The organism is Streptomyces sp. DH37 (assembly GCF_029813835.1).
Taxonomy (GTDB): Bacteria; Actinomycetota; Actinomycetes; order Streptomycetales; family Streptomycetaceae; genus Streptomyces.
The window spans coordinates 1-47,390 of sequence record NZ_JARVKV010000029.1 but is presented as its reverse complement, the minus strand read 5'-3'; the positions used below and the strand labels follow the sequence as shown (position 1 = coordinate 47,390).

Below are 47,390 nucleotides of genomic sequence, written 5' to 3'. Positions count from 1 at the left end.
TCGCGCCACAGCCGAGCCAGGTCCCAGCCGCGGTCGGCCAGGTCCGCGCGGATGGCCTCGCCGTACCGGTGGATCAGGTAGGCGAGGCGTCGGCTCCCCCCAGGCCGTAGTGCTCCCGCCACCGCGTCAGCAGCATGTCCAGCTTCCAGCCCGGCATCCGGTGCTGGGCGAAGGCGTCGTACTGGTCGCCGAGGAGGACCCGCAGGTCGGCGTCGGCCGGGCCGGTGCCGAGCCGGTCGATGAGCCGCCAGTCCAGCTCGCGCGGATCGGCCAGGGTGAAGAGGGTGTCGCCGTGCACGATGGTGAACGGCTCCGGCGCGCCCTCACGCTCGAGCGCGTCGAGGTCGAGGGACGGGGTGGACGGGGTGTCCATGGGCGGGCTCTCCTGGGCTACTTGCTGGAGCTGCTGGTCTTGCCGCGCCGCGACGAAGACGACGAAGAGGAGGAGCTGCTGCTCTCGGTCTCGTCGCCGGAGGAGCTGCTGCTCTTCTCCTGGCCGGTCTCCTGCGCGGCGGTGGCCGGCTCCTCCTCGGCCGCGGCCTTCCGCTCCTTGGCCCGCTCCTCGCGCCGGCGGGTCTCGGCCTTGGCCCGCTCGAGGTAGGCCGCCGCGGTCTTGTCGTGCTTGGCGGCCTTCTCCAGCTCGGTGCGCGGGCGCCAGCCGCGGGCGCGCAGGCGGGTGGCGACCACGGGCGAGTCGACCGTCTGGGTGATGCCACGGGGGGAGATGTACTCGGTGCCTGCCACGGGGTCCTCTCCATCTGTACGGGGGGCGGGCGCGAGGGGGGTGAGCCGTGGCGGCCGGTGCCCGCCCAAGGGCCGGCCGCCACGGCGGTCAGGAGGAGGCCGGGCAGCCGCCGGTGGTGCACGCGATGACGGTGGCCACCCGCTGGACTCCGGCCGCGCTGAGGACGTGCAGGTCGACCTCCAGCAGCGACGGCAGGAGGCAGCACGGGCACAGCTCCTCACGGCGGCGGGGCGCGCCGGGGGTGAGCGTCAGCCGTACGGCCCGGCCCGCCACGGTCAGAAGCCCATCGCGGAGAGCAGGGCTTCCCAGCCGGGGCCGCCGAAGTAGAACCGTTCGCTGTAGCCGAGGGTGTCGTCCATGTAGCCGGTCAGGGTGACCGGCCAGCCCAGCGGGTCGTCGCCGTTGTTGAACGCCTGGTCGTCCTTGTCCGTCAGCGAGGCGCGGGGCAGGAAACGCGCGATGTAGATTTCGCCGGCGTCGGCCAGGTCCACGCCGATGGTCAGCACCCGCCAGTACCGCAGCGGCGGCCGGTCCGGCTTCTCGACGACGACCTCGCCGGACGTGGCGTCCGGGACGACGGCGGTCATGTCCGCCCCGGTGTAGAGGCCGATGGTGTGCTTGTTGGTCTCCTGGAGGGACACCTGGAGGGTGGTGACGTCGGACACGATGTCGCGCCTGGTCGGTTCGACCGCGCCCCAGGAGGTGACGTCGGAGGTCTCCACGTCGCTCGAGAACTGGGCGCCGTCGTCCGACATCCAGCCCAGGTCGTTGTAGCCGGCGGGCAGCGCGTTGAGCGAGCTGTCGGCGCCGGTGAGCGAGGTGATGGCGTCGGAGGTGATCGGCGCGATGAACGTCGACCCCTCCAGCGACTTGCGGATGAGGGTGTTCTGGTGGTTCTTCAGGGTCTCCCAAGCGGGCACGGCCCTACTCCTCTCGTGCGGGACTCCATGCGGGCAGAGCCCCGGCAGACGGCGGGGCGGCGTGGGCGGGCAGGTCGGTCAGGCCGAGCGGCGCAGTGAGGCGCGGTAGGTGGCCAGCACGCACCGGATGGCCGGGTTTTCGTGCAGGACCGCGCGCAGCCCGACCTCGGTCCGGGCGCGGTCCATCACACCGACGCCGGGCACGCGGGCCGGGCCGGAGATCATGCGCTGTTGGACAGCGCGTGCCACCCGCCAGGCGATGGCGCGGGTGGCGGCCGCGATCTCGATGTCGACGCGCGGCCGGTCGGTGCGCAGGTCGTCCTCGCCGCCCACGCGCCGGATGCGGATGAAGTGCTCCTGTCCGTCGACGCCGGCGAACAGAAGCTCGTGCAGGTTCGCCGGGTAGACGCTGCCGGTGGGGCCGAGGTCGGCGAGCCTGGCGATCAGCAGGTCCTCGACGTCGGGGTACGGAGGCAGATCGGCGGCCATCAGCCCGTCACCTCCCTCAGCTGCACCTCGATGTGGTGGGGCCGGCCGCGCTCGTCGTCCCACGGCTGCGGTTCCCCGTCGACCTGGAACACGTGGCTGCGCCAGCGCACCTGATCGGTGGCGCGGACGTCCGTGCCCGGGGGCACGAACCAGAACCACGTGGAGGCCACGGTGGTGCGGGCGTCGTCGTTCTCCGCGCTCGCGCCCGGCTGCATCGACGTGCCCGTCACCTCGATCTCCTCGGGGTCGCCGGGCAGCGGGTCGCCGTGCGCGTCGGTGCCGCGGCCGCGGACGATGAGCGCGGTGTGGTTGCCCAGGCGCGGCATCGTCAGAAGCCCTCGGGCAGCCGGTAAGTGTCCAGCCGGGAGTCGTCGATGGGCGGGACCATCGCGCGCATGTCGCTGTAGGAGACGGTCACCCGCCCGACCGTCCGGGAGTGGGGGACCAGCGCGGGGTTGGACAGCATCTTGCCCGCGTAGTCCAGGGTCACCGCCCGGAACACGGGCGGTACTGCGTCGGCCGGGTAGCCGTGGGCGAACAGCACGGTGATCCCCTGCGGCCGGTCGGTCCAGTCGATCGGGAACCCGGACACCACCCGCCGCAGCATCCCGTGCCGGTACAGCAGGAAATCATCCCCCTGCACCAGGAGCCGGCCGCTCTCGGTCACCGAGGTCACCGACGTCAGGTGGAGCGTGGGCAGCAGCAGCTCCTCGGTGCCGGGCCCGTCCAGGGTGACGGTGACGTCGTTCTCTTCGGTGACCGACCAGCCCAGCGTGTCCCGGATCTGGTCGGAGACCGCATCGAGGATGAGCTGCGCCCGCGTCTCGTCCAGGCCCTCGTCGTCGTGCAGGATGCGCAGGTCACTGACGCTCGCGAACGCAGCCACAGCCCTCTCCCCTCAGTCCTGGGCGATGATGTTGGCCGACCGCAGCGCGGCGAGGATGGCGTTGATCGCGGTCGCGTTGTCCGCCGCGGTGGCGCTCGCGTCGGTCGGTACGTCCGGGATCGCCGCGCCGTGCACGTAGGTGCTGGTGTCCTCGTCGAAGACGGTCGGCTCACCCATCGGTCTTGCCGCCCTTGGCGTCGTCCGCCTCGCTGTCCTCGGCGGCCTTGGTGGTGCCGGTGGTGCCGGCCTTCGCGGGGCTGGCGGCCGAGCTGCCGCCGCTCCTGGCGGCCGACCTCGAGGTCGCGGACTTGGCCGCCGTCTTGGTCTCCGGCGCGGCGGTGGCCTTCGTCCGGCGGCTCGAGCCCGGCTTGCCCGCAGGCCCGTCCGGCTTGGTCTCGGCCTTCGGCTTCTCCGCCGCGGTGCGCGTGGCGGTCTCAACCCGGCGGCCGCGGGCGTCGAGCTCCACGGCGCGGCCCTCCTCGATCAGCTTGCGGGCCTGCTCGTCGTCGTCGAGGTAGTACTCGTGGTGCGCGTCCAGATCGACGCGGGTGCGCGGCGCCACCTTGATGACGGTGGGCTTGAGGACCAGGACCCTGGTGGTCATCTGCCTCTCCTTTCCGGTCCGGGCCCCGGCCCCCGGGCGCAGGTGCGCTCGAGGGCCGGGACGGGTGAGCGAGGGATCAGAGCCTGTACCAGGCGAACGCCTTGGGGCGGATGACGGCGCCGCCGACGCGGTGCCGGAACAGCAGGCCGATCTTGCCCTCGTCGGCGTACCGCTCCACCAGGCGCGTGACCGTCAGCCGTCGCCGGTCGGCGATCATGTAGCCCTGGCGGACGTCTCCGAAGATCACGGACTTGTCGGTGCCGGCGCCCGCGTCGGCGGTGGTGGTGATCGCGGGCAGACCGTCGACGGTGTACCAGCGGTACCCCATCAGGGTCGGCGGCTCGCCTGCGGCCAGGTTCGGCTGGAGCAGGTAGCGGCCGTCGCCGTCCTTCAGCAGCGCGATCTTCTCCTCCGCCGAGGTGTGCCCGAGCCACACCCCGTTGCGGCGGAACTGGCTGGGCACGGCGAAGGTGACGCGCTTCAGCTCGTCGCCGGTGACGGTCTGGCCCGCCGCGGCGGCCACGCCCTGGGTGACCGTGGCCGCGGCCGCCATGCCCTCCGGCCGGCCGGCACCGGAGCCGTTGGCGAACGCGTCGTCCTCCTGCTCGGCGATCTTCAGGGACAGGGCCTGGGAGATGATCGCCGCCAGGTCGTCGTTCGCGTCGTCCAGCTCGTCGACGCCGATCTTCACCAAGGCGTTGAGGTCGTGGACCTCGATGGTGTCCTTGTCGGCCGGGTCCGCCGGCAGACCGTCCGCCAGGGCGGCGCCGGTCTCGAGCTTCCCCCAGCCGGCGGCCGCGACGTTGACGACACCGATCTCCATCTTGTTGCTGGAGGTCGGCCGGACGGTGGCCAGCGGCCGGATGGTCGCCTCCCTGGGCAGCTCCCGCAGGATGGTGCCCACGAAATCCGCGGGCACGAGGACCTGGCCCTCGGCGTCCTCCACCAGGTCGGCCTTGTACTCGTGCTTCATGCCGGCGTGGCCCTTGCGCACGAAGTCGAAGAACGCCTTCTGCTGGGCGTCCTTGCGCTGCTTGTCGGTGGTCCACACGCCGCCGATCTCGGCGACGGACATCCCGCCGCTCTCCTCGGTCCCGGACATGTCGTGCTTGAAGTCCGGAGCGGACAGGAAGTTGTCCATCTCCGTGATGCGGGTCTCCCGCTCGACCTGCTTCTTGCACTTGGACGCCTCGCCGAGCAGCAGGTCGATCTTCTTGGTGACCTCCGCCGGCATGCGGGTCTTGTCGTCGAACTCGTCGTTCAGAGCGCGGGCCTGCTCGATGCACTGGGCCGCACGCACCAGAAGCGGGTGAGGCATGGTGCCTCTCCTCCCTATGTGTGCGCGCACGAAAAAGGACCCAGCCCGGTGGGTGGGTCCGTCTCGTGTGCGTGTGGTCGGTTACCGGCCGCGAAGCTCGCGGAGCTGATCGGCTAGCTCCGCTTCGCGGTTGCTGCGCTCCAGCCAGGTGCTGAGCGCGTCCAGACGGGCGGAGGTCCCCGCGTACTGCACGGGGTCGACCACTGCGTCCGGGTCCCGGCCTGCGAGCACGGCGTCCGCCTTGTGCATCAAGAGCGTGAGTGCGTCAGGCCCCTTGGGGTCCTGCTGCGGCTCGGCGCCCTCCGGCTTACCGGCGTCCCCTGTCTCCAGGTGGGTGGTCTGGGTGGAGCTGTCCTTCTGTTCTCGGGTGGCGGGCTGCTCCAGGCCCGGCACCCCGCCCAGGGCGGCGGTGTTCATCCACTCAGCGAGCGCGGCCTTGACCTCGGTCTCGTCCGCGCCGCAGACGACGGCCCCCTGCACGACGGTCTCGACGGTCTCGGCGACCGCCGACTTCACGCGCTGGATCACGGCGGACGGGTTCGCGGGGAAGACGACCGCGCTGACCTCCCACAGCTTGACCTCCTCCAGCACACGCACGCGCTTGGAGCCGCGGGTCTCGTACCGCCACTGCAACGGCTCGTAGCCGATGGACATCTTCTTGATGTGGCCGTCGATCATCTTCTGGCGGATGGCCTGGGTGTCCGGGTCGGTGGCGAACTTGACCCGGATCTTCAGACCCTTGTTGTCCTCCTCCGCGCCGACCAGCGTGCCCAGCACGTTCCGCACGCTGGCGTAGTGGTCGGCCAGGTACGGGACCTCGCCCTTCAGCACGCGCGGGATCGTGTTCTTGAAGGCGCCGGCGGCCACGACGTCGTAGTGCAGGTCGATGTTGTCGAACGTCGACGCGTAGCCCTCGAGGACGTTGTCCTCCTCCTCGTCCACCGCCTTCCACTCGGCGGGCACGATGAGCGTCTGCATCTTCATGGGGTCACACCTCTCTGGCCCGTCGCCGGTCGCCGGTCACGTGGCCTTGTCCACGCGCATCGAGCAGTTGCAGTTGGACCGTTCCTTGTCGTCCAGCCGGGAGTCGCCCGGCCACCTGGCGCCGTTGCTGAAGGTGTCCTTCAAGCCGACCGTCTCGCCGTTGATCGCGGCATGGGACTTGCGCGGGTTGGAGCCGGTGATCCACGTCTTGGTCAGCTCCTGGCCGGACTGCTGGCCCGCCTCCCGTACGCCGAACCCGGTCGCTGCGGTCACCTCGGTCCGGGCGGCCCGCGGCGCGCGGTACTCGATGAACAGGCCGAACATCTCCCGCACATCCCCCGCCGAGGCGCCGGAGTCCAGCGCGTCGGCCAGGGCGAAACGGGTGGCGCCGTTGATACCGGCCGCCACTCCGGCAGCGTGCTCGGTCAGCCACTCGTGGGTGCGCTCGGCGTCGTAGTCGTCGGCGGACAGGCCAAGGCCGGCGAGGATGGAGCGGCCCGCAGCGGTGGCCACCGCCAGCGCGATCCCGAAGATGGTCGGCGCGAGGACGCGGTTCCAGCGGGCCAGGTCGAACACGTCCGACAGGGCCTTGCTGCTGCGGCCGGCGTGGGCCTTGCCGTCGTCGGGCCACTTCGCGGCGACGACCGCGCCCTGCGTCTTGAAGAACTCCGCGAGCTGGCGCTCGGCTTCCTTCACGTGGGAGTCGGGGACCTTCGGCTGGGCCACCGCTCACCCCCGCAGGGGGCGGCGCGGCAGGGAGGCGGTCAGGAACCGGGCCAGTTCCGCGTCGGAGAGGGCCGCGCCTTCCGGCCCGGTCTCCTCCTGGCCGCCGTCCTGGCCGCCGCCGTCGGTGCCTGCGGCTGGCTCGCCGCCGCCGGTCGGGGTGCCGTCGGCCAGGGTGGGGGTGACGCCGGCGGGGCGCAGGTACACGTCCGCGCCGGGGTCCGGCGGGAGGCCGACGATCTTCCGGAACTCGTTGACCGTGATCGCGCCGGAGCGCAGCGCGTTGTTCGCGCGCTCCCAGATCGCCTGCTCGGACTCCTTCAGCGCGAGGACCTGGCTGCGGTCCCAGCGGACGGTCACCTTGCGGGGCATGGCGAACTGGGCGTCGAGCACCTCGGGCAGGAGGCGGGCGGTGATGACGTCGCCGATCCGCCGCTGGAGGGGGAGGATCGTCTCCTCCCAGAAGGAGGTACGGGCCTCCTTGTAGTTGGCGAACGTCGACCGGTCGAGGCCGACCTTCGCGCCGACCAGGATGGGCGGCACTCCGAAAGCCGAGCAGATCCGCGCCTCGCTGATGGTCCGCAGGTCCGGGAACTCCAGGCTGTTCAGGTCCAGGCCCAGCACCTTGACGTCCATCCCGGCCTGGAGGACCGCGGGCTCACCGCGCTTGGACCCGCCGAACTTCTGCTTCCACTTCGTAGCGAGCCTGTCTGAGACCTCCTGGTCGACCTTGCGCTGGGTGGTGATGACCACCCCGGGCACGGCCCGGTTCTGGAGCAGGTGCTTCACGAAGTCGGTGGCCTCGTTGTCCAGAGCGACAGCCCGCAGCGCCGGCCGCAGCGGCGCCTGCCCGACCAGCGGATCGACCGGGTTGGGGTAGCGGAACGCGAGCACGTCGGTGCCGAGGTCGACGATGGACCCGCCGAGCAGGTAGCCGTACCGGGTGCGGCCGTTGCGCTGCCGGATGAACCGCACGAGGTCCGGGCGCAGCGGCCACAGCTGCACCGGTCGCCCGGCCTGGTCCCGGATGATCTCCCAGAACGCGATGCCGGCCAGGTCCATGTGGATGACCGTCAGCTCGAACAGCTCGAACTCGGTCAGCATCGGGTTGGGGTTGGTGATCAGCTCGCGCAGCGGGTGGTTCTCGCGGGGCTCGCCGAGCCCGTCCGGCCCGTACACCCGCAGCGGCGCCTCCGGCAGCGAGGTGGCCTTCTCCATGATGCAGGCGTAGACCAATTCGTTCCGCCCGAACCCGGCTTCCGCGTAGGGCAGGAACCCGGCGGCCGGGTAGTCCGGGCTGTTGACGCCCAGCCCCAGGGAGGTGCCGAACGCCTGGCCCTCCACCGCCTTGGTCTCCACCCGCTGAGGCGGGCCGGTCAGCCACCCCATCTCAGGCGTTCCATCCGGTCAGCAGCGACAGCACCACGGCCATCCCTCCAGCGGTGAGGACCGCGGCCCCGCCCCCGTACAGCAGCAGCACCCCGGCGGGAACACCGGTGACGCCGACGGCCATGGACGCCGCGGCCGCCGCCCGCCGCGGCGCCTGCTGCGCCCACGCTCCGGCCGCGCGGGCGCGCTCGCGCACGGCGTCCAGCGTCACCGGCTCCCGCTGCTCCTGCCGGGGCGCGGCGGCCAGGAGCATCACGCCCAGGGCGAGCAGCGCCCAGCCGGGCCCGGCCAGGAGCAGCACGCCGGCAGCCAGGCAGGCGACAGCGGCAGCACGGTGCATCGGTGACTCCCTGAAGAGGTTCGGTCAGAAGATGTCGGCGGCGGCGCCGGCCTCGTCCACGGCCAGAGAGCCGTCGATGGCGAAGAACAGGGCGGGCATCCCGTCGATGCGCTTCCCGGTCTTGTTCCTCTCCGGTTTGACCGGGCGGATCCGGTCGGGGTCGTCGCGCGGCCGCTTGGCCTCGAGGTTGTCCGCGCACCACGCGGCCACGGGGTTGCCGTAGTGGGTGATGCCGCGGGTCTTCAGCAGCCGCAGCATCTCCGTCATCGGCTGCGTCATCCGTTCGAAGGTGGTGTTCGACTCGACCATCTCCAGGCCGGTGCGGTCCTCGATGGCCTGGCGTACGGGCTCGCCGCACCACTTGTCGTAGGTGGCGTCGACGATGGCGAAGGTCGCGTTGTCCTCCTCGATGGCGGCGTAGATCGACTCGTAGTCGATGACGTCGCCGTCGGTCGCGGTGACCCAGCCGTCACGCACCCAGAGGCTGAACTTGTCGTCGGTGGCCTTGTCGAGGGTGGGCACGACCGACTCCGGTACCCAGAACCGCCACAGCGCCGAGCCGTCCTCGAAGAACAGGCACCAGGCCGTCAAGTCGAACTTGCTCGAGAGGTCCAGGCCGGCCCAGCACTTCTCGCCGGCGAGCCGGGGCCGCAGCCACTCCGGATTCGGAGCGACCTCCCCGGTGCAGGAGCCCCACAGGTCCATCGGCACGAACCGGGTGACCTGGGATACCCGCTGGTTGAGCTGGAACTGCCGGAAGCCGTTCTCCTTGTTCGGGCTCGCCTTGGCCTCGAGCGCCTGGCGGCGCATCGCGTCCAGCGACTTGAAGGCCCCCAGCGCGGGGTTCGGCCACTTCCAGTTCGCCTCGTCCCACGGGTCCAGGCTGGTCGGCAGGTCCGGGTGCCCGGGGAAGATCCGGTGCAGCGCCGCCAGTTCCTCGTCGGTGCGGGGGAACTTCCGCACGAAGGCGAAGATGTGCGGCGCCCGGGCCGGGTCCTGCTGGACCCGCTCGGCCTCGTCGATCAGGTCCGCCCCGAAGCTGGCCGGGTCGTTGGTCTCGGTGGTGATCGCGCACAGCATCTCCTGGAGGCGGGCGCCCACCGCGGTGGTCATCGCCTCCCACAGCGACCCGTCCGGCTGGGACAGCACCTCGTCCAGGCAGAAGCCGTGCGGGTTGTGGCCCAGCTCGCCCTGGGCGTCGGCGGTGATGACCTCGTAGTGGGAGGCCATCGTCTCGTCGACCAACCTGCGCGCGTTGCGGACGTGCTTGAGGCGCTTGTTCAGGACCGGCTGGAGCTGCACCATCCTCAAGGCCGGTTCGAACACCTTCCCGGCCTGCTTGGTGTCGGCGGCGGCGCCGTAGACCTCCGCGGCTTCCTCGTCGTCGCCGATGAGGAGGTACAGCAGGATGCCGGCCGCGATCTCACTCTTCCCGTTCTTCCGGGCGAGGACGATGTACGCGATGCGGTACCGGCGGACGTAGCAGTCGTATTCGCTGGACCAAAGGACCTCGCCGAACATCGGCCGCAGGATCTCGTGTTCCTGCCACGGCTCGGGGATGAACGGCTTGCGCTTGTGCGGGCCCTTGGTGTGGACGAGGAGTTCGGAGAAAAAGGCCACCACGCGGTCGGCACGTGGCGCGCAGTAGTGGGCGCCCTTCTTCGTGCAGGTCTGTCCGCGGAAGGTGTAGCCGCAGGTCGTACCGCGCTTGTCCTTCGGCCGCCACCGCTTGTCGTGGTTGATCGTGTACGGCCGGCGGCGCGCCCGGGAGGCCTTACGCGGTCGGGTGGAGGCGGGCGTTTCCGCGGCCACGGCGGTCTCCGATCCGGGCGGAGAGGCCCCCCGGCTTTCCGCTCCTTCGCATCGCAACCTCCCGCAGTTCCCAAAACTTAGACCGCATTTCGCTTGCAAAGTTCGGGGATTCGAGGCACTATATACATAGACCGCAGAACGCGGTTAAAGTTTCCGGGAGGGGCAGACCATGACCATCACCACCGACGTGACCGACGTGAATGCCGCCTTCGCCACCGAGCGCGCCGAGCAGATCGACGCCGCCCGCGCCTGGGAAGCCCGCCTCGCCGAGCGCATCGCGCGGGGTGAGGTCGAGCGCCTGGCCGACGGCCGCTACCGCGTCCTCACCGGGTGGGACCGGGGCGAGATCCTGTCCGCCACCGGCATGCCCCAGCACGGGCTGGACATGACCGGCGACCGGGCCGCGCTGTACTCCGCCGTCCCCGCCTGGCACGGCCTCGGCCAGATCATCCCCGGCGGGACCTCCGACGTGGACACGGTGCTGGAGCTGGCCGGGATCGCCTACGACGTGAAGCGCGTCCCCGCCCTGTACGAGTGGCAGGGCGACATCCTCACCCACACCGACAAGTTCACCACCGTCCGCGCCGACACCGGGGCCGCGCTCGGCACCGTCGGGGCCCGCTACGAGGTGATCCAGAACCGGGCCGCGTTCGCGTTCCTTCAGGAACTCGTCGCCGACATGGGCGTCATCTGGGAGAGCGCCGGGGCGCTGCGCGGCGGCCGCAAGGTCTTCATCTCCCTGCGCCTGCCGGAACACGTCACCGTGGACGCCGAGGGGATCAACGACAAGATCATCCCGTTCATCTCGGCGATCAACGCCCACGACGGGAACCACCCCTTCACCGTGGTGGTCACCCCGTGGCGGCCGGTGTGCGGCAACACCGAACGCTTCGCCGTCCGCGACGCGTACACCCGCTGGACGGTGCGGCACACCGCGTCGGCCACCGACCGGATCAAGGAAGCCCGCCGCACGCTCGGCCTGTCGATCCGCTACTACGAGCAGTGGGCGGCCGAGGAAACCGCGCTGGCCCGCACCGACCTGGCGATCAACGATTTCCACAAGGTGATCAACAGCCTGTGGCCGCTGGACGAGGACGCCACCGACCGCACCCGCACCATCGCGGCCAAGCGGACCGACAAGCTGGACGATCTGTTCCGCACCGAGGCCGAGCGGTCCGGCCGCACCGCCTACGCCGCAGAGCGCGCGGTCACCGAGTACCTGGACCACTACGCCCCGATCCGCCCGTCCGGCGCGCTGAAGGGCAACCCCATCGGAGCGCGCGGCCAGCGGCTCCTGGAAGGCGCGGACGACGAGATCAAGTCCAAGGCCCACCGGAAGCTGATGCTCCTGCGCCGCTGACCCTCGGGTGTCCGGGCCGGACCCCCACCCGGCCCGGACACCCCGCCCCCAGCCTGCGTAGCTCAGCGGCAGAGCAGCGGTCTTATAAGCCGACGGTCGCGGGTTCGAATCCCGCCGCAGGTACGCCACCCACACCGCCCGTGGCAGAACGGAGCAGCAACCGATGACCGGTCACCTCACGCAGCAGCCGCAGACCCCGGCCGCCTTGGCACGCGCCATCCTCGACGCGATCCGCGCCCAGCCCGACGCCTTCGACATGGAGGAGTGGACCAACCTCGCCCCCGGCGAGGAGCTGGAGCCCGGCGCCATCACCTGCGGCACCACCCTGTGCGCCGCCGGATGGGCCGCGCACCTCACCGGCTGGACCATCGTCAGCACACCCCTCAGCGTCTACGCCGAGAAGGACGAGCGGACCTGCAACATCGGCGACGCGGCGTGCGAAGCGCTCGGCCTCACCGAGGACGAGACGTTCTGGTGGGAGGACGAAGAGACCGCCATCCACCGCCTCGAAGAGATCGCCGGACTGCGCTGACCCAGCCGGTTGCCGGGCCGCGCCCCCGCGCGGCCCGGCAACTCCCCAGCCGTCCCGGCGCGGGACATGCGACCCGGGGCCCCAACCCCACCGACTCGCTTCCCGCGCCGGGACCTCCCCGCCACCACACGGAGGAGACCATGAGCACCATCACCATCCCGGCCGACGTCGCCGAGCTGTTCGCCGACACCTGGGGCGACCAGCAACTGGCGTACGACATCGCCGGATCCCTCACCTGCACCGAGGCCGACGTCCTCGCCGAGCTGCTGGCCGCGCTCGGCGCGCCCGACGCCGCCGACATCTGGGCCGACGCCCACGCCGACGAGGACCAGCCCGGCGACGCCCACTACCGCGAACCCGCCGACTCGAGGAACCCCTGACCCATGGACCACGAGCCCGCCGAGCTGCTGCGCGTCACCGCGCACTACGAGTGCGCCGACTGCGGCGGCCGGTTCTCCGCCGACTACACCGACAACGGCATCCCGCCGCAGACCCGCCCGCACCGCACCTGCACGGCCGCCTCCGACGACGAGCAGTGACCGACCCCGGCCGGGGCGAGATGCCGTAGCACCGCCCCGGCCGATATCCTCACCCGCATGACGCGGCCCAAGTATCTCGACCTCCACGCCGTCGCGGAGCTGACCGGCCTGACCTACCCCACGGTGCGCGGCTACCACAACAAGGCCGCGATCCGCCGGCGCGACGGCACGTCCCGCCCGGGTGACTTCCCGCCGCCGGATGATGTATTCAGCCGCGTACCCCTCTGGCTGCCGGACACCATCGAGACCTGGATGGCGAACCGGCCCGGCCGCGGCACCGGCGGCGGACGACCGCGGAAGAACCCCAACAGCGGGAGCGACGCATGACCACGCTGATCATCGCCATACGGGACGCCGACCAGGAGACCAAGCGCCGCGCCGTCGACGCCCTGCACGACGCCGGCCTGACCATCGCTGAGGCTCAGCTGACCAGCGGCCCCGTCGTCCTCGAGAAGCACGGCCAGGACGACACCGGCGAGCACCCCGCCGGCCCGCTGAAGTGGGTGGCCGCGCTCCTGTTCCTCGCCGTCCCGGCGCTCCTCGTCGGGTGGATCTGGGCGGGGGAGTGGCGGTACGGAGCCACCGCCGGCGTCGCGCTCCTGGCCGCCTTCATGGTCCTTGGCCTCTCCCTGGCCGGACGGGACCAGGCCGCCTGAGCGCCGCCAGCCGCGGCCGCCCGCGCCGAGCTGCCCGGGCCGCCGGCCGCGGCGCCGCAGCGGCTACCCGCTGAGCAGGTCCTCCTTCGGGTCCCGCTGCTCGCCGCCGAGGCTGAGCGAAGCGCGGTCGGACGGGGTGAGCCCGAAGCGGGAGCCGTACCGGACGACGATCTCGGTGTAGTCCTTCAGCGCGGTCAGCATCGGGTTCTTCACCACGCCCCGCGAGCCCTGGACCGTCAGCCCCTCAGTGGCCAGCTGCACCGCGGCCCGCCGGTGCCCGATCACCGCGTCGCAGAACACGGCGAACGCCTCCGTGTCCCACGGGGTCAGCACCCGCTTGCGGATCAGGTCCGGGGCCAGGCGGTGCCAGAGGTCCAGTGCGGTCTCCTGGCCGGCGTCCGCCTGGCGGTCGAGCTCCACCAGCCACCCGGGCGGCTCGATCGCGCCTTCGTCCGGCACCGGCTCGGTGTCGTTGATCCGGTCCTTGCGGTCGCCGTGCAGCACCTTGAGCGACGTGGGCTTGGAGGGGCGGCCCTGGCCGGCTCGTCCCATGGTCACCTCCGAGTAGCAGGGGCGCCGCGCACCCGTCAGGGCTCTGACCAGGGCGAACGCGCAAGCGGTGCGCATCGCCGCAGGTCAGCGGCATACGTCCAGGTCAGACGCATGCGTGCAGGTCACAGGCTCGCGCTGCACAAATCCGGGACTTACGTCAGCGCGAGAGATTCATCACCCAGGCGCTCGGACCAAGATCAACTGAGGTCGTCGACCCCTCCCCCCTCCCCAAAGCCGCAGGTCAGGGCCCTGCGCGCTCGGTCCTTGCGCGTTTGCGCAGGTCAGAGGCTTGCCGCGATGGTGCCCGGCGGGTCGTTTGGGGCCGGCCGGGAGGCCGGCCGGAGGGGTCTGGAGGGGGCCTGAGGGGCGCCGGGAGGGGGCGCGCAGGGGTCTGTGAGGGGCTGTGAGAGGCCCGTACGGGGTGTGTGAGGGGCCTTCAGCGGCGGTTCCAGCCCCCGGGCTGCCTGCGGGCCGTCTGGGAGCTGTCGCACGAGCGGCACAGGCCGCGGCCGTGCCGCGGGTCGTTCGGGTCCTCGCCCCGGGCGACCAGCTCCTTGCGGTCCAGGGGCCAGTGGTCGGCTACGACGCTGGGCTCTACGCCGCAGATGACGCACACCGGGTCGCGCGCCAGGACGGCGGGGCGGAAGCGGGTGCGGTGCTCGCCGCCGTAGCCCTGGGCGGTGGAGCTGCCGCGTGAGCGTTGGCTGGCGGCGCGGCGGCGGGTGCGGCACTGGGCGGTGCAGCGGCCCTTGGCGTCCAGAGGGCGGCGGCAGCGGGGGCAGCGGGACCGGGGCCTGGTGGGCATGACCCCCCTTCCGCGGGGTGAGGGGGGGTGTGTGGAGAACGACCCCCCGGCGTGGGATGGGTGGGGGGGTCTGCTGAAGGGCCGGCCCCCCGTGTGCGTGATGCCCCGGGGGGTCAGGAGCGGTACTCGCGCCACCAGCGGTCGATGTGGGCGTCCCAGCGGGGCGGGCGTCCGGCCGCGCGGGCGCGGCGCTTGCACTCGTCGGCGGGCACGTCGAGGGTGACGAGCTGGGCGCCGGGCAGACGGGCGAGGACGTCGGCCCGGCTGGTGATGACCCAGGCGTGGCGCAGTTCGTGTGCGCGGGTCAGGCGGGTGAGCACGGCGTCGCGTGCCTCGATCGCGAAGGGGATCAGGGCGGGCGGGTGGCCGTGGTCGTTCGGTGAGCCGAGGGCCTGGGCGATGGCGTCGAGGTCCAGGACGAGATCGCCGGGGCGGGCGCGCTGGGTGACGTACGTGGTCTTCCCGGCGCAGGGCGGTCCGTAGACGATGGTGACGGCGCGGTGACGGCAGGAGTCGCATTCGCCGGTACCGCCGTGGGGGGCGCGGCAGCGGGGGCAGCGGGTACGGGAGCGGGCGGGCACGGGCGGGCTCCCTGGTCAGGACTCGAAGACGATCAAGGTCAGTCTGTCGTGGGCTTGTCGACTGGCCCCGCAGAGTCGTTGTGCTGAGTGATCAGGCGGGCCCGGTTGTGCATGTGCTCGGCAGCCTTCAGGACGAGCTGGTCGGCGAGGGCTGGGGGAACACCTTCTTCCAGGAGTTCGCGGCGGTAGGTGCCGAGCTGCTTGGCGCTGGTCATGATCTTGGGCATGGGCGGGCTCCTCGGTCAGGGCTCGAAGACGATCAGGGTCAGCTCGGCGGAGTCGACGTCGATGGGCACGTTCGTGCCGTACAGCGCGGGGGAGAGGCTGCCGAACGTGCGGGTCTCCCCGGCCGGGATGCTGACGTCGGTGTCGTCGACGGCCTTGCCGCCGACGGTGACCGGCGTGCCGAGGGTGAGGGTGTGCGCGGCCGCGCCGGTGTTGGTCACGCGGAGCACGGTCTTGCCAGTGTTCGGCATCGAGTGCTGGTTCACGGGGTCGCCGGCCGTCGGGGCGGGGTCGGCGACCCCGGCGTCGGTCAGCTTGGTGACAGGGAGGGACGCGCGGGGCATGGCCGATCTCCTCTCGACGGGGGCGGGCATGCGAAAGGCCCGGCGGTGGGCCGGGCCTGAAGAGGCACTGCGTGCAACGTATGTGGTGAAGCGTGCGCCGCTGACCTGCGGATTGTCAAGCTGCGTCGTGCTGGCGTCGTATCGCGTCGGTGATGTCGGCGAGGTCCCACAGCGCTTCGGGGTGTCCGGGGCCGCCGGTGGGGCGGCGGGCGGCGTGGGTGATGCTGTGGCGGCGGGCCCAGGCCCGGAACGCCGCGGCGGTGGGCTTGCCGAGGGTGTAGGCGGCCTGGGCGGTGGTGATGAGGGGGCGGCCGTCTCTGCCGAGGGGGGTGCGGGCGGTCACGGCGTTGATCTTGCCCGCGGCCGGTGCCTATTCGCACACACGTGCGCCGTACGGCGCTGCTCTACGGCTCCTCGCCGAGCACTTCGGCCTCCAGGCGGGCGAGCTGCCGCGCCGACATCACCTCGGTCCAGGTGCGGCCCTCCACGGTCCAGCGGGTACGGCAGCCGGGGCACGTCCAGATGCGCGGGGCGTGCCACCGCCGGCGGCGCCAGGGCCGGCGGCAGCCTGGCGTGCAGCCCACCAAGTCCCAGTTCGCGTACGCCTCCGTGAAGCTCGGGACGGCGGCGCTGTCGTCCTGGTCGCGGTGGAGCGGCCCCAGATCAACCATGGACACCTCGCTGCCGTAGGAGAGCAGTTGGGGCGGCCCGGGCGCCCAACCGTGGCGCGGCACCCGGGCCTTCTCATGGGCGGTGCGTCATGGGGTGATGCTTCCAGAGTCGGAGGCGCGTCCTCAGCGGGGGCAGGGATTTGAACCCGCGTCTGTGCCGGGGATGAGCCCGGTTGCTCTGAGCTGGCTGAGCTACCCCGCTGAGGACGCGCAGATGCCAGTGTGGCAGGCAGACCTGTCAGGGCCGCCAATCGGGCCGGCAGTCGGGGTGGCCGGCGTACGGCAGCGCGAGGAGGCGGAGGATCGTCATTCCGCGGCCGAAGACGCCATCAACGTCGCTGTTCCACACGCTCTCTGCCTCTTCGATGATGGCCCGCTTCGCCCCCACCTCGGCGAGCACGCGGGCCGGGTCGTGGCGGGCGATGTGGGCTGCTCCCTGCCACGGGACCGTGACGTCGTAGCCGTGAACCTGCATCAGCACTGTGCCATCGTGCGTGTCGCCTGGGCCGGGTTCTTCCATCAGCTCGCCGTACGGGCACTCCGCGTCGTTGCACATGTCCCCGAAGCCGTGGTCCCACCGCCATCGCCCGGTGTGGTTCGTCGCGGCGCGCGCCGCTTTCTCGTCCTCGTCGAGCCGCGCCCGCAGGAACTCGACTAGCTCGTCGCTCATGGCGTCAGTCTGCCGTACGGCGGTCCGCTGGCGCGGTGTCCGTCCACTGCTGCATGAGGCGGGCCTGCCAGGACTCCACGGCCACGCCGATCCGCGCGAGGTAGCGCACGACGGGCGGGCGCTCCCGGCGGTGTCGCTCTACCTGGCGGCGGGCGCGCCCGGTGTCGGGGTATGGGCGGTGCACGCGCGTCACACCCGCCTGTCGTCGTGGTACTGGTAGCGGAAGGCTCCGTCGTCGGCGCGGCTGGGGAGGCCGTCCTCGTCCAGGGCGAGCCGGTAGCGGGCGATGCGCAGCGTGGGGTAGATCGTCTGGGTGTCGAGGTCGGCCATGGGCGGGCCGGGGTCGACGGTGGTGTCCAGGTACTCGGGCGGCCGGCGGCCGGCGATGTCCAGTCGCCGGCCGTCGTTGGGTCCGCCGACCAGGACGGCGGCGCTGTCGTCATGGTCGCGGTAGAGCGGCACCAGGTCGGGGGTCATGGGCTCATTGTGCCCGGCGGCGGTAGCTGCGCCGGGCGGCCAGGGCGGCTGTGACGGTGCGGCCTGTCCAGCGGTTGACGCCGCCGCTGGTGTCGTCCGGCTCGGGCCAGCGGCGCGGCTGGTCGGGCTTGCGGGAGCGGGAGAGGTCGGCGCGGATGGTGGAGGCGGTGACGCCGATCCCGGCGGCCTCCAGCTCCTGGGCGGTGTAGAGGCGGGCGGGCTCCAGGGCGGCGGCCGGTCGGGCGGTGTGCGTGGCGAGCCAGGCGTCCACGTCGGCGGGGTCGTAGGTGTTCCAGCGGCCGCGCGTGCCGACGGGGGCGGGCCAGTCGGCGCGGCGGGCCCAGGTGTTGCGGACGGTGGCGAGGGGGCGGCCGGTGCGGGCGGCGATCTCTGCGACGGTCTCGGGGGTGCGCTTGGTGCGGGGTACCATGGGGGTCCGTCCTTTCGGATGGGTTGTGACCGGCAAGGGTTTCGTGACGCCGCTTCGGTGGTGTGGGCTTCGGCCCGGCCCTGCCGGTCCTTTTCGTTTCTGCGGGCGGGCCGCCCCGGCTGGGTGCCGGGGCGGCCGGTCGGGTCACTCCTGGTGGCCTTCTTCCTTCGCCAGCCACATGCCGAGGCTGGCCAGGTTCCGCTCCGCCGTGATCAGGCAGGCGGCGGCGGAGTGGACGCGCACCGGGTGCGGCTCCTCCATCTGGATGCGGAGGAGGTCCAGCGCGCCGAGCCAGAACAGGCAGCCCGTGACGAGTTCGGCCTTGCGGTCCTCGGGGAGGGTCTGGTCGCGGCCGATCTCGGCCACGCGCTGGACGGCGGTGATGGCCTCGTCCCCCATCACGAACCCGGTGGGCAGGGCGATGGGGAGGGGGAGGTGGTCGCAGACCATGACCAGCAGCGCGTACACCTTGGACAGGTGCTCGCCGAGGTGGCCGGTCATCTCGTCGTCGTGGTCGGCCATGGGGTCGTCCTTTCTCTCGGTGAGTGGGTTGTGAGGTCCGGGGTTCGTGGCCCCGCCCTCTGATGAGTACTTTACAGCACTCGCTTAGTGATTGCAACACCCGTAGTCAGAGAGGGCGGGGTGCCCCGGCTGGCTGCCGGGGCACCCCCTGCCTCACTCCTGGTCCCTCAGCAGCGCGTCAGCGGCACCTTCAAGACCGGCTTCGCCGGATGCCAGGATGATCCGGACCTGATCGGCCCTGATGCCATCCCAGCCCCCGACGCGGAGCAGGCTGAACATCTCGGCTGCGGTGAGCCAGTGCAGGCTGGCCGCCCAGACGCCGATCTTCACGTCTTCGCTCACCGGCTGGTCGCCGATGATCTCAGCCACGCGCCGTACCGCAGAGGTCATCTCTACGGAGTCGTAGACCGGGCCCTCGGGGAGGGCGATCGGCACCGGCAGCTTGGCCAGGAGGGCCGCGAGCAGATCGTAGAAGTCCACGATCAGCACCATCAGGCGCTCCATGCCGCGCTCAGGCTCGTCAGACATGTGATGTCCGTCCTCTCTGCTGTTGTGATGGGTCGTGAGGTCCGGGGTTCGTGGCCCCGCCCTCTGATGAGTACTTTACAGCACTGGATGAGTCATTGCAACACTCATGGGCGAGGGGCCGGCCCAGGGGTACGCGAAGGGGCCGCCCCCCGGCTGGATGCCGGGGGGCGGCCCCTGGTGGGAGGTCAGTCCTCCCGCTGGTTACGGAACCACAACATGAAGTCGAGTCCGGCCTGATGTCCGGTCACCAGCACCACGGAGGCGCTGGCGACGCGGTGGGAGCGCGGCTCGATGCGGTCGAGGATCGACAGCTCCGCTGCCGCCACCCAGTAGTGGCACATCAGCTCGGCGTTGGTCATCGGCTCGGACGGCAGGGGCTGTTCACACACCAGCTCCGCCGCGCGGCCGACTGCCTCGATCCGCTCCAGGATGTCCGCCCCGAAGTCGGGGAGTTCGATCGGCACCGGGAGGGCCCCGCAGACCACCTTGATGGTCCGGTAGGTCGCCTCCAGGTGCTCGCGGAACATGCCCCGCATCCGGTCTTCCTGGTCAGACATGGCGTCCGTCCTCTCTTGATTTGTGATGGGTCGTGAGGTGCGGGGTTCGTGGCCCCGCCCTCTGATGAGTACTTTACAGCACTGGATGAGTCATTGCAACAGCGGAAAGGGGTGAGATCCGGTCCCCCTTTCCGGTCGATAACCCTTGCATCCGTTCAGGGTTTCGGGTAACGTATTCCTTGACAGCGGCAAGGGAAGGGAGGTGAAATACCAATGGGAGACCGGATGGACACGCTCCTCGCGGCGCTCGACCGGCAGGGCTTCAAGTCCTGGCAGGCCGACAGCGGTATGTGGATGTTCAGCCGTGGCTACGTGACGATCACGTTCCACCGCACCCCCGTCACGGCGGGTGAGTGGATCGACCTGATCAGCGTGCTGCGCGGCGCTGGACTCCACTTCCCCGAGGAGGAGTGAGCAGCGGGGGGCCGCGCCGGTATCGCGGCCCCCCGCCCATCCGGACACACGACCGAACAGCCGCACACCGGAGGAACCACGATGACACAACAGCAGCAGTGGCAGGCCACCGTCACCGCCGACGCCGGCGGCCTCCTGGTGGACCTGCACCGACTCGGCCAGGCCGTGCCCGGCGCCACCGCCTACGACGCCTCCAGCGGCCGTCTGACGCTCGTCTGGCGGCTCGAGGCGGCCACCCTGGGCACCGCGACCGAGGCCGCGCTGAAGACGGCCCGTACGGCGCTGCGCGACGCCCTGGGCACCGCGCCCGCCCTGGCCGAGGTCCGGGTCCGTACCGCCGAGGCCGCCGAGGCCGAGGCCGCGCGCCCCGGCGAGCAGGACCTCATGGGCTACGCGGAGGCGGCCGAGGAACTGGGCGTCTCCCGGCAGCGCGTGAACGAGCTCGAGCGCACCCGGGACGACTTCCCCCGGCCCGTCGCGCGGCTGCGGTCCGGGCCGGTGTTCACCGCCGAGTCGATCCGCCGGTTCGCCGCCGGATGGGACCGCCGCCCCGGACGGCCCCGCAAGACGGCCTGACGCCGGCCGCACACACAAGGGCCCGGCCCCACCAGCGTGGTGGGGCCGGGCCCTTGCCGCTGCGCCGCTACTGGGCCAGGCGCCAGCCCGACAGCCGGTCGTCCCGGCCGACACTGGCGGCCAGCACCTTCCCCGGCAGCTCCCGCGTCTCCAGGCCAACCGCCGCGGCGATCTCGGCGGCCGGGTACCGGGCCGGCTCGGCGCGCTCGGCCGGCGGCACGTCGGCCACGATCTCGGCCTGGTCGCCGAGCAGCAGCAGCACGCGGACGCGGACCTCTTCTTCACTCATGATCGTTCCTCTCTTCGGTGGTGGTGTGGCGGGGCACGGCCGTCTCGAGTTCGGTCTCAGACGGCCACTGGCGGGGGTTCAGGGAGACGCTGGCGCGCTCCAGGGGCGGCGCGTTGACCTCGAGCGCCAGAGGCTCGCCAGAGGCCAGCAGGGCGCGCAGCTGCTCGTCGTCGGGTGCGGTGAGCGTGGCGGGCAGGCGTACCTCCTTGTCCTGGTCGTCGGTCAGCACCAGCTCGCAGCGGTACTGGCCGCGCCGGGCGTCGACGAGCTGCGCTTCGATCCGTACCTTCACGGGTTCCGGTCCTCTCAGAGCAGGCCGAGGTGGCGGGCGATGTCTTCCGGGGCCAGGCCGGTCAGCTCCTTGACGACGACCAGGAGCAGCAGCACGCCGACCGTGATGGCCGGGCCCCGGGCGCTGGGCGCGGCGTAGCGGATGCCGTCGCCGCCCGGGTTCAGGCCGCCGTGGGCCAGGCGCCGGTGCTCGGCCTGGTCGGTGCGGGCACCGAGGCGGCGGGGGCGGGGGTCGCCGGCGGCGTCGCAGCCGCCGCAGCGGTACTGGAAGGGCATCTCTCACACCTTTTCGAGGTCGGGGGTGGGCAGGGATGTGGCGAGGACTCCGCGGGTGTTGCCACCCTTCAGCCAGAGCTTGTCCTCCACGCGGATACCGGCGGCCTCCAGCTCGCGGCGGAGCCGGGAGACGGTCCATCCGGTGCAGTCTCCCGCAGCCTGGGCGCGGGCGAGGATGTCTCGCAGATGCGCACCGCGGGCGGTTCCGATCGTGGCGCGGGTGTGCCACAGGAGCCGGGTCGCCTCCAGCCCCTTCCCGGGCGCGTCCCCGGATGCGAGATCTTGAGATCTCGCACCTAGACCATCGCGGCTGACCTGCGGCTTCTCGGTCTCTAGGGGAGTGGGGAGGGGAGCGGTCTCGGCGTGGGGGAGGGGCTGCTCCTGGGTAGGGGCGGCCGGGGTGGGCTGCTGCTCCCCCTCGTGCGCGGGCGCGCCCGGGCCGGTCGGGCGGTGGGCGGGCGCGCCGCCGTGGCGGGCCAGCCACACGGACCAGTCCCCGGCATGGATGCCGGTCGCGTTGCGGCCGCCGACGTCGAGCTGGCTGCGGATCGGCACCCCGAGGGGGTCCAGCAGCGCGCGGAGGCTGCCGACGGTGCACGTCACCGGGCGGCCCAGGGCGGTGGAGCGGGCGGTGATCTGGTCGGCCAGCGCCGCCAGGTGCAGCCCGCCTCGGCCGTCCAGGAGCTGGTCGATGGCCCACAGCAGGTCGCGCAGCGCGGCGAGCTGGCGGCGCCGCTCGGTGCGGGTCAGGGGCGGCGTGGCGGGCTCGCTGCCGGCGGCGTAGGCGGCCACCGCGGCGGCGGCCGCGGCGGGTACGGCCACCAGCCACACGGGCGACTCCCCCGCCCGCTCGGCCCACTGCCAGGCCCACCAGCAGCCCCCGGCGGCCAGGCCGGCCCGGGTGAGGCGCGCCTTCCCGGTGCCGAGGAGACGCTTCAGACCGCCGAGCAGGCGGCGGGGAGCGGTGCGGGCGCGGCGCTCGGCCCACACCGCTCCCCTGCCGCAGGCCGCGCGCAGGCCGGTGCCGGCGCGGCGGGCCAGCCGCCGGTGCCCGGTGGGCGCCGGGACCTTGCGGACCGTGGCGGCCACCGCGGCGGCGGCCGCCGCGTACGCGCGGCCGGCGGCCAGGCCGACCTGCTCGGCGCGCGGGGTGTCGGGGGCGATGTCGATGGTCATGGTCAGCCTGCGATGACGGTCAGGAGGGAGTCGACGATGGACACCAGCTTCAGCCACAGCTCGGAGGCCGCGGAGGCGGCGGTGACGGCGAGGAAGCCCATCAGGGTGCTGACGAGCAGGCCGGGGCGGAGGTAGTGCCAGGCGCCGAGCAGGGCCAGGGCGATCGCGGCGGGCACCGTGCCGAACTCGTCGCCGATCCGGCCGGTCAGCAGGCCGGCCTGCTCCGACAGGATCGCCCAGGGGTCGCCGGCCTTCACGTAGGCGATGCCCAGAGCGATGCCGATGGCGAGGCCGGCCGGGGGCGGCAGGGTCTTGCCGCCCTTCTTCAGCGCCGCGCCGGTGATGACGGTCAGCACCAGGGCCAGGCCGTGCATGCCGATCTGAAGCATGGGACAGGGGTTCCTTTCGAGCAGGTCAGGGCTGGAGGGCGACGGCGAGGACGGTGGCGGTGTAGAGGGCGCGGCCGCACCAGGCGACGGGCAGGACGGCCTGGTCGGCGGTGCGGTAGACGCCCCAGCCGAGCCACACCGCCAGCAGGGACACCCCGACGGGCGCGCCGTCCATAAAGCCGATCAGCCAGGGGGTGAACCCGAGCTTCCAGGCCGCGTAGACGCCGGTGGCGGTGTAGACGGCCGGGCCGATGCGGCGCTGCTGCTGGGCGATGCGCTGGACGACGTGCACGCCCTCTTGCACGCGCTCCTGGGCGGGCCGCTGCCGGTAGAGGTGGACCAGGTGGCCGGCGATGGCGGTCGGGTCCCACGGCGGGAGGCCGTGCTCCTCTTCCTCCCGCTCCCCTTCCTCGTCACGCGGTGTGCCGTCCTCGTCCGGCTGGAGCTCTTCCTCCGGCCGGGTACGGGTGCGGTCGTCTTCCCGGGTGCGGGTGCGGGTGCGGGTGCGCTCCGGGTCCGGGTGCGGTGCGGAGTCCTTCACCGGGGCGGCCTTGGGGTCCGTGTCCGGGTCGGCCGGGGACAGGTCCAGAAGCGGGCCGGTGCGCCAGTCCGGGATCCGCTGGGCGCCGGTGCGTCCGCCGACGGGCCGCCCGGCCGCGGCGGGTACGGGTGCGGGTGCGGGTGTGTCGTCCGCCCCGTACAGACGGGTCCACCAGTCGTCGGGTGGTGGGGTGGTGCGGGTCATCGCTTCGTCAGCTCCTGGGTGAGGCCGGCCTGGACGCGCTGAGCCCGGTCCTGGCCGATGTGGTAGCGGGTGCGCAGCGTGCGCAGAGACGGGGTGCGGCCACGCTCGAGGAGGTCGGCGTAGTCGGTGCGGGCGCGGGCGATGACCTCCTTGTCGATCGCCTCGGCCTCGGTCCGCTCGTGGGCGCGGGTGCGGGCGGCGGGTGCGGGTGCGCTCCGGGTGTGCTGTACCGGCTCGGGTTCGGGTGTGGGCGGCAGCGCGACGGTCACCTCCCGGCGCGGCTGGGCGGCGGCGACGGGTGCGCACATCGCCGGGTGCGGGTGCGGGTGCAGTCGGTCCAGGTCGAGTACGAGTACGTCCATCGGGCGCGCGGGTGCGGGTGTGGGGCGGGCGACGATCGGCAGGAGCCGGGCCCCGGCGGGTACGACCTCGGGTGCGGGTCCGGGTCCGGGTGCGGGTGCGGTCGGCTCATCGGGTGCGGGTCCGGGTCCGGGTGCGGTCCGGGTGCGCAGCGCGATGCGTACCTGGGTCTCGGAGACCACCACCCCGGCCGCGGTGCACAGGGAGGCGATCTCAGCCGGGGACGCACCCGGGTGCGTGTCCTGCACCCGCAGCACCGCGTCTATCGGGTGCATCCGGGTCAGCTCGGCGTGGACCAGACCGTTCAGGGTGCGCGGCCGGACGGGTGCGGGCTCCGGCTCCCACGGAGACGGCAGCTCCACGGTGCGCAGCTCGGGTGCGCTGCGGCGGGCGGCGAGCAGCCGCATCAGCTGGTGCCGCTGCTCGCCGTCGACGCCGACGCCGGCGCGGGCGACGGCGGCGGCCAGGCGGTGGCGGCCCCAGGGCCCGAGCCAGCGGCGGGAGGCGAGGCGGACGGCGCGGGCGGTGGCGCGGTCGCGGGTGATCTGGTCCGCGGTACGGTTCCGGGTCGCGAGGCCGAGGTAGGACAGCGTGCGCTCGCGCAGCTCCCGGCCGATCTGCTGCACCAGGCCGGAGGACAGGGCCCGGGGCCGGGCCACGCGGACCTCCAGCCCCATCACCTGATGCCACAGCAGGCCGGCCAACACCGGGCCGAAGACCGCGCGGACGAGACCGCCCCAGAACCCGGACTCGCTGAACGCGGGGATCACCTGCACGCCGGTGATGACCCACACCAGCGTGCCGGGCAGGCCCGGCGAGCCGATCCGGTCCTCAGTGGTGCCGGAGCGCACGTTGGCGCGGGCCATGACGGTGCAGGCCAGCAGCGCGATCTCGGCCGCGGCGAACATCACCGCGCGCTCGGCGGTGTTGGTCATGCCCAGCTCGTGCTCGGCGTACCGCCAGGAGGTGTCGGCGCTGTAGGCGGTGCAGACCGCGGCGGCGAACCCGACGAACAGCACATAGGGCGGAGGCACGGTCATGCGACGGGCGGCGTGCACCAGCAGCCAGACCGCCACCGTGGCCAGCACCAGCACGGTGCAGGCCACGGCCGCAGCCGGGTACGGGTGGGCGATGGCCCAGCGGGTCAGGGTTTCGGTGCTCAACGGGGGTGCTCCCGGGGCGGGCGGTGGTCGGGCCCCGGTGCAGGGCCCGACGGGGGAAGGGTCAGCGGGGCCAGGTCCTCGAGCGGTGGTTGACCTCGCGGAGGCGGCGCAGCAGCTCGCGGCGCTGGGCGTCGTCCAGGGCGGTCACCGGACCGGCCTCCGTCCCATCGCGGCGGCGGCCTCGGCCGCGTGGCGGCGGGCGGAAGCGAGCTGCCGGCGGGCGGCCGCCTCGTTCTTGGGGCGCTGTGCCTTGGCCTTGCGGTAGTCCTCGAGGTCGCGGGCGGTCATCAGGCGCACACTCCTTCGGCGACCAGCCGCAGCCGGGCCGCGTACTCGCCGACCGTCTCGCCGGCGACCGGGTGCGGGGCGAGGTCGGAGGCCGCGCGGCGCAGCGCGGTCTCGTCGGCCTGCGCCAGGCGCGGGTGCTGCTCGAAGCACGCGATGGTGAGGGCGATGGACAGGCCGGCGCGGTCGGCGGGCTGCTCGGAGTTGCCGGGGAGGCGTCCGGCGGCACCGGCGAGGAGACGGCGGGCGTCCTGGTCGCGCTGGGCGTGGACGCGGCGCAGGGCCTCGGAGGTGCACGGATCACCGGCAAGGGGGCTGCCGGGCGGGTGGTGGGCGCGGATACGATCGCGCATGGTCACTCCTGGTGTCGTCAGGGGTCGGCCCGCCCCCACTCCGCCGCTGCCAGGCTCGCGGGGTGGGGGCGTTGTGTTGCAGAACGACCGTAGCCGACTTCCTTGCCATATGGCAATGAGGTTAGAGAGAATGGTGTCCATGGCCGATGCAGAAAGGAGGGAGCCGGACATGGTGTCGTTCCGCGAACTCGCGCGCAGACTCGTCGCTGACCGCGTGGTCGAGTCGATGACGCACCAGCGCATCTCGCAGCTCGCGCGGACCGACCCGGACTTCCCTCCCGTCGTACCAGTCGGGCGGTCCAAGGCCGTCGACTACGAGCTGGCTCGCCGATACGTCCGGGAGCGGAAGTCCCGGCAGGGCCAGCGCACCGACCTGAGACGGAAAGCGGCCGACGAGTAGGCCACGCCGCGGAGCCCCACCCAGGACAGTTGGGTGGGGCTCCGCCGTACCCGCGCCAGGGTACGGCCGCCCGCCGACAGCGCTGCTCACCGCAGCCACTCCCATCGCAGCGGCTCCAGGGCGTCATCGTCGTCCGCCTGGTCGAACCAGATGTCCAGGCAGGAGCGGCACAGCAGCGTGGGGAAGCCGTTCGGGCCTACCCACCGGGCGACTGCGGGCCGGCGGCGGGGCCGGCCGTTCTCCCGGATGGCTGCGCAGCACTCACACCAGCGGACAGGGCGGGCCGGGGCGCCCGTCACCTCCAGGTCGCTGTAGACGGCGGTGCTCACCGCTCCTCCAACCACGCCGAGTTGAATCCCTCACGCTTGCGGTACGGGCGGACAAGGAGCTTCAGGCGCCGCTCCAGCCGTTCATCCCGGCCGCACTCAAACGGATCACATGGGCCGCCGGCGCGAGGGCCCACGGCTCCCGGCGCGGCAGGGCACGAGTAGAAGCTGTCCTCGACGTCCGTGTGCGGGTCGGCCAGGAGGTCGTCCAGCAGGGCCCGCTTCGCCTCGACGTCAGCCAGGATGCCGTCCGGGTCGTGGCGGGCGATGTGGGCCGCGTTGAGGTGGCCGTTCTTGTCGTACGGCAGCACGGCGAGCGTGCCCTCCGAGGAGGCGACTGCGGCGTCCTTCTGCTCGCCCCACCGCTCCTCGGGGTGCTCGTCCCACCAGGGGCCGCCGGTAGCGTCGTGGGCGGCCTGCGCGGTCTCGTCCCAGCAGGCCCGCAGGAATGCCGCCAGCTCGTCGATGAGGTCGTTCACAGGTTCACTTCTCTCGTGCGGGTGGTGCGGAACTCGGTGAGGCTGTCGCGCGCCCACTGCGGGGCCAGTTCGGTGACGCGGGCGCGGGGGACGGTGCCGCGCGAGCAGCGCAGGCCGAGCCGCGCGAAGTAGTCCGCGGCCTCGTTCAGCGGGTGCCCCGCGTGCCCCTTGACGTGGACGAAGGTCAGGCCTGGGGTGTACTCGGCGAGCTGCTGGAGCTCGACGAGGGAGCGGGGCCCGGGGGAGCGCCGGGTGGCGCGGTAGCCCGGCGGCATGTGGGTGCTGCCCTGCTGCCAGGCGTGCAGGTACGACAGGGCACAGGTGCTGTCGGTGTGCACGGTGACGGGCCGGGAGATGCCGATGGTGGCGAGGACGTCTTGCAGGCCCCACAGCACCGCGCGCAGCTCGGCGACGACCGTGCGGGAGACGCCGCTGGCCTTCCGCGGGTACATGTGGGCGTGGACGCCGTAGTGGCCGGTGGTGGACAGGTAGCCGCCGGCGACCCGGCGCGGGTCCTCGGAGGCGTCGGTGGCCAGGTGCACGGGGCCGCCGATGGCCGGCACGGTGCCGGTGATGCGGACCTGAGGAACGGTCATGGGTCTTCTTCCTTACACCGCGGTGTTGGTGGTGAGCAGGTACACGCGCTCGCCCTCGTAGCGGGCCGGGCGGCCGGTGTCCTCGTCGCGGCAGTCGGGGTTGGTGCACCAGGCGCGCGGCCGGTCGCCGTCGGCGCGGCCGTGGACCGTGCGCTCCCCGCACATCAGGCACCGCACGTGCGCGAAGTGCACCGACGGGCGGCGCAGCCCGAGCACGGTCAGGGCGCTGGCGTGCCACAGGCCGACCGCGCGGGCGGCCTCGCGCACACGGTCGGCGGCCTCCGCGTTGTGAGGGATGGCGCGCAGGGCCTTCTCCCACTCCTGCGGGTACGCCGAGCCGCGCAGCTCTTGGTCCAGCGCGACGGCCTCGGCCTTGATGCGCTGGGACCAGGACACTGCGGCCAGGGAGGACGGCGGGCGGGAGCCGGGGGTGGCACGGCCGCCGTCGGACGGCTGGCTGGTACGCAGCTTCAGGTCGTCCAGGCGGGCGATCAGGCCGGGCCCGGGCCGGTCGCCCGCCTGGATGGTGTAGGAGTCCAGCAGGTCACGGACCAGTTCCTCCAGGGTCAGGGGGGCGTCAGCCATGGCGGCCTCCGGGGTTGTGCGTGGGCTGGTGCGTCCGGGCGTGCTCCAGCCACAGGACCAGGACGCGGCGGGTCTGGGCGGTGATGGCCGAGCGGCCGGCACGGGCGGCGGCGTGCTTCGCGCGGAGGTCGCGCAGGGCCCGGCGGTAGGTCCAGCAGGGGCCGCACTCGGTGGCGGCCCCCTGCCACTGCCCTGTCACCGCCGCCCCCGGCGGGGCGGCGGCCCGTACGGCGAGTGGTGTGCCGCCCGGTCGGGCCGGCCCCGCAGGATGTCGCCGTACGCCTCGGCCAGGCGCGCTGCGGAGCGGACCGCCGGGACGAGCGACCGGATGATCTGCTGCCCCACAGGGATGAGGGGGCGGACCAGTTCCGCCCAGGTCTCGTAGCAGCAGTCGACGGCGGCGGCCCGCACCTCGTCGTAGTAGGGGCTGTCGGCCCCGCGGCGGGCGACGGACCGCACTCGCCAGTAGGCGTTCTGCGGGGTCAGGCGCGGGTCACGCTTCCGTAGCGCGGCAGTCAGCCGCTTCATCAGCAGCGGGTTCTGCATCGGGTCGAGCCCGGGCTCACTCAGCGGCACCGGAAGCCTCCTCCCCAGCGCTGTACCGGGCGAGGACGTCGGCGTACCGGTCGCGGTAGGTGGCGCACTCCTGGGCGTCCTCGGCGTCGTGGTCGTGGAGGGCGGCCTTCAGGTTCTTCTCCTGCTGCTCGAGGCCGACGCGGGCCGCGGCGGCGAGCGCTTCAGGGGTGGCCCAGGTGCCATCCGCGATGGGCTCCTGGCCGTCGTGGACGCAGGCCACCAGGTAGCCGTACACGGGGAGGAGGGAGGCGTGGGCGCTGCGGTCGTAGAACGCGGCCTTGTAGAACACCGAGACGCGGCGGCGGCCCAGCTCGTCGACGATGTACGTCCACATGTCGTGGTCGGAGCCCTGGCGGGTCCAGCCGTCGGGCAGCGTCGCCGGCGCGAACAGCGGGTCGCCGACGTCGGGCTCGCCGAAGGTGAAGCCGACCTCCTCGAACGCCTCCTTGGTGGGCTTCAGGTTGGTGGGCATGCGGTCGGAGTGCAGCAGCTCGGCCTGGCCGCGGCGCTCCTGCTCCTCGATGGCACGGCCGGAGCCGCCGGGTCCCATGGAGGCGGCGAGCAGCAGCATGGCCTCGGCCTGGTCCAGCGCGCGGGCGGTGGTGTTCGTGATCGGGCTGTGATCGGACATTGGTGCTCCTTCGTGGTGCTGGGGCGCCCGGGGCGCCCGGGGCGGGCGGGTGCGTGCGCGTGAGGCGCGGGGTTGGTCAGTCGTCGATGACCAGGACGGCCCAGATGCCGAGCCAGGCGGCGAGGAACACGATCACGCCGATGATCGCGGCGAGCCGGCCGTCCGCGGTGAAGTGGTAGGTGACGCCGCCGGACAGAGCGCCGAGGAGGAGGCCGATCAGGAAGTGGGGCATGGGGGTGGTGTTCCTTCGTGGTTCGGCGGTTGGCCCAGCCGCCGCCGGGCGTGGGTTGGGTGGCAGCGGCCGGGGACTGGGCGGGTCAGAGTCGGTGGTATTCGCCGGTCTCGTGGGCGTGGGCCAGCCGCTCGCGGGCGTAGTCGTCCTCTCGCTGCGACAGCTCATCGCTGCACTCGGCGGTGGTGCACTGCTGGATCTCGATGCCGTGTCGGCAGCGGGCGTACAGCTCGTACTCAGGCAGGGTCACGACTGGCTCCTGTCGCCGCCGGTGCGGATGGTGTCGGTAGAGGCCGGGTCCTCCTGCTCGCCGAGGTCGAACTCGTGGCTGGTGATGGTCTCGAGCTGGTCGGGAACGACCGCATCGACGGCCCGGTGGACGGCCAGCGCGACCTGGCGCCGGGGGGTGTCGGTGGCGAACGTGAGGGTGACGTTCACGCGGTGCTGGGTGGTGTGGTTGGTCATCAGGAACTCCAGGGGAAGGTGTGCGGGGTCAGGGGCCGGGCTGGTAGCCGACGGAGAAGCCGGGCAGGCCGAGGCCGAAGTCGGGGTCCGCGGACGCGGGGCGCAGGGGGGCGGACATGACGGTTTCGTCCAGCGAGCACATCGGGTGGGCCGGGGAGAGGCCGGCCTTCAGGCCGGTCCAGCGGAACGGCTCGCCGCAGTCGCGGCAGTTGACCTTGATGTCGGCGCTGTAGCCGATCACGGTGGGGTCGTCGTCGCTGCGGGTGATGCGGTTGACCGCGACGTAGGCGTCGAAGGTCTCGTGCGGGCACGGCCGGTCCGGGTCGGCGGCCGGGGTGGGCGTAGGCGGCATGGGTCAGGACTCCTTCTTGGGCGCGGTCTTGGGCTTGTCCTGGCGGGGCGGGCGGTGCTGGCAGCAGCACTGGGCGCCGGGGCCTGGCTGGCTGCCGCAGTGAGCGATGGGCGGCAGGCCGCGGTCGGCGGCGTAGGCGCAGCGGTCGCAGATCACGAGCGGGTGACTCCTTCGGACGGGTCAGGCGGCGGTGCGGCAGGGACGGCACAGGCCGGCGGGTAGCGGGTCGCGGGCGGGGGCTCGGCAGCGGTGGCATTCGTGCCAGCCGGGCGCGGGAGGCGGCTGCGGGGGGCGGCCGCGGGCCCGTTCGGCGGCGGCCGCGGCGCACACCCGGCAGTCCTCGCTGGTGGACCACAGCCGTCCGGCCTCGCAGTCGGGGTTCTCGCAGCCCCACCGCTTGAGGGCGGCGCCCAGGAGCCAGCGGCCCGGGTCGCGGACATCGGTGACGGCGTAGCGGTCCTGGAGCCGGAGCCGGAGCCGCTCGGGGTCGGTGCCGGTGCTCAGCTGGCGGCCGACGGCGCGGGCGACTTCGCGCAGCACCCAGGTTCGGATGCCGGGCAGGAGGTGCCGTACGGGCTCCAGGACGTGCCAGACGCGGGGGGAGAGCTGAAGGGTGGGGCCGGTGTAGGTGCGGTCCGCGCGGGACGCGCGAGAGGCGCCCGGGTCGCGCGGCGGCGCGGCCGAGTTATCCACAGCCGCCTCGCGCGCTACCTCCTGTACCTCGCCTACGGCGGATGGGGAGGAGTGGTGCGTGGTTCTCAGGTCGTTCAGTTCTTGGTCTTCCCTATACGCGAGGGATCCGTCTTCATGATCAGCACCCGATCCGTCATCAACTCCGGGAGTCGGGTCGGGGGTGTCGGCGGGGTGGACGGGGTGGTCGTGGACGGTGACGGCGTGGCGGCCGCGGTAGCCGCCGCGCCGCTCGAGGCTGATCCAGCCGGTGGCCTCCAGCTCGTCGAGCAGGTCGCTGACGGCCTCGTCGGTGATCGGCTGGCCGGCGCGCTTACCGGAGTGGTGCCGCAGGACTTTGGCGAGTTCGGTCAGGGTCGGCTGGTGGCCGATCGCCTGGGCGTACCGCAGGGCCAGGTACAGGCGGTGCAGGCGGGGCTTGAGAGCGTCGGCGGCCGCCACCGGCGCCCACACGTACCCTTCGGCGTCGAGCTCGCGGCACCAGCGCAGGGCGGTCTGCCCGGTGCCGGACACGCTGTGGGTGCGGCGGCGGGTGTAGACCTCGACCACTCCGTCCGGGCCGGGCCTGCCCAGGCGCCGTAGAGCACGCTCCACGGAGGAGACGGACAGGCCGGTGAAGGCGGCGATCTCCTCCACGCCGGCGGTGCACTGCTCGGCCCGCTGGGCGAGGGCGTTGACCTTCCCGTAGACGGTGATGTCGGCGTCCGCGTAGCTGCTGCCGAGCACCAGCCGCATGGGGTATCGGACCCGCTGCCCGCGGCGGCGCGGCCGGCCGGTGGCCGGGCGCACGCCACCGGCCCGGCCACCGGGGTGGTGGCCGGGCTCAGCGGCGGCGGGCAGGAAGGTCACGGCGGTGGGTCAGCTGCCGGTCGCGCGGGGGGTCTTGGGCCGCTTGGTGATGGTGGCGGTCTTGTGCTTCCGGCCGGTCTTGACCAGCTCGGCGAGGGTGCCGGTGGCGCGGAAGCGGACACCCCAGGCGGCGGGGACGATCACGCGTTCGTCGGTCTGCGGGTTGCGGGCGGTGCGGCGAGCCCGCCGCACCCGCTTGAAGGAGCCGAAGTTGGAGACGACCACCTCGTCGCCCCGGAAGAGGGCGCGGGCGATCGTGTTCAGCAGTGCCGTCACGGCGCGGTTGGCGTCATCCGGGTGGACGCCCAGCTCTGCGGCGATGGCCGCGGCCAGGTCCTCCCTGCCCAGGCGGCGAGGCCTCTTGGGGGAGCCTGCCGCTGTAGTGGTGCTCATCTGCTCTCTCATCTCTCGTGGTGGCGGTGCTTGCGTCCCGCGCCCGGTGGCCGGTGTCATCCACGGGGCGCGGGACAGTCCTGAGGTCAGGCCGGGGGGTGGACCTGGAGGCGGTGACGGGTGCGTGCGTCTTCGGCCAGGACCCGCAGGCCGTGTTCCTCGCTCCAGGTGCAGCCCGAGCACGACGCCCGGTAGGCGTCGCGGCCGGTGCAGCCGGAGGCCGGGTCGACGGGCTTGCCGGACGGGCGGAGCCGGTGGGTGCACTCGGTGCCGTCGGCGTGGAGCGGGGTGATGGCCAGCTTCAGCCGCATGACCGGCCCTCCCTTCCGTCCGGCTGGACGACGGGCAGCTCCACGGTCTCCGCCCACGAGGGGATGTGGTCGGGCACGGCGGCCTGCGGCGAGTGCTGAAGCGTCACGACGTAGGCCGGCGGCTCGAACCGCTCGGTCGTCCCGGCCGGGCTGGGCGGCGGGGCGGGGGCCTGCTGGCTCGGCACGCGCAGGTCGCACGGGGCGGGCACGGTGATGCTGTGCGCGTTCGCGGCGTCGGCGGCCTGCTGCTGGAGGTCAGCGATCCGCTCCCGGGCCTGGCCGAGCGCGGCCTTGGTCTCCTCGCACTCCTGGCGGGTCTGTTCCAGGTCGGTGGCGAGTGCAGCCTCACGGCGCAGGGAGGAGGTCAGATCGCAGACCAGCCGTTCGTTCTCCGCGCGAAGCTGCGCGCGGCTGGCCAGGAAGCGGTGGGCGCCGTGGGGGCGCAGGTGTTCCAGGACGCTCATGCCGGCACCGCCTTCCTGGTCCGCGCGGCGCGGCGCTTCATCCGGCGGCGCTCGTCCTCGGACAGGCCGCCCCACACGCCGTTCGGCTCGTTCGTCTCCAGCGCCCACCGAAGGCACTGCTCCATGACGGGGCAGCGGCGGCAGACGGCCTTGGCCTCCTCGATCTGGAGCAGGGCCGGGCCGGTGGTGCCGATCGGGAAGAACAGCTCCGGGTCCTCGTCCCGGCACACCGCGCTGTCGCGCCAGGTGTCGCCGTGCTCGAGGGCGGTGGGGGCCGAGTGGCGGCGGAACGCCGGGCCTCTACGAGTGGTGGTCATCAGGTCCTCCTTCGTGGGTGTCGTGCGCGGGCGGGAGGGGGATGTTGAGGGCCGCGTGGAGGGTGGCCTCCGCGCGGAGGAAGCCGTCGTTGTCGGCGGGCTCGGTGAAGCGCCAGGGCTCGCCCGGGGAGGGCAGCAGGTGCCAGCCGGTGACGCGGCCGCCGGGGGTGATGTTGAGGCCGAGGGCGACGCCGCGCGGGTGGAAGACGACGCGGTTGATCAGCCACAGCAGGCCGGAGCCGACCAGCTCCTCCAGCGGCCGCATGCCCTCGGGGAGCAGGTCCGCGGCGGGGGTGTCCTCGCCGACCTGGCCGGCCATGTGCAGGGCGTTGGTGTGGGCGCGCAGCCGCGCGTACTTCTGGTCCGTGGTGTGGCCGTCCCACTGGGCGCGGGGGTCGTCGGCCGCCACGTGCTCGACGTCCTCGAACAGGTGGGCGTCGTCAGGGGCGATGTGCCAGGTCATCTGCCAGCCGCCGACGGTCAGGTACAGCAGCTGCCAGCGGGGATCGTCGACGTCCTCCGCGGGGGCGATGACCGCGCTCGCCGGGTGCAGCGCGGCCAGCCACGCCAGCAGGTGCGCACGCTCCCGGTAGGCGCCGTCCCGCTCCTTCTCGGTACGCCGGCGGCGCTCAGCCTCGGCCTTCAGCTCTTCCTCGAGCTGCCGGGCGACGGCCTTCCAGTCGGTGGGCGCGGACTGCTCGTCCTCGGCCGCCTGGTGCTCGATGCGGACGGTCTTGCCCGCCAGGTCGACGCCGACGTGCGCCAGCAGCTCGCGGACGGCAGTCGGCTCCTGGGCGCAGTCGCCGGCGTAGGTGTGTTGCTCGGCGCAGTCCGGCCCGCACTCCTGAGGGGTGTGCTCGCTGGTGGTCGGCGGGTGCTCAGCCACGGCCCGTCTCCTGTTCGTCGATCTCGGTGGCGTGGACGAGGTGCCGCGTCCCGAAGGCGTCGCGGCCGTAGAGGACCTGGCCGTCGTCCGGGAGGAGGGCGGTGGCGGCGCGGTCGAGGTACGCGGTCACGGCGGGGTGGCCCTGGACGATGGCCCAGGAGACGCCGAGCGTCCGGTCGGCCCAGTCCTCGACGCGGAAGACGATCGCGCTCTGGCCGGTGTGGTGCGGCAGGCGCGTGCCGGGCCGCAGGACTACCGCCTGGCCCGCCAGGGGGTGCGGCGCGGCGTGCTTCGTGACGGTCCTGCCACCCGGGCGGGCAGCGGCGGGCGGCTGCTCCGGCGCTTTCGGTCCCTGCTGCAACGGCTCGGCCTCCTCGGGCTCCTTGTCCGCCGGCAGCGCGGCCTCGGCCAGGTCGCTGAAGTCCAGGTCCGGCTCGGCGTGGCCGGACCGCTTGTGCAGCCACGCCTGGATGGAGCCGCCGAAGACGGCCAGCGTCCCGAAGGCGCCCGCGACGCCCAGGCCGACGAGGGAGACGGTGGTGGACATCACGACTCCTCGTTGGGGTCGTAGGTGTCGTGGACGTCGACGACGGTGACGCAGTAGCCGGTCACGAACTCGTCCTCGCCGCGCTGGGCGTACAGCTCCCAGACGGCCGGGTCGTCCTCGTTGTCGGGCACCCAGTCCAGGGACAGCCGGTCGCCGTCGGTGTGCTCGCGCCGCAGCTCGGTCTCGCAGTGCTCGCGGGCGGGCTCCGGCGTGGTGTAGGTGCACAGGACGATGCCGCGGCCGTAGTGCTCGGCCCGGTACACCGTCAGACCGCTCGCCTCGTGGTCGTTCTGGTTCGCCATCACGCACCACCGAAGGGGCGTCCGGTGACCCTGGCCAGGTGCAGCAGCGCGTAGGTGACGCCGTTGACGGCCTCGGCGATGGCGGCGGCGTCCGGGCCGGTGTGGTCCACGCGCAGGCTGCCGGCGCACCGCTCGGCCAGGAAGCTGAAGTTCGGGGCGGGCGGCTTCGGCGCGGCGGGCAGCTCGCGGCGGGCCTGGGCGACATCGGCGAGGGTGCGCAGGACACCCCAGCGGCGCTCGACGCCGGGGTCCTCGTAGTCGGTGACGACGAGGAAGACGTCACCGCCGTCACCGAAGGGGTTCTCGAGGTAGGTGGCGCTGACGCCGTGGGTCTGCTGCTCGGGGTCCGGGGAGAGCAGCACCGCCGGGATCAGGGCACCGTCGCGCACCCCGGCGGGCTGCTCGGGGGTGATACCGAGCCGGGTCAGGACGTTGGTGATCGCCGTGACCTGCCTGACCAGGTGGCTGGCCCGGGCGCCGGCGGTCGCCTGCCGGTTGTGCTCGTACTCGTCCTCGGCCTGGGCGAGCCAGCCGGTCGTGGGATTGGGCATGGTCAGTCCTTCGCTGGTGTCGTGGCCGGAGGCCGGGCGGGCGCGGCCGGGGTGGTGCCGGGCAGGGGGGTGAGCATGCGGTGGCCCTCGTACGGCTCGCGGGGGATCAGCTCCCCCTGGCCGGGCGGGACCGGGAGGGGGCGGGGCTCGGGGTCCTTGTCGCCCTCGTGCCGGTACTCGGTGCAGCGGTACTGGCCCGCGCGGGAGTACAGGCCCTGCTCGTTGCGGTCGCCGTCGAGCCACTGCGCGGGGCGGCGGCCCATCAGCGAGATGAGGACGAGAGGGCAGCCCTTCCCGTCGTCACCGCGCCGGGCCGACTTGTCGTGGACGCACGTGGCGCAGTTCGCATCCATCCAGCCGTAGCCCTCGTCGGAGTTGGAGAAGGCGGGCTCGTCGCGGGACTCGGCCAGCAGCTTGTCGAGGTCGTCGGGGCTCACCGCGTGCCTCCCAGGCCGATGCAGTCCAGCAGGCCGCGCAGCTCGCACGCGATGTCGGCCTGGGAGGCGAGGGCGCGTCCGGCGGCGGCCGGGTCGGTGTCGTCGAGGGGGTGGGGGTGCTCGGCGGCGATCCGGTCGGCGACGGTGAGGGCCGCGCGGCGCTGCTCGCGGATGCTGTTGGCGATCACGGGGGTGTCGCGGCCGTCGCTGAGGTTGGGCCGTCGTCGAGCGGAGGGGATGCCCCCGGTGGCGGAGCGCTTCACCGCGCGCCCTCCTTCCAGCACGGGCCGCAGATGTCGCGGCCGTCGTCGGTGTGGTGCCAGCCCTCGGCCTGGGCGCGGGCGCGCAGCTCGGCCTCCGACTCGTCGCCCACCTCGTCGCGGAGGTGGGCGCCGCAGACCTGGCCGCTGGGGCGTCCCTCGCAGGAGATGACCCGGTAGGTGGTGATCAACGGGTCACCCCCTCGGTGAGGGAGGCGGCCCAGGCCGCCAGCGTGGCGAAGTCGTCCTCGCGCAGGCCCAGGGACGGGTCGACGTCGTACAGCAGCGCGGGGCCGCCGTGGTGGGCGGCGACGTAGGCGCGGTCGGTGGCGTCGAGCTGGTCGTCGACCCAGGCGAAGGGGCGACCGGCGGCCCAGGAGACGATCTCGTGGGTTTTCCAGTAGGTGCCGTCGTTGCGGGTGGCGTCCATGTCGGTCCAGGTGATGACCGACAGGGTGGGCAGGCCGATGCGGGGGCCGATCCACTCGTTCGCGTCGTGCTGCCAGGTGGTGGCCCAGACCAGCTCGTAGGGCAGGGCGGTCAGGGCCGGGCCGTGGGCGGGGTTGAGCCACACCAGCAGGTCGCCGGGCTCGGTCCAGCAGTCGGGACGCATCCAGTGCATCTCGTAGTCGGTGACGTCGGCGAGGTTGGTGACCGCGAACGGGTTCAGCACGCCATCGACGTCGATCAGCAGCAGCGGCTTGGTCACGGCACCCTCCCTAGAAAGTTAGACCGCGTTATGCGGTGTACGTTTATCGTCTCAAGCGGCCTGCAACATGGCAAGCCTTTTGCGGTTGAAGTTTCCGAGTCAGGGGGAGGCGGGCCCGTCCTCCACCGGCCGCAGCTCGGCGAGCGCCTGGCCGTACGCGGCGCAGAAGCCCGGGCAGTACCAGCGGGCGGGCTCCCGGGAGCCGGCCACCTCCACCCGCACCGTCCCGGCCGGCGGCCGCCCGTCGGCGGCCGTGCCGCACGCCGGGGCGGTGCAGGACCCGGGCCGCTCCACCAGGCGCGGCGGCGGGGCCTGGCCGACCAGGCCACGGTTCCACTGCTGCTGAGCCGTCGTGGCCTTGCCTCTGGGCATCACGCCACCGCCTTCGCGGCAGGCCGACGGCCCGGCTTGTGGCCCAGGGGCGGCAGGTCGATGTCGGCGGGGTCGATCAGGCCGCGCGCCATGGCGATCGCCACGGCATGTGCGCGGCTCGTCGCGCCGAGCCTGCGGTAGGCCCTGCTCACACTGGACCGGGCTGAGTGGAGCGAGATGCCCAGCAGGTGGGCGATCTGCTCGTTCTCGTAGCCGTTGGCGACCAGCCGCAGGACCGCCATCTGCCGAGCCGTCACCATGCCCTGGACGGGCGCCGACTTACCCGCCTCGGACACGACAGGGGGCGCGGGTGGCCTCTGCGCGGTCTCGGTCATCACCACCTGGGCGGCCGCCCGGGCCAGCAGATGAAGCTCCGGAGGACTGACCCGCATCTGGTGCTGTCGCGCGGTCTCGACCATGGAGGCCATCAGCATGCGGGGGAGGGGGGCGCTCATGACGGCCTCCCGGGCGCGGTCAGGTCACGGCCGACGCGGGCGGACAGGGCCACCACCCACGCCTGGCACAGCGAGGCGAGCTGGATCAGCTCGGCGGCCAGCCGCTCGGGGTCGGTCTCGGCGAACGCCTCGGCGGCCTCTTCCCACACGATGTCCCGCCAGGTGACCAGTCCGGCCGCGGACATGGCCTGGCAGTGCCGGCGGGCCAGGTCCGCGGTCTCCCAGTCGCCGGGCTGGCCGGTGCCGTCGGGGTGCCGCTGGTCTCCCCAGCGCTCCAACTGCCGCTGACGCTCGGCGTCGACGGCCTGGGCGAAGTCGCGCAGTCCGGGGGTGGCGAAGAGGGTCGGGGTCGGGTACATCAGGCGGCTCCCAGGTCGGGCTGGTCGGTGGCGGGTACGGCGCGCAGGTGCCGGCGCCGGGTAGAGCGGGCGGTCTTGGCGTCCGTCTCGTCCAGAGCGGCCTCCAGCTCGGCGCGGTTGTGCGCGGCCTGCTGAGGGGAGACCGGACGCGGGGCGCGCGGCGCGTCCGGCCGAGGACCGCCGAACGTGCCGTCGGGGATGGACTCGGCCATCAGCCGGGCCCACAGCTCGTCGGTCACAGCTCCTCACCTCCGTCCGGCGGGCACGGGCGGCGCCGACGAAGCTCGGCGCGGATCTCGGCCGCCCGCTGCTGGGCGGTCTCAGGGGTGGCTGGCGGCAGCGTCCGCTGCCACGGCGGGGCCGGGCGGGCGGGAGTCGGGCGCCAGCCGCGGGTGCGCAGCGCGGTGATGTACTCCGCTGCGAACACCTCGGCGTCGACCGGCTCTTCGCCTTCGGCGGCGGCCGCGTCCCGGGCGCGCAGCCGCATGGCCAGTGCCCGGATCGCGTCGCGTGTCTCCTGATCGGGGTGGAGGTCGTCCATGACGCATCCCGCCGCCCTCAGACCGCGCCGCTGTCGTCGTCGCGGCGGGCGGCGTTCAGCGTCGCCTCCAGCCCGCCGACGATGGTGTCCAGCTCGTGCTTCATCTCCGACACCGTGAGGTCCGGGCCCTGGACGACACGGCGGGCGTAGCTGGCCCAGTGCGCCAGCCCGGCGCGGAGCCGGGCGACCTCGATCGCGTGGAGCAGCCCGCCGGTCAGCCGCAGTGTCTCCTCGCTCAGCTCGAGCTGCCCGTCCTCCTGGAAGGTGCCCGCGGCGGTGCGCTGGAGGTACAGGGCCCGCATCGCCTCCCGGATCGCGCCCTCCTGCTCGGCGTTGGGGACCTCGAGGTGGGTGATGCGGGCCTTCACCGACGGGGCCTTGGCCGAGTCGGGGGCCGGCTGGGTGCGCTCCAGGTGCGCCATCTCCGCGATGAACACGATCCGCATGCCCTGGCGGGCGTACAGCAGGGGCACGTACGGCTCCAGCGCCTCAGCGGCGGCGGTGCCGACCTGGCTGTCGAGCTTGATCCTGGGCATGGTCAGTCCTTCGGGACGGTGGGACAGGTGGTGATCTGGGCGGCGGGGCGGGAGGTCACAGCGCGCCCTCCCAGGTCGCCAGGTGCTCCAAGGCGACGTCGCGTTCGTGCTTCAGCGCGGCGATGCGCTCCAGCAGGCCGACGACGGTGGCGTTGGCGGCGCTGTGCCACTCCTCTTGCGGCACCCGGCACACCAGGGCCACGGTCATGGCGCCGGGCCGCATGCGGCTGGCGATGACCGTGCGCTCGGCGGCGGCCCGGGACGGGCACGGGATGGGGCCGGTGCGGCTGCCCTGCTCGGGCAGCACGGCCCACTCCAGAGCGCTCACCGCTGCTGCTCCTGCCGCGTCGGCGGCCGGTTGGGGGCCTCGCCGCGCCTCACCCAGTCGGGGGTGGCACCGAAGTGCCACCAGCGGCCGCCGTCGCACCGGTAGGCCCGCAGAGCCCGGTTGGGGTAGAGGTACCGGGCCGCCCGCTTGGCGACCTTGCGGGAGGTGTAGCAGCGCCTTCCGCAGTCAGGGCAGCTGTCCAGGACGTGGAGCTGGCCGAGGTTCTTCGCCGGATGCTCCTGGCTCACGACCCGCCTCCCTCTTCGGGGGCCTTGCGGGCGATGTCGTCGGCCGTGCAGGCGAGCACGTTCAGCATGAACATCGCGCCGGGCAACTGGCTCGGGCCGTCCAGGGCGGCGCCGATGCGGGAGGCCGCGAAGAGCAGCACGGTGGCCGCGGTCGTGGGGTCGACGCCGGTGTGTTCGACGATCTCGCCGGCCAGCCGCGCGCACCACTCGTCCAGGCCGGCGGCGTGGGCGTCGGCGGCGTGGCGTCGGCGGCTCTCCCGGACCACGCCCAGACCGATCTGGAGCGTCCAGTCCTTCACGTGCATGGAGGGGTGGGGAGCTGCGGCGATCCGCCGCAGCTCCTCCACCGACGGGATGCGCTCGCTCACTGCTCGGCTCCCGCGTCGTCCTGCCCGCCGGTCTCCTCGTCGGTCACGGGGACGGCCCGGATGACCGACGGGACGGACAGCTCCTGGTCCGCCTCGTCGTCCGCGCGCAGCAGGTCGACCATCTCCGGGGAGGTCGGCACCCGCTTGCCCAGCCGCCGCACCGCGCTCTTGGCCCACATGGCGTCGAAGTCGGTGTGCCAGGGCGAATCCCGCTTCCCGGTGCTCTCGGCGTACCGGTATGCCTGGGAGTAGGTGTCGCGGATCTCCTCGGCCTCGGACCGGTTGAGGAGGATCACCTGGGAGCGGCGGCCGTCTCGCATCCAGCAGAAGGCGTAGGCCAGGATCACCGGGCCGCGCTGGGCGGACGTCAGCAGCGGGTCCGGCTTGTGCACGAAGTCGTGCGGGGACGGCGCGGTGGGGGTGTGGTCCCACAGGTCCCGCTCCCGGATCCACCCGAAGTGCACCGAGGAGACGACCCCGGAGCGGTGCATCACGTCGATCAGCCCCTGATACATGGGCTGGAACGTCGCGTTGCCCTTGTAGGGGACGATCGCGGCGTTGCGGCCGTCCGGGGCGAGGCCGAAGCGGGCGCACTCCAGCAACGCCACCTCGATGCTCTCGACGGAGCAGTTCCGCAGCTTGTCCATCGCGGTCAGGGCGGTCTGGATGAAGTGGCCCTCGTCCACGTGGCGGGGCAGGGCGGAGGCGATGTAGGTGCGGCGCCGCTCCAGCCACGCCAGGGTCTTGTCGTGCGCGGCGATGTCCACGTCGGTGCTCGGAGCCTGGGGCTCCTCGCCGGTGGCCTTGGCCTTCACGCGGTCTTTCAGGTCGCTCACGGCTGGGGTCCTTTCGCGGGCACGCGCAGCACGCGCGCCCGGTAGCGCCGGTAGGTGTTGGGGGCGTCGTCGGCCAGGCGCTCGAGGTCGAGCGACCCGTCCGGGCGGGTGTAGCGGGCGGCCAGCTCGGGTTCCTGCTCGCGGAAGTCCGCCGCGCGGAACGTGCCGTTGGCGCGCCAGGTGTAGAGGGTGCGGCCGTTCAGGTCGGCGGCGATCTCCGCGTCGCCGAGGTCGGCCTTCATCGCGTTCTCGACCTCGGTCAGCTCCCGGTCGAGGACGGCGATGCGGCCCTTCAGCGCGGCTCGGCGGGCGATCAGCCGCCCGGCGCGCACCGGATCGACCTGGGCTATGGCCCCCTCCTGGGACTCCCACAGGTGGTCCAGGAACTCGGCGGTCGCGCGGGAGCCGTCCGGGACCGGGGGCTCGCCGTCGATGACGTGCCGCTGCCACCACCGGCCGCAGTAGTCGATCAGGTGGTCGATCAGCTCCTGGTCGCGCTCCAGCCGGTGCCAGCGCAGCCGGTTCCCGCCGATCAGGGCGGCGACCCAGGCATGCGGCCAGCCGCCGACGGCCATCGCCCACAGCCCTTGGAGAGCGGGCTCGTCGGGCACACCGGCATCCCACTCGGAGGCCATGTACTCGCTGCGGTTCTTGCACTCCAGCGGGACCACGACCGTGCCGCCGGCCTCGGCCGGTTCGAGGACGAGCCGGTCGATGTTGACCCGCATCCACGGGTAGTCGACGTGCGCGAGAGTGCCCGGCGACGGCGCGATCTCGAACCCGGTACGCCGCGCGAACAGGCGGGCGATGTCGTCCTCGAGTTCGCGGCCGCACTCGGCGGCCTCGCTGTCGACGTCGGAGTGCAGGCCCAGCTTCTCGCGCCATACCCGCAGCGGGCTCTTCCAGCGGTCCATGCCCAGCACCGCGGCCACGTCCGAGCCGCCGAGCCCGCCCGCCCGGACGGTGTGCCACAGGTCGTCTGTGGGGCGGGGCGGCAGGATCAGGCGCGCGGTGGGGGCCTGAAGGGTGTCCAGGGCCGAGGCGGTCACCAGGCACCGTCCGGGATCGGCACGCGCTCACGGACGCGGGTGGAGGCCAGGCCCTCGAGGTAGCCCGCCAGGACGGGGGTGGACGCGGCGGTGAAGCGGTTGGTCATCCGCGCCCAGCGGCCCTCGACGTCCGCGCCGGTGGCCACGTCGTCGCGGGCGCGGGCGTAGGCGAGGAGGAAGGCGAGTTGGTCCTTCCTCGGCATGTGCTCGCAGTGCCGCTCCGCGCGCTGTTCGGTGATCTCCTCCAGCGTCATCGCGCCGCCCCCTGCTCCTGCTCCTGGTCCTGGGGGGTGTAGGCGGGGGAGGCGGTCACCGGGATCACGCTGTAGCCGGTGCAGACACCGCTCTCGTCGCCGGGGGAGAAGACGAGCAGGTCTTCCGGGGCGTCGTCGCCGTGGTCGGGGACCCAGGAAGTGAACCCGTCCGGCGGGGCGGCCTCGCGCTGCACGTCGGCCAGGCAGTGCTGCCGGGCGGCGGCGCGGTTGGTGTAGAGGCCCAGGCGCTCGGTGTCGTACTGCGCTTCGTAGACGGTGACGGGCTGGCCGGGCTCGGTCGCCACGGCCGTCCAGCCGTACGCCCATACGTCCGGGCCCATGGCGTAGCTCTGCCAGGCGGCGGTGGGGCTGATCCGCAGGAAGCCGAAGGCGCGCCGGGTGCTGGGCTTGCTGGGGTGCGGCGCGGTGGCGACGCACATGAACGCGGCGCGGGCGGCCGGGGTGCGGGCCTCGGCCAGCTCGTAGGTGGTGCCGGGGGTGAAGAAGTCGTCTCTGTCGCCTGGCGGGCGGCTAGAGGTGTCCTCCATGGGCCTGCTCTCCTCTCGGTGGTGAAGGGGTGTGAGGTCTGAGGCAGGGGTCTGCGGTGTGCGTGGTCCCGGGGGTCAGGCGGCCTGGGAGCGGTCGATGCCGGGGGCGTCGGAGTAGAGGCCGGACAGCAGGACCGCGAAGTGGCCGATCTCCTCGGGAGTCAGGCGGCAGTCGGCGCAGGCGGTCGGGTCGGGGACGCCGTGCTCGCAGGGCGCGGTGTAGCCCGCCTCCCACGCCTCGTCGGCGGTCCGGCACACCGCCCGCTCATCCCTGGTGCTCATGCCGCCTCGTCCGTCCCGGAGCGGGCGTCGGCGGCGGGTGTCTCGGCCGATGTGGCGCGCCGCTCGCGCAGGTCCTCGGGCTGGGCCTTCAGGGCCTCGCAGATCCGCATGTAGGTGGGCGCGGAGGGCTCGTACTGGCCTCTTTCGAGGGCGAGCAGGTGGCCGCGGGATATCCCGGCGGCCTCCGCCACCTCCTCCGCACGTAGCCCAAGCTCTTCGCGTCGCTCACGCGCCGCTGCTCCCTTGAAGATGAACGACCTCATGCCTCCGAGTCTGCATGCATCTGCATGAAGTATCAACACTTCGCATGCAGGTTTATAAGAATGCATGCGACAGCGCATATGCGGCATGGCGCATATGCAGTAGGGGGCTGGTCAGGGTTGCCTAACCCTGCGCTACTCTCATGCAAAATCATGAAGATGCATGCCCCCCACGTGCTGAGGATGGAGCCCATGACGAGCAAGGCTGCCCATGCGCAACGGCTCTGGGAGCTGTCTCAGGCACGCGCAGAGGAGCTGGGCAAGACCCTCCAGGACGTGGCCGCCGACGCGGGTGTCTCGTCTCAGACCGTGTACCAGTGGCGCAAGGGCGAGCGACGGGTGTCCGGGCGCATCGACCGTGTGGTCTCGCTGGCGCTGGGGTGGGAGCCGGGGAGCCGCGCCGAGATCCTGGCCGGCAGAGACCCCCAGCCGGTTGCGGCGGTTGCGGAGGCGGCGCAGGAGACCTCGCGGGGCGCCTACCCGGATGACTCCCTGGAGTCCGCTATCGCCGCCCTCCTGGCGCCGCTGACCACCAGCCAGAGACGGAAGGTGCTACGCAACGTGCGGGGCCGCCTCGGGGAAGCGGAGGAACCGGACGAAGGTCGTCACTCTGCGTGACATGTAAGTAACGTCCTGGTCACAACTCCTGAGTAACCGTAGAGTATTCCAACCTTAAAGGAACTGTTGTTCTCCCCAGCTCATGGCAACATCGCCTACACGGGAGGAAGTTGGGATGCTCTTGCTTTCCGCGTGCCTCTGCGCGGGCCTCTGCGTAGCCCTCGCCGTCCAGACCGTCCGCCTCGTCAGGCTCCGCAGGCGGCTCCAGGAGACCGAGGTCGAGCTCGCCACCGAGCGCATCATGTGCCTCATCGAGGAGCACTACGGGACAGGCGGTGAGGGCGCCCGGTCGCCGGCGCTCGCCGCCCTGGCCAACCAGACCGCCTGCCGCCGCCGGCGCCGCCGGCACCTGAGACTCATCTCCGGCGGAGCAGTAGCCACCGGAGTCCTGGCCGCCGCGTCCTGGCTGCGGTCGATCGTGGGCCAGTCCCGCCTGGCGACTGCCGGCGTGTCCTTCTCCGCGGCCGCCGCGGCGACCGTCGTCTACCTCGGCCCGGTCGAGAGCCCGCTGGACGACTCGCCGCGCGTGAGAGTCCCCGCACCGACCGGCGAATCGGTGCCCGAACCGAACCCCACGTCCCTGCCCGGGCACCCGATCACGAACACCCGGCCCGCCGCGCACAGCAGCGCCCTGCCGAGCGCGCAGGAAACGGTGGGACATGATGGCGTCACGGGGGCGCCATCACGTCCCACCGCGTCCCCAACCGGCCCCGCCAGCCCATCGGCCAGCGGCAGCGCCCCACTCGCCCCAAGGACGCCTGCGGACGCCTACAGGCCCACCACGTCGCCCTCCGCCGCTCAGCCGACCACGCCCGCGACCAGCGAGCACGGCGAAGCCAAGGACGGAGAGGCCGAGGAGGAGAACAGCGAGAGCGAGGACGGCCCCGGCCAGCCGACTCAGCGTCCCACGCCGCCGGCCTGCTCCAGAGCCGCCCTATCCTCCCCTGGATACGCCTGCCCCTGACGGCTCGCGGTCCTTCCCGGCCGGAGCCAGCCGCTTGCGCGTGAGCTGGACACTGGCCGGATCGAACCCCGGCCCCCGCTGAGCGGTGGGGGAGACGACGATGCGCCACAGAGCAGCGATCACCGTGGCCCTGTCGTCCACCGGCTCCTTCTCCCACCGCTCGCGGGTGACCCCGGCCATGCGCACCAGCAGCCGCGTGTTCGCGTCCGCGGTCATCTGGGCGCGCAGCTCGGCGATCTTCGCGTCGAAGGAGGCGACGGCCGCCAGCGCCAGGCCCGGGTCGACGTCCGGATGATCCGCCAGGTTCCGTACCTGCTCCTCCGTGGCCCGCTTGCGCCGCTCCAGCTCGGCGATCTGCGCGCCCAGGGCCGGGGCCTCGGCACCCGCGCGGGCCTCCAGCTCGGCGAGGAACCGGCGGTCGTTCAGCAGCCGCACCGTGCGGCCCTCGACGTAGGCGTTCAGCAGCTCCACCTTCCGGGCGAACCCGCCGCAGGAGCGGCAGTAGTACACCCGGTGCGGCGCCTTGCCGCGCCGCTTCGTGCCGGCGACCGGCTTGGTGGGGGTGTCGGTGCTGCCGCACACCCCGCACTCCGTCAGGCAGGACAGGACATGGACGCGCCGGGAGCTGAGGTTGTCGCCCAGCATCGTGTTCCGCTGGGCCACCCGGACCGCGTGCAGGGCCCGCAGCTGCTCCTGCGTCTCCGGAGAGATCACCTCGTCCCACGCGGCCTTGTAGAGCACGCCGTCCCGCTCGATCATGCCGATCATCCGCGGGGACAGCAGCAGCTTCCACAGCACCTTGCTGGTCCACGGGTTGCCCGCGGTGGTGAAGACCTTCTCCTCCACGTTCAGCCACCGCAGCACGCCGGCGGTGGACTGACCGGCCATCAGCCGGTCGACGACCCGGACGAGGTAGTCGATCTCCTCCGGCCTGGTCTTGTTGTGGTCCAGGACCTCGACCTCGGTCTCCTCGCCGGTCTCCTTGTCGACCTTGACCTTGGTCCGGCCGGTCGGCGCGCCCCAGCCGAACGGGCGGCGGCCGCCCTGGGTGCCCCGGCCGCCCTTGACGGCCCGGGCCAGGTGCCCGCGCTTCATCCGCCGAGAGATGTTGTCCGACTCCCGGCACGCCTGGGCGGCCTCGATACGCAGGATGAAGCGGTCGTCGGCGGAGTCCAGGTCGCGGGTGCCGGACGGCGAGGCGACCCGGACCCCCTTCTGGTCCGCAATCGAGATCAGCTTCTCGAGGTCGAATGGCTGCCTGATGAGCCTGTCGCCGTGGTAGATGAGCAGCGCGTCGATCTCGCCGGCCTCCACCGCGGCGAGCATCGCGTCCCAGGCCGGTCGGCGCCGGTTGCGCTGCCATGCGGAGCGGGAGTTGTCGACGAAGATGTGCCGCTCGCTGATCGGCCAGCGCAGCCGGGCGCCCAGCTCGCGGCAGTCGCCCTCCTGCCGCTCGACCTTCTCCAGTGAGCCGTCCGGGGCGTAGGACAGGCGGCAGTAGATCCCGGCGCGTCTGGGCAGGCGCGCCCCCTGCGGTGCCATCACGGCCTACTGCTCCGGGTGCTTGTCCCGCACCGCCGTGAAGGCGTCGGCCGGGCTCTCGCTGGGGTGGTCGCGCAGGTACACCGCGGCCTCGCGTGCGGCCTCGTCCGCGTCCACGCCGCGCTCCTCCATCTCCTGTAGCCACACCATCAGGGCCCGGTGCTCCAGGAGCTGGCGGACGATCGGCTCGCCGACCTCGGCGACGAGGTAGGGCCGGAACTCCCCCAGCCGCGCCCTGACCCGCTCGAGGTCGTAGCGGTCCATCTCCTCGAAGAGCCGGTCCCACAAGCCGTCGGCCGGCGGGGCAACGTCCCAGCCACGGGCGGCCAGCTCGGCGCGGGCGACGGCGCCCTGCTCCTCGGCCGTGCCCGGCATGTAGTCCTGCGGCCGGCGGACGTAGGTAGCCTCGGTGGGCTTGTCCTGCTCGCTCATATCCATAGCCCTCTCATGCGGGTGACGTTCCCGAGAGTGTAGGTGCTGGCTTGGACTTGAAGCA

91 protein-coding genes and 2 tRNA genes (1 of these 93 running past the window's edge) are annotated in these 47,390 nt (G+C 72.7%); 12 read left to right on the top strand and 81 right to left on the bottom strand.

What is annotated here, in order from left to right; genetic code table 11:
• The 16 genes from QC029_RS16545 to QC029_RS16470 form a co-directional block, all read right to left on the bottom strand.
• A protein-coding gene (locus QC029_RS16545) for a hypothetical protein (protein ID WP_279556437.1) crosses the window boundary here: on the bottom strand, positions 1–122 show its beginning. Its footprint begins 439 nt before the window's first position; only the first 122 of its 561 coding nucleotides appear in the window; the start codon lies at positions 120–122; its stop codon lies beyond the left edge, outside the window.
• A complete protein-coding gene (locus tag QC029_RS16540) occupies positions 74–373 on the bottom strand; it encodes a hypothetical protein (protein ID WP_279556436.1) in 300 nt (99 codons plus the stop codon). The genes QC029_RS16545 and QC029_RS16540 overlap by 49 nt, the downstream gene beginning before the upstream one ends.
• Positions 374–390: 17 nt before the next feature.
• Entirely contained in the window at positions 391–744 is a 354-nt protein-coding gene (locus tag QC029_RS16535) for a hypothetical protein (protein WP_279556435.1), read from the bottom strand.
• Positions 745–832: 88 nt separating this feature from the next.
• Positions 833–1,018, bottom strand: coding sequence for a hypothetical protein (locus QC029_RS16530; RefSeq protein WP_279556434.1), 186 nt, complete (start codon positions 1,016–1,018; stop codon positions 833–835).
• A 2-nt stretch (positions 1,019–1,020) separates the two neighbouring features.
• The gene (locus tag QC029_RS16525; RefSeq protein WP_279556433.1) at positions 1,021–1,665 is read right to left on the bottom strand and encodes a phage tail protein; all 645 of its coding nucleotides are present in this window, start codon (positions 1,663–1,665) and stop codon (positions 1,021–1,023) included.
• Positions 1,666–1,743: 78 nt separating this feature from the next.
• Entirely contained in the window at positions 1,744–2,154 is a 411-nt protein-coding gene (locus QC029_RS16520) for a hypothetical protein (protein ID WP_279556432.1), read from the bottom strand.
• Complete coding sequence (locus QC029_RS16515) at positions 2,154–2,480, bottom strand: hypothetical protein (protein ID WP_279556431.1); 327 nt, start codon at positions 2,478–2,480, stop codon at positions 2,154–2,156. The genes QC029_RS16520 and QC029_RS16515 overlap by 1 nt, the downstream gene beginning before the upstream one ends.
• A gap of 2 nt (positions 2,481–2,482) precedes the next feature.
• On the bottom strand, positions 2,483–3,040 hold the full coding sequence (locus tag QC029_RS16510; protein ID WP_279556430.1) for a hypothetical protein: 558 nt from the start codon (positions 3,038–3,040) through the stop codon (positions 2,483–2,485).
• Positions 3,041–3,052: 12 nt separating this feature from the next.
• The gene (locus QC029_RS16505; RefSeq protein WP_279556429.1) at positions 3,053–3,217 is read right to left on the bottom strand and encodes a hypothetical protein; all 165 of its coding nucleotides are present in this window, start codon (positions 3,215–3,217) and stop codon (positions 3,053–3,055) included.
• Complete coding sequence (locus tag QC029_RS16500) at positions 3,210–3,644, bottom strand: hypothetical protein (RefSeq protein WP_279556428.1); 435 nt, start codon at positions 3,642–3,644, stop codon at positions 3,210–3,212. The genes QC029_RS16505 and QC029_RS16500 overlap by 8 nt, the downstream gene beginning before the upstream one ends.
• 76 nt (positions 3,645–3,720) lie before the next feature.
• Positions 3,721–4,962, bottom strand: coding sequence for a phage major capsid protein (locus tag QC029_RS16495; RefSeq protein WP_279556427.1), 1,242 nt, complete (start codon positions 4,960–4,962; stop codon positions 3,721–3,723).
• A gap of 81 nt (positions 4,963–5,043) precedes the next feature.
• The gene (locus QC029_RS16490) at positions 5,044–5,946 is read right to left on the bottom strand and encodes an HK97 family phage prohead protease (RefSeq protein WP_279556426.1); all 903 of its coding nucleotides are present in this window, start codon (positions 5,944–5,946) and stop codon (positions 5,044–5,046) included.
• Positions 5,947–5,982: 36 nt separating this feature from the next.
• Entirely contained in the window at positions 5,983–6,672 is a 690-nt protein-coding gene (locus tag QC029_RS16485) for a hypothetical protein (RefSeq protein WP_279556425.1), read from the bottom strand.
• 3 nt (positions 6,673–6,675) lie between these two features.
• On the bottom strand, positions 6,676–8,058 hold the full coding sequence (locus tag QC029_RS16480) for a phage portal protein (RefSeq protein ID WP_279556424.1): 1,383 nt from the start codon (positions 8,056–8,058) through the stop codon (positions 6,676–6,678).
• Position 8,059: 1 nt separating this feature from the next.
• Entirely contained in the window at positions 8,060–8,398 is a 339-nt protein-coding gene (locus QC029_RS16475; RefSeq protein WP_279556423.1) for a hypothetical protein, read from the bottom strand.
• A gap of 24 nt (positions 8,399–8,422) precedes the next feature.
• The gene (locus tag QC029_RS16470; RefSeq protein ID WP_279556422.1) at positions 8,423–10,210 is read right to left on the bottom strand and encodes a terminase large subunit; all 1,788 of its coding nucleotides are present in this window, start codon (positions 10,208–10,210) and stop codon (positions 8,423–8,425) included.
• 169 nt (positions 10,211–10,379) lie between these two features.
• Between QC029_RS16470 and QC029_RS16465 the strand changes: the two genes are divergently transcribed.
• The 7 genes from QC029_RS16465 (at position 10,380) to QC029_RS16435 (ending at position 13,297) form a co-directional block, all read left to right on the top strand.
• Entirely contained in the window at positions 10,380–11,570 is a 1,191-nt protein-coding gene (locus tag QC029_RS16465) for a DUF932 domain-containing protein (RefSeq protein ID WP_279556421.1), read from the top strand.
• Between the two features lie 51 nt (positions 11,571–11,621).
• Positions 11,622–11,693, top strand: a tRNA-Ile gene (locus QC029_RS16460).
• Positions 11,694–11,733: 40 nt separating this feature from the next.
• Positions 11,734–12,102: a hypothetical protein gene (locus QC029_RS16455; protein WP_279556420.1), complete on the top strand. Its 369-nt coding sequence runs from the start codon at positions 11,734–11,736 to the stop codon at positions 12,100–12,102.
• Positions 12,103–12,242: 140 nt separating this feature from the next.
• Complete coding sequence (locus QC029_RS16450; RefSeq protein ID WP_279556419.1) at positions 12,243–12,482, top strand: hypothetical protein; 240 nt, start codon at positions 12,243–12,245, stop codon at positions 12,480–12,482.
• Positions 12,483–12,485: 3 nt separating this feature from the next.
• Positions 12,486–12,641: a hypothetical protein gene (locus tag QC029_RS16445; RefSeq protein ID WP_279556418.1), complete on the top strand. Its 156-nt coding sequence runs from the start codon at positions 12,486–12,488 to the stop codon at positions 12,639–12,641.
• Positions 12,642–12,698: 57 nt separating this feature from the next.
• Positions 12,699–12,968: an AlpA family transcriptional regulator gene (locus QC029_RS16440; RefSeq protein WP_279556417.1), complete on the top strand. Its 270-nt coding sequence runs from the start codon at positions 12,699–12,701 to the stop codon at positions 12,966–12,968.
• Positions 12,965–13,297, top strand: a complete 333-nt coding sequence (locus QC029_RS16435; RefSeq protein ID WP_279556416.1) for a hypothetical protein — start codon at positions 12,965–12,967, stop codon at positions 13,295–13,297. Before QC029_RS16440 ends, QC029_RS16435 begins: the two co-directional genes overlap by 4 nt.
• Positions 13,298–13,360: 63 nt before the next feature.
• On the opposite strand, the gene QC029_RS16430 is transcribed toward QC029_RS16435, so the two are convergent.
• The 14 genes from QC029_RS16430 to QC029_RS16365 all read right to left on the bottom strand — a co-directional run bounded on the left by QC029_RS16430 (position 13,361) and on the right by QC029_RS16365 (position 19,659).
• Positions 13,361–13,924, bottom strand: a complete 564-nt coding sequence (locus tag QC029_RS16430; RefSeq protein ID WP_279556415.1) for a phage terminase small subunit P27 family — start codon at positions 13,922–13,924, stop codon at positions 13,361–13,363.
• 361 nt (positions 13,925–14,285) lie between these two features.
• Positions 14,286–14,654 (bottom strand): holin, encoded by a 369-nt coding sequence (locus QC029_RS16425; RefSeq protein ID WP_279556414.1) that lies wholly within the window; start codon positions 14,652–14,654, stop codon positions 14,286–14,288.
• 113 nt (positions 14,655–14,767) lie between these two features.
• On the bottom strand, positions 14,768–15,235 hold the full coding sequence (locus tag QC029_RS16420) for a hypothetical protein (RefSeq protein WP_279556413.1): 468 nt from the start codon (positions 15,233–15,235) through the stop codon (positions 14,768–14,770).
• A gap of 38 nt (positions 15,236–15,273) precedes the next feature.
• Positions 15,274–15,462: a hypothetical protein gene (locus tag QC029_RS16415; protein ID WP_279556412.1), complete on the bottom strand. Its 189-nt coding sequence runs from the start codon at positions 15,460–15,462 to the stop codon at positions 15,274–15,276.
• Positions 15,463–15,477: 15 nt separating this feature from the next.
• Positions 15,478–15,804, bottom strand: coding sequence for a hypothetical protein (locus tag QC029_RS16410; protein WP_279556411.1), 327 nt, complete (start codon positions 15,802–15,804; stop codon positions 15,478–15,480).
• A 115-nt stretch (positions 15,805–15,919) separates the two neighbouring features.
• Positions 15,920–16,147, bottom strand: a complete 228-nt coding sequence (locus QC029_RS16405; RefSeq protein ID WP_279556410.1) for a hypothetical protein — start codon at positions 16,145–16,147, stop codon at positions 15,920–15,922.
• Between the two features lie 61 nt (positions 16,148–16,208).
• Entirely contained in the window at positions 16,209–16,538 is a 330-nt protein-coding gene (locus QC029_RS16400) for a hypothetical protein (RefSeq protein WP_279556409.1), read from the bottom strand.
• 61 nt (positions 16,539–16,599) lie between these two features.
• Positions 16,600–16,677 (bottom strand) — tRNA-OTHER (locus QC029_RS16395).
• 36 nt (positions 16,678–16,713) lie between these two features.
• Positions 16,714–17,145 carry a DUF6221 family protein gene (locus tag QC029_RS16390; protein WP_279556408.1) on the bottom strand — a complete coding sequence of 144 codons (432 nt, stop codon included), beginning with the start codon at positions 17,143–17,145 and terminating at the stop codon, positions 16,714–16,716.
• 189 nt (positions 17,146–17,334) lie between these two features.
• The gene (locus QC029_RS16385; RefSeq protein WP_279556407.1) at positions 17,335–17,622 is read right to left on the bottom strand and encodes a hypothetical protein; all 288 of its coding nucleotides are present in this window, start codon (positions 17,620–17,622) and stop codon (positions 17,335–17,337) included.
• 4 nt (positions 17,623–17,626) lie between these two features.
• Positions 17,627–18,052 carry a hypothetical protein gene (locus QC029_RS16380; RefSeq protein ID WP_279556406.1) on the bottom strand — a complete coding sequence of 142 codons (426 nt, stop codon included), beginning with the start codon at positions 18,050–18,052 and terminating at the stop codon, positions 17,627–17,629.
• Between the two features lie 144 nt (positions 18,053–18,196).
• Positions 18,197–18,574: a hypothetical protein gene (locus tag QC029_RS16375; protein ID WP_279556405.1), complete on the bottom strand. Its 378-nt coding sequence runs from the start codon at positions 18,572–18,574 to the stop codon at positions 18,197–18,199.
• Between the two features lie 153 nt (positions 18,575–18,727).
• Entirely contained in the window at positions 18,728–19,102 is a 375-nt protein-coding gene (locus QC029_RS16370; protein WP_279556404.1) for a hypothetical protein, read from the bottom strand.
• Between the two features lie 185 nt (positions 19,103–19,287).
• Positions 19,288–19,659 (bottom strand): hypothetical protein, encoded by a 372-nt coding sequence (locus QC029_RS16365; protein WP_279556403.1) that lies wholly within the window; start codon positions 19,657–19,659, stop codon positions 19,288–19,290.
• A gap of 225 nt (positions 19,660–19,884) precedes the next feature.
• Between QC029_RS16365 and QC029_RS16360 the strand changes: the two genes are divergently transcribed.
• The gene (locus QC029_RS16360) at positions 19,885–20,073 is read left to right on the top strand and encodes a hypothetical protein (protein ID WP_279556402.1); all 189 of its coding nucleotides are present in this window, start codon (positions 19,885–19,887) and stop codon (positions 20,071–20,073) included.
• A gap of 81 nt (positions 20,074–20,154) precedes the next feature.
• Complete coding sequence (locus QC029_RS16355; RefSeq protein WP_279556401.1) at positions 20,155–20,649, top strand: hypothetical protein; 495 nt, start codon at positions 20,155–20,157, stop codon at positions 20,647–20,649.
• A 67-nt stretch (positions 20,650–20,716) separates the two neighbouring features.
• Here QC029_RS16355 and QC029_RS16350 read toward each other — a convergent pair whose 3' ends face one another.
• The 9 genes from QC029_RS16350 to QC029_RS16310 all read right to left on the bottom strand — a co-directional run bounded on the left by QC029_RS16350 (position 20,717) and on the right by QC029_RS16310 (position 25,976).
• On the bottom strand, positions 20,717–20,938 hold the full coding sequence (locus tag QC029_RS16350) for a hypothetical protein (RefSeq protein WP_279556400.1): 222 nt from the start codon (positions 20,936–20,938) through the stop codon (positions 20,717–20,719).
• The gene (locus QC029_RS16345; protein WP_279556399.1) at positions 20,931–21,230 is read right to left on the bottom strand and encodes a hypothetical protein; all 300 of its coding nucleotides are present in this window, start codon (positions 21,228–21,230) and stop codon (positions 20,931–20,933) included. The genes QC029_RS16350 and QC029_RS16345 overlap by 8 nt, the downstream gene beginning before the upstream one ends.
• Before the next feature lie 14 nt (positions 21,231–21,244).
• A complete protein-coding gene (locus QC029_RS16340; RefSeq protein WP_279556398.1) occupies positions 21,245–21,505 on the bottom strand; it encodes a hypothetical protein in 261 nt (86 codons plus the stop codon).
• A 3-nt stretch (positions 21,506–21,508) separates the two neighbouring features.
• Positions 21,509–22,681 carry a hypothetical protein gene (locus tag QC029_RS16335; RefSeq protein ID WP_279556397.1) on the bottom strand — a complete coding sequence of 391 codons (1,173 nt, stop codon included), beginning with the start codon at positions 22,679–22,681 and terminating at the stop codon, positions 21,509–21,511.
• Positions 22,682–22,683: 2 nt separating this feature from the next.
• On the bottom strand, positions 22,684–23,070 hold the full coding sequence (locus QC029_RS16330) for a hypothetical protein (RefSeq protein ID WP_279556396.1): 387 nt from the start codon (positions 23,068–23,070) through the stop codon (positions 22,684–22,686).
• Between the two features lie 25 nt (positions 23,071–23,095).
• Complete coding sequence (locus tag QC029_RS16325; RefSeq protein WP_279556395.1) at positions 23,096–23,815, bottom strand: hypothetical protein; 720 nt, start codon at positions 23,813–23,815, stop codon at positions 23,096–23,098.
• Positions 23,812–25,338 carry a hypothetical protein gene (locus tag QC029_RS16320; RefSeq protein WP_279556394.1) on the bottom strand — a complete coding sequence of 509 codons (1,527 nt, stop codon included), beginning with the start codon at positions 25,336–25,338 and terminating at the stop codon, positions 23,812–23,814. The genes QC029_RS16325 and QC029_RS16320 overlap by 4 nt, the downstream gene beginning before the upstream one ends.
• A 144-nt stretch (positions 25,339–25,482) precedes the next feature.
• Positions 25,483–25,626, bottom strand: coding sequence for a hypothetical protein (locus tag QC029_RS16315; RefSeq protein ID WP_279556393.1), 144 nt, complete (start codon positions 25,624–25,626; stop codon positions 25,483–25,485).
• On the bottom strand, positions 25,626–25,976 hold the full coding sequence (locus QC029_RS16310; RefSeq protein WP_279556392.1) for a hypothetical protein: 351 nt from the start codon (positions 25,974–25,976) through the stop codon (positions 25,626–25,628). The genes QC029_RS16315 and QC029_RS16310 overlap by 1 nt, the downstream gene beginning before the upstream one ends.
• A gap of 139 nt (positions 25,977–26,115) precedes the next feature.
• On the opposite strand from QC029_RS16310, the gene QC029_RS16305 reads away from it, so the two are divergent.
• Entirely contained in the window at positions 26,116–26,376 is a 261-nt protein-coding gene (locus tag QC029_RS16305; protein ID WP_279556391.1) for a hypothetical protein, read from the top strand.
• 86 nt (positions 26,377–26,462) lie between these two features.
• On the opposite strand, the gene QC029_RS16300 is transcribed toward QC029_RS16305, so the two are convergent.
• From QC029_RS16300 to QC029_RS16105, 40 genes are all read right to left on the bottom strand, one after another.
• Positions 26,463–26,705 (bottom strand): hypothetical protein, encoded by a 243-nt coding sequence (locus QC029_RS16300; protein ID WP_279556390.1) that lies wholly within the window; start codon positions 26,703–26,705, stop codon positions 26,463–26,465.
• Complete coding sequence (locus QC029_RS16295) at positions 26,702–27,181, bottom strand: DUF6221 family protein (RefSeq protein WP_279556389.1); 480 nt, start codon at positions 27,179–27,181, stop codon at positions 26,702–26,704. The genes QC029_RS16300 and QC029_RS16295 overlap by 4 nt, the downstream gene beginning before the upstream one ends.
• Positions 27,178–27,777 carry an RNase H family protein gene (locus QC029_RS16290; protein ID WP_279556388.1) on the bottom strand — a complete coding sequence of 200 codons (600 nt, stop codon included), beginning with the start codon at positions 27,775–27,777 and terminating at the stop codon, positions 27,178–27,180. The genes QC029_RS16295 and QC029_RS16290 overlap by 4 nt, the downstream gene beginning before the upstream one ends.
• A gap of 12 nt (positions 27,778–27,789) precedes the next feature.
• Positions 27,790–28,362, bottom strand: coding sequence for a hypothetical protein (locus QC029_RS16285; protein ID WP_279556387.1), 573 nt, complete (start codon positions 28,360–28,362; stop codon positions 27,790–27,792).
• On the bottom strand, positions 28,355–28,561 hold the full coding sequence (locus QC029_RS16280) for a hypothetical protein (RefSeq protein WP_279556386.1): 207 nt from the start codon (positions 28,559–28,561) through the stop codon (positions 28,355–28,357). The genes QC029_RS16285 and QC029_RS16280 overlap by 8 nt, the downstream gene beginning before the upstream one ends.
• Positions 28,558–28,938: a hypothetical protein gene (locus tag QC029_RS16275; protein WP_279556385.1), complete on the bottom strand. Its 381-nt coding sequence runs from the start codon at positions 28,936–28,938 to the stop codon at positions 28,558–28,560. The genes QC029_RS16280 and QC029_RS16275 overlap by 4 nt, the downstream gene beginning before the upstream one ends.
• Positions 28,925–29,569 (bottom strand): hypothetical protein, encoded by a 645-nt coding sequence (locus tag QC029_RS16270; RefSeq protein ID WP_279556384.1) that lies wholly within the window; start codon positions 29,567–29,569, stop codon positions 28,925–28,927. The genes QC029_RS16275 and QC029_RS16270 overlap by 14 nt, the downstream gene beginning before the upstream one ends.
• 76 nt (positions 29,570–29,645) lie before the next feature.
• Positions 29,646–29,801, bottom strand: coding sequence for a hypothetical protein (locus QC029_RS16265; protein ID WP_279556383.1), 156 nt, complete (start codon positions 29,799–29,801; stop codon positions 29,646–29,648).
• Positions 29,802–29,886: 85 nt separating this feature from the next.
• Positions 29,887–30,051, bottom strand: coding sequence for a hypothetical protein (locus QC029_RS16260; protein ID WP_279556382.1), 165 nt, complete (start codon positions 30,049–30,051; stop codon positions 29,887–29,889).
• Positions 30,048–30,266, bottom strand: coding sequence for a hypothetical protein (locus tag QC029_RS16255; protein ID WP_279556381.1), 219 nt, complete (start codon positions 30,264–30,266; stop codon positions 30,048–30,050). Before QC029_RS16255 ends, QC029_RS16260 begins: the two co-directional genes overlap by 4 nt.
• Positions 30,267–30,294: 28 nt before the next feature.
• On the bottom strand, positions 30,295–30,618 hold the full coding sequence (locus tag QC029_RS16250; RefSeq protein ID WP_279556380.1) for a hypothetical protein: 324 nt from the start codon (positions 30,616–30,618) through the stop codon (positions 30,295–30,297).
• 3 nt (positions 30,619–30,621) lie between these two features.
• Positions 30,622–30,774, bottom strand: a complete 153-nt coding sequence (locus QC029_RS16245; protein WP_279556379.1) for a hypothetical protein — start codon at positions 30,772–30,774, stop codon at positions 30,622–30,624.
• A 24-nt stretch (positions 30,775–30,798) separates the two neighbouring features.
• Complete coding sequence (locus QC029_RS16240) at positions 30,799–32,043, bottom strand: hypothetical protein (RefSeq protein WP_279556378.1); 1,245 nt, start codon at positions 32,041–32,043, stop codon at positions 30,799–30,801.
• 123 nt (positions 32,044–32,166) lie between these two features.
• Positions 32,167–32,550, bottom strand: coding sequence for an HU family DNA-binding protein (locus QC029_RS16235; protein ID WP_279556377.1), 384 nt, complete (start codon positions 32,548–32,550; stop codon positions 32,167–32,169).
• 86 nt (positions 32,551–32,636) lie between these two features.
• Entirely contained in the window at positions 32,637–32,861 is a 225-nt protein-coding gene (locus tag QC029_RS16230) for a hypothetical protein (RefSeq protein ID WP_279556376.1), read from the bottom strand.
• On the bottom strand, positions 32,852–33,325 hold the full coding sequence (locus QC029_RS16225) for a hypothetical protein (RefSeq protein WP_279556375.1): 474 nt from the start codon (positions 33,323–33,325) through the stop codon (positions 32,852–32,854). The genes QC029_RS16230 and QC029_RS16225 overlap by 10 nt, the downstream gene beginning before the upstream one ends.
• Complete coding sequence (locus QC029_RS16220) at positions 33,322–33,642, bottom strand: WhiB family transcriptional regulator (protein WP_279556374.1); 321 nt, start codon at positions 33,640–33,642, stop codon at positions 33,322–33,324. The genes QC029_RS16225 and QC029_RS16220 overlap by 4 nt, the downstream gene beginning before the upstream one ends.
• Positions 33,626–34,528, bottom strand: coding sequence for a hypothetical protein (locus QC029_RS16215; protein WP_279556373.1), 903 nt, complete (start codon positions 34,526–34,528; stop codon positions 33,626–33,628). The genes QC029_RS16220 and QC029_RS16215 overlap by 17 nt, the downstream gene beginning before the upstream one ends.
• A complete protein-coding gene (locus QC029_RS16210) occupies positions 34,521–35,075 on the bottom strand; it encodes a hypothetical protein (RefSeq protein ID WP_279556372.1) in 555 nt (184 codons plus the stop codon). Before QC029_RS16210 ends, QC029_RS16215 begins: the two co-directional genes overlap by 8 nt.
• Positions 35,075–35,377 (bottom strand): hypothetical protein, encoded by a 303-nt coding sequence (locus tag QC029_RS16205; protein ID WP_279556371.1) that lies wholly within the window; start codon positions 35,375–35,377, stop codon positions 35,075–35,077. Before QC029_RS16205 ends, QC029_RS16210 begins: the two co-directional genes overlap by 1 nt.
• On the bottom strand, positions 35,377–35,928 hold the full coding sequence (locus QC029_RS16200; protein ID WP_279556370.1) for a hypothetical protein: 552 nt from the start codon (positions 35,926–35,928) through the stop codon (positions 35,377–35,379). Before QC029_RS16200 ends, QC029_RS16205 begins: the two co-directional genes overlap by 1 nt.
• Before the next feature lie 2 nt (positions 35,929–35,930).
• Positions 35,931–36,365, bottom strand: coding sequence for a hypothetical protein (locus tag QC029_RS16195; protein ID WP_279556369.1), 435 nt, complete (start codon positions 36,363–36,365; stop codon positions 35,931–35,933).
• Positions 36,362–36,628, bottom strand: a complete 267-nt coding sequence (locus tag QC029_RS16190; protein WP_279556368.1) for a hypothetical protein — start codon at positions 36,626–36,628, stop codon at positions 36,362–36,364. Before QC029_RS16190 ends, QC029_RS16195 begins: the two co-directional genes overlap by 4 nt.
• Positions 36,625–36,816 (bottom strand): hypothetical protein, encoded by a 192-nt coding sequence (locus tag QC029_RS16185; RefSeq protein WP_279556367.1) that lies wholly within the window; start codon positions 36,814–36,816, stop codon positions 36,625–36,627. Before QC029_RS16185 ends, QC029_RS16190 begins: the two co-directional genes overlap by 4 nt.
• Positions 36,813–37,334: an HAD domain-containing protein gene (locus tag QC029_RS16180; RefSeq protein ID WP_279556366.1), complete on the bottom strand. Its 522-nt coding sequence runs from the start codon at positions 37,332–37,334 to the stop codon at positions 36,813–36,815. Before QC029_RS16180 ends, QC029_RS16185 begins: the two co-directional genes overlap by 4 nt.
• A gap of 99 nt (positions 37,335–37,433) precedes the next feature.
• Positions 37,434–37,706, bottom strand: coding sequence for a hypothetical protein (locus tag QC029_RS16175; protein WP_279556365.1), 273 nt, complete (start codon positions 37,704–37,706; stop codon positions 37,434–37,436).
• Entirely contained in the window at positions 37,706–38,161 is a 456-nt protein-coding gene (locus QC029_RS16170) for a response regulator transcription factor (protein ID WP_279556364.1), read from the bottom strand. The genes QC029_RS16175 and QC029_RS16170 overlap by 1 nt, the downstream gene beginning before the upstream one ends.
• The gene (locus QC029_RS16165) at positions 38,158–38,520 is read right to left on the bottom strand and encodes a hypothetical protein (RefSeq protein ID WP_279556363.1); all 363 of its coding nucleotides are present in this window, start codon (positions 38,518–38,520) and stop codon (positions 38,158–38,160) included. Before QC029_RS16165 ends, QC029_RS16170 begins: the two co-directional genes overlap by 4 nt.
• Positions 38,520–38,759, bottom strand: coding sequence for a hypothetical protein (locus tag QC029_RS16160; RefSeq protein WP_279556362.1), 240 nt, complete (start codon positions 38,757–38,759; stop codon positions 38,520–38,522). The genes QC029_RS16165 and QC029_RS16160 overlap by 1 nt, the downstream gene beginning before the upstream one ends.
• Positions 38,756–39,061, bottom strand: coding sequence for a hypothetical protein (locus tag QC029_RS16155; RefSeq protein WP_279556361.1), 306 nt, complete (start codon positions 39,059–39,061; stop codon positions 38,756–38,758). The genes QC029_RS16160 and QC029_RS16155 overlap by 4 nt, the downstream gene beginning before the upstream one ends.
• Before the next feature lie 17 nt (positions 39,062–39,078).
• Positions 39,079–39,597: a hypothetical protein gene (locus QC029_RS16150; protein WP_279556360.1), complete on the bottom strand. Its 519-nt coding sequence runs from the start codon at positions 39,595–39,597 to the stop codon at positions 39,079–39,081.
• Positions 39,598–39,652: 55 nt separating this feature from the next.
• Positions 39,653–39,925 carry a hypothetical protein gene (locus tag QC029_RS16145; RefSeq protein WP_279556359.1) on the bottom strand — a complete coding sequence of 91 codons (273 nt, stop codon included), beginning with the start codon at positions 39,923–39,925 and terminating at the stop codon, positions 39,653–39,655.
• Complete coding sequence (locus QC029_RS16140) at positions 39,922–40,173, bottom strand: hypothetical protein (protein WP_279556358.1); 252 nt, start codon at positions 40,171–40,173, stop codon at positions 39,922–39,924. Before QC029_RS16140 ends, QC029_RS16145 begins: the two co-directional genes overlap by 4 nt.
• The gene (locus tag QC029_RS16135) at positions 40,170–40,541 is read right to left on the bottom strand and encodes a hypothetical protein (RefSeq protein ID WP_279556357.1); all 372 of its coding nucleotides are present in this window, start codon (positions 40,539–40,541) and stop codon (positions 40,170–40,172) included. Before QC029_RS16135 ends, QC029_RS16140 begins: the two co-directional genes overlap by 4 nt.
• Positions 40,538–41,377 (bottom strand): recombinase RecT, encoded by an 840-nt coding sequence (locus QC029_RS16130; protein WP_279556356.1) that lies wholly within the window; start codon positions 41,375–41,377, stop codon positions 40,538–40,540. Before QC029_RS16130 ends, QC029_RS16135 begins: the two co-directional genes overlap by 4 nt.
• Positions 41,374–42,426, bottom strand: coding sequence for a YqaJ viral recombinase family protein (locus QC029_RS16125; protein WP_279556355.1), 1,053 nt, complete (start codon positions 42,424–42,426; stop codon positions 41,374–41,376). Before QC029_RS16125 ends, QC029_RS16130 begins: the two co-directional genes overlap by 4 nt.
• Positions 42,423–42,680 carry a hypothetical protein gene (locus QC029_RS16120; RefSeq protein WP_279556354.1) on the bottom strand — a complete coding sequence of 86 codons (258 nt, stop codon included), beginning with the start codon at positions 42,678–42,680 and terminating at the stop codon, positions 42,423–42,425. The genes QC029_RS16125 and QC029_RS16120 overlap by 4 nt, the downstream gene beginning before the upstream one ends.
• The gene (locus QC029_RS16115; protein ID WP_279556353.1) at positions 42,677–43,228 is read right to left on the bottom strand and encodes a hypothetical protein; all 552 of its coding nucleotides are present in this window, start codon (positions 43,226–43,228) and stop codon (positions 42,677–42,679) included. The genes QC029_RS16120 and QC029_RS16115 overlap by 4 nt, the downstream gene beginning before the upstream one ends.
• Positions 43,229–43,303: 75 nt before the next feature.
• Positions 43,304–43,510 carry a hypothetical protein gene (locus tag QC029_RS16110; RefSeq protein ID WP_279556352.1) on the bottom strand — a complete coding sequence of 69 codons (207 nt, stop codon included), beginning with the start codon at positions 43,508–43,510 and terminating at the stop codon, positions 43,304–43,306.
• Complete coding sequence (locus tag QC029_RS16105) at positions 43,507–43,773, bottom strand: helix-turn-helix transcriptional regulator (protein WP_279556351.1); 267 nt, start codon at positions 43,771–43,773, stop codon at positions 43,507–43,509. Before QC029_RS16105 ends, QC029_RS16110 begins: the two co-directional genes overlap by 4 nt.
• A 189-nt stretch (positions 43,774–43,962) precedes the next feature.
• On the opposite strand from QC029_RS16105, the gene QC029_RS16100 reads away from it, so the two are divergent.
• Both QC029_RS16100 and QC029_RS16095 read left to right on the top strand, forming a co-directional pair.
• Positions 43,963–44,388, top strand: coding sequence for a helix-turn-helix transcriptional regulator (locus QC029_RS16100; protein ID WP_279556350.1), 426 nt, complete (start codon positions 43,963–43,965; stop codon positions 44,386–44,388).
• Between the two features lie 115 nt (positions 44,389–44,503).
• Positions 44,504–45,352, top strand: coding sequence for a hypothetical protein (locus QC029_RS16095; RefSeq protein ID WP_279556349.1), 849 nt, complete (start codon positions 44,504–44,506; stop codon positions 45,350–45,352).
• Here the strand turns inward: QC029_RS16095 and QC029_RS16090 are convergent.
• Both QC029_RS16090 and QC029_RS16085 read right to left on the bottom strand, forming a co-directional pair.
• Positions 45,323–46,894 carry a recombinase family protein gene (locus QC029_RS16090; protein ID WP_279556348.1) on the bottom strand — a complete coding sequence of 524 codons (1,572 nt, stop codon included), beginning with the start codon at positions 46,892–46,894 and terminating at the stop codon, positions 45,323–45,325. The two genes, QC029_RS16095 and QC029_RS16090, sit on opposite strands and share 30 nt — an antisense overlap.
• Positions 46,895–46,900: 6 nt before the next feature.
• Positions 46,901–47,326, bottom strand: a complete 426-nt coding sequence (locus tag QC029_RS16085) for a hypothetical protein (RefSeq protein WP_279556347.1) — start codon at positions 47,324–47,326, stop codon at positions 46,901–46,903.
• Between the last annotated feature and the right edge of the window lie 64 nt (positions 47,327–47,390).

Bases quoted from the DNA above. Each gene is read 5' to 3' on its own strand.
- QC029_RS16490 (WP_279556426.1), bottom strand. From the start codon at position 5,946: ATGAAGATGCAGACGCTCATCGTGCCCGCCGAGTGGAAGGCGGTGGAC.
- QC029_RS16455 (WP_279556420.1), top strand. From the start codon at position 11,734: ATGACCGGTCACCTCACGCAGCAGCCGCAGACCCCGGCCGCCTTGGCA.
- QC029_RS16435 (WP_279556416.1), top strand. From the start codon at position 12,965: ATGACCACGCTGATCATCGCCATACGGGACGCCGACCAGGAGACCAAG.
- QC029_RS16440 (WP_279556417.1), top strand. From the start codon at position 12,699: ATGACGCGGCCCAAGTATCTCGACCTCCACGCCGTCGCGGAGCTGACC.
- QC029_RS16210 (WP_279556372.1), bottom strand. From the start codon at position 35,075: ATGTCCACCACCGTCTCCCTCGTCGGCCTGGGCGTCGCGGGCGCCTTC.
- QC029_RS16445 (WP_279556418.1), top strand. From the start codon at position 12,486: ATGGACCACGAGCCCGCCGAGCTGCTGCGCGTCACCGCGCACTACGAG.
- QC029_RS16165 (WP_279556363.1), bottom strand. From the start codon at position 38,520: ATGTACCCGACCCCGACCCTCTTCGCCACCCCCGGACTGCGCGACTTC.
- QC029_RS16200 (WP_279556370.1), bottom strand. From the start codon at position 35,928: ATGCCCAATCCCACGACCGGCTGGCTCGCCCAGGCCGAGGACGAGTAC.
- QC029_RS16430 (WP_279556415.1), bottom strand. From the start codon at position 13,924: ATGCGCACCGCTTGCGCGTTCGCCCTGGTCAGAGCCCTGACGGGTGCG.
- QC029_RS16370 (WP_279556404.1), bottom strand. From the start codon at position 19,102: ATGTCTGACGAGCCTGAGCGCGGCATGGAGCGCCTGATGGTGCTGATC.
- QC029_RS16415 (WP_279556412.1), bottom strand. From the start codon at position 15,462: ATGCCCAAGATCATGACCAGCGCCAAGCAGCTCGGCACCTACCGCCGC.
- QC029_RS16205 (WP_279556371.1), bottom strand. From the start codon at position 35,377: ATGGCGAACCAGAACGACCACGAGGCGAGCGGTCTGACGGTGTACCGG.
- QC029_RS16085 (WP_279556347.1), bottom strand. From the start codon at position 47,326: ATGAGCGAGCAGGACAAGCCCACCGAGGCTACCTACGTCCGCCGGCCG.
- QC029_RS16325 (WP_279556395.1), bottom strand. From the start codon at position 23,815: ATGACCCGCACCACCCCACCACCCGACGACTGGTGGACCCGTCTGTAC.
- QC029_RS16390 (WP_279556408.1), bottom strand. From the start codon at position 17,145: ATGAGCGACGAGCTAGTCGAGTTCCTGCGGGCGCGGCTCGACGAGGAC.
- QC029_RS16305 (WP_279556391.1), top strand. From the start codon at position 26,116: ATGGCCGATGCAGAAAGGAGGGAGCCGGACATGGTGTCGTTCCGCGAA.
- QC029_RS16380 (WP_279556406.1), bottom strand. From the start codon at position 18,052: ATGGTACCCCGCACCAAGCGCACCCCCGAGACCGTCGCAGAGATCGCC.
- QC029_RS16220 (WP_279556374.1), bottom strand. From the start codon at position 33,642: ATGACCACCACTCGTAGAGGCCCGGCGTTCCGCCGCCACTCGGCCCCC.
- QC029_RS16155 (WP_279556361.1), bottom strand. From the start codon at position 39,061: ATGGACGACCTCCACCCCGATCAGGAGACACGCGACGCGATCCGGGCA.
- QC029_RS16270 (WP_279556384.1), bottom strand. From the start codon at position 29,569: ATGTCCGATCACAGCCCGATCACGAACACCACCGCCCGCGCGCTGGAC.
- QC029_RS16285 (WP_279556387.1), bottom strand. From the start codon at position 28,362: ATGGCTGACGCCCCCCTGACCCTGGAGGAACTGGTCCGTGACCTGCTG.
- QC029_RS16100 (WP_279556350.1), top strand. From the start codon at position 43,963: ATGACGAGCAAGGCTGCCCATGCGCAACGGCTCTGGGAGCTGTCTCAG.
- QC029_RS16290 (WP_279556388.1), bottom strand. From the start codon at position 27,777: ATGACCGTTCCTCAGGTCCGCATCACCGGCACCGTGCCGGCCATCGGC.
- QC029_RS16375 (WP_279556405.1), bottom strand. From the start codon at position 18,574: ATGGCCGACCACGACGACGAGATGACCGGCCACCTCGGCGAGCACCTG.
- QC029_RS16250 (WP_279556380.1), bottom strand. From the start codon at position 30,618: ATGCCGCCTACGCCCACCCCGGCCGCCGACCCGGACCGGCCGTGCCCG.
- QC029_RS16335 (WP_279556397.1), bottom strand. From the start codon at position 22,681: ATGACCATCGACATCGCCCCCGACACCCCGCGCGCCGAGCAGGTCGGC.
- QC029_RS16360 (WP_279556402.1), top strand. From the start codon at position 19,885: ATGGACACGCTCCTCGCGGCGCTCGACCGGCAGGGCTTCAAGTCCTGG.
- QC029_RS16330 (WP_279556396.1), bottom strand. From the start codon at position 23,070: ATGCTTCAGATCGGCATGCACGGCCTGGCCCTGGTGCTGACCGTCATC.
- QC029_RS16115 (WP_279556353.1), bottom strand. From the start codon at position 43,228: ATGGAGGACACCTCTAGCCGCCCGCCAGGCGACAGAGACGACTTCTTC.
- QC029_RS16495 (WP_279556427.1), bottom strand. From the start codon at position 4,962: ATGCCTCACCCGCTTCTGGTGCGTGCGGCCCAGTGCATCGAGCAGGCC.
- QC029_RS16385 (WP_279556407.1), bottom strand. From the start codon at position 17,622: ATGACCCCCGACCTGGTGCCGCTCTACCGCGACCATGACGACAGCGCC.
- QC029_RS16255 (WP_279556381.1), bottom strand. From the start codon at position 30,266: ATGACCAACCACACCACCCAGCACCGCGTGAACGTCACCCTCACGTTC.
- QC029_RS16110 (WP_279556352.1), bottom strand. From the start codon at position 43,510: ATGAGCACCAGGGATGAGCGGGCGGTGTGCCGGACCGCCGACGAGGCG.
- QC029_RS16105 (WP_279556351.1), bottom strand. From the start codon at position 43,773: ATGAGGTCGTTCATCTTCAAGGGAGCAGCGGCGCGTGAGCGACGCGAA.
- QC029_RS16120 (WP_279556354.1), bottom strand. From the start codon at position 42,680: ATGACGCTGGAGGAGATCACCGAACAGCGCGCGGAGCGGCACTGCGAG.
- QC029_RS16225 (WP_279556375.1), bottom strand. From the start codon at position 33,325: ATGAGCGTCCTGGAACACCTGCGCCCCCACGGCGCCCACCGCTTCCTG.
- QC029_RS16480 (WP_279556424.1), bottom strand. From the start codon at position 8,058: ATGGGGTGGCTGACCGGCCCGCCTCAGCGGGTGGAGACCAAGGCGGTG.
- QC029_RS16350 (WP_279556400.1), bottom strand. From the start codon at position 20,938: ATGAGTGAAGAAGAGGTCCGCGTCCGCGTGCTGCTGCTGCTCGGCGAC.
- QC029_RS16500 (WP_279556428.1), bottom strand. From the start codon at position 3,644: ATGACCACCAGGGTCCTGGTCCTCAAGCCCACCGTCATCAAGGTGGCG.
- QC029_RS16520 (WP_279556432.1), bottom strand. From the start codon at position 2,154: ATGGCCGCCGATCTGCCTCCGTACCCCGACGTCGAGGACCTGCTGATC.
- QC029_RS16265 (WP_279556383.1), bottom strand. From the start codon at position 29,801: ATGCCCCACTTCCTGATCGGCCTCCTCCTCGGCGCTCTGTCCGGCGGC.
- QC029_RS16355 (WP_279556401.1), top strand. From the start codon at position 20,155: ATGACACAACAGCAGCAGTGGCAGGCCACCGTCACCGCCGACGCCGGC.
- QC029_RS16315 (WP_279556393.1), bottom strand. From the start codon at position 25,626: ATGACCGCCCGCGACCTCGAGGACTACCGCAAGGCCAAGGCACAGCGC.
- QC029_RS16425 (WP_279556414.1), bottom strand. From the start codon at position 14,654: ATGCCCACCAGGCCCCGGTCCCGCTGCCCCCGCTGCCGCCGCCCTCTG.
- QC029_RS16340 (WP_279556398.1), bottom strand. From the start codon at position 21,505: ATGCCCTTCCAGTACCGCTGCGGCGGCTGCGACGCCGCCGGCGACCCC.
- QC029_RS16450 (WP_279556419.1), top strand. From the start codon at position 12,243: ATGAGCACCATCACCATCCCGGCCGACGTCGCCGAGCTGTTCGCCGAC.
- QC029_RS16240 (WP_279556378.1), bottom strand. From the start codon at position 32,043: ATGCGGCTGGTGCTCGGCAGCAGCTACGCGGACGCCGACATCACCGTC.
- QC029_RS16410 (WP_279556411.1), bottom strand. From the start codon at position 15,804: ATGCCCCGCGCGTCCCTCCCTGTCACCAAGCTGACCGACGCCGGGGTC.
- QC029_RS16475 (WP_279556423.1), bottom strand. From the start codon at position 8,398: ATGCACCGTGCTGCCGCTGTCGCCTGCCTGGCTGCCGGCGTGCTGCTC.
- QC029_RS16150 (WP_279556360.1), bottom strand. From the start codon at position 39,597: ATGCCCAGGATCAAGCTCGACAGCCAGGTCGGCACCGCCGCCGCTGAG.
- QC029_RS16170 (WP_279556364.1), bottom strand. From the start codon at position 38,161: ATGAGCGCCCCCCTCCCCCGCATGCTGATGGCCTCCATGGTCGAGACC.
- QC029_RS16505 (WP_279556429.1), bottom strand. From the start codon at position 3,217: ATGGGTGAGCCGACCGTCTTCGACGAGGACACCAGCACCTACGTGCAC.
- QC029_RS16235 (WP_279556377.1), bottom strand. From the start codon at position 32,550: ATGAGCACCACTACAGCGGCAGGCTCCCCCAAGAGGCCTCGCCGCCTG.
- QC029_RS16230 (WP_279556376.1), bottom strand. From the start codon at position 32,861: ATGCGGCTGAAGCTGGCCATCACCCCGCTCCACGCCGACGGCACCGAG.
- QC029_RS16175 (WP_279556365.1), bottom strand. From the start codon at position 37,706: ATGCCCAGAGGCAAGGCCACGACGGCTCAGCAGCAGTGGAACCGTGGC.
- QC029_RS16465 (WP_279556421.1), top strand. From the start codon at position 10,380: ATGACCATCACCACCGACGTGACCGACGTGAATGCCGCCTTCGCCACC.
- QC029_RS16515 (WP_279556431.1), bottom strand. From the start codon at position 2,480: ATGCCGCGCCTGGGCAACCACACCGCGCTCATCGTCCGCGGCCGCGGC.
- QC029_RS16095 (WP_279556349.1), top strand. From the start codon at position 44,504: ATGCTCTTGCTTTCCGCGTGCCTCTGCGCGGGCCTCTGCGTAGCCCTC.
- QC029_RS16310 (WP_279556392.1), bottom strand. From the start codon at position 25,976: ATGCGCGATCGTATCCGCGCCCACCACCCGCCCGGCAGCCCCCTTGCC.
- QC029_RS16365 (WP_279556403.1), bottom strand. From the start codon at position 19,659: ATGTCTGACCAGGAAGACCGGATGCGGGGCATGTTCCGCGAGCACCTG.
- QC029_RS16540 (WP_279556436.1), bottom strand. From the start codon at position 373: ATGGACACCCCGTCCACCCCGTCCCTCGACCTCGACGCGCTCGAGCGT.
- QC029_RS16090 (WP_279556348.1), bottom strand. From the start codon at position 46,894: ATGGCACCGCAGGGGGCGCGCCTGCCCAGACGCGCCGGGATCTACTGC.